The sequence below is a fragment of the Aeromonas sp. QDB63 genome (genome assembly GCF_027707425.1).
In the GTDB taxonomy this organism is placed as follows: Bacteria; Pseudomonadota; Gammaproteobacteria; order Enterobacterales; family Aeromonadaceae; genus Aeromonas; species Aeromonas caviae.
On the sequence record NZ_JAPCIS010000019.1, the window covers coordinates 1 to 56,643 of the forward strand.

A 56,643-nucleotide genomic window follows, 5' to 3' on the forward strand; every position below is an offset into this window, starting at 1 on the left:
CCAGGCACCCAATACAAGAAACCCCGCTCACTCGAGCGGGGTTTTTTATTGCCTGAAATTCAGCCCTCACTGGAGGGTAAGCGGGCACTATGGTGCGGTCTCCCGCCGTGTTTTCTGATACTCGCATTCATCATCCCAGCCAATATCGGGTTGTTTGTGGCCTGTCTCTGCTCTATATCTATTCGAATACCCGCATTCTGGATATAAAAAGCACAGAATGTGATGCTTCTACCTTTCTTGTCATGCCTGCTCTGGTTTAATTCCCGGGTCCACATCGATGGACCAAGGAATCACAATAATTTGAGGAATGGACACATGTTCAAAAGAACAGTAACGATGATGCTGGCGGCGGGAACCCTGGTATTAGGCGGTTGCGCATCCAATGGTGGTGCAGAGCAGGCGGCGGCGGACAACAGTGACTTCGGTGGCAAGTCCATCTACCTGCGTGGTGAGATGAACGACTGGATGGCCACCGACGAAAGCAAGGTCGTCAAGGTTGCCGACAAGCTCTACATGGCCAAGGGGACGCTCAAGAAAGAGTGGGCTCCTTACAAGTTCAAGTTTGCCGACTCCGGCTGGAGTTGTGGCACCAACTTCGGTTACAAGAGCCCGAGCGATGGCGTTGCCGTGCTCGGCGGGGAACCTGTACCGGTCAACCCGTGCTCCAAGTATGAGGACATGAAGTTCTCGCCCGAGGCGGATGGCGTCTATGAGTTCTATCTGAATATGGCGGGTGAGACTCCGAGCGTATACGTCAAGAAACCCTGAGATAGTCTCTCGCTTTAAATCTCTCGGAAATTGAACCGGTTAAATGCCCTGGCCCAGAAATCTGCTGGCCGGGGCATTTTTTTAGGATAGAATCGGCGCCCTTATGACGGATAAAGCACAATATATTGTGCTTTGAGTTCTTAAATTCACTACTGGTAGTATTTTTGTCACGATATTACCCCATTCACAGGAGGTTGATTGACCATGGCTAAATCCATTCCGGTACAGGAGGGCGTCACCGCCAGCCGCCAGATCCCTCTGCAGGAGACGTCTCTCGAGATCTGGGACAGCAAGTATCGTCTCAAGAGCAAGGATGGCGCACCCATCGACGGCTCCATCGACGAGACCTACCAGCGTGTCGCTCGCGCGCTGGCTGCGCAGGAGCGCGAACCCGACACCTGGTATGAACCCTTCCTGTGGGCCCTGCGCAATGGTGCCATTCCGGCGGGCCGTATCACCTCCAACGCCGGGGCGTTTGAGCACAAGCCGGCGACCTCCACCATCAACTGCACCGTCTCCGGCACCATCGAGGATTCGATGGACGATATCCTCGGCAAGGTGCACGAGGCGGGGCTGACCCTGAAGGCGGGTTGCGGCATCGGTTACGACTTCTCGACCCTGCGACCGCGCGGAGCCTTCGTTTCGGGAGCGGGGGCCTATACCTCCGGGCCGCTCTCCTTCATGGATATCTACGACAAGATGTGCTTTACCGTCTCCTCTGCCGGTGGCCGTCGTGGCGCCCAGATGGGCACCATGGATATCCGTCACCCCGATGTCATCGAGTTCATCCAGGCCAAGCGGGAGGATGGTCGCCTGCGTCAATTCAACCTCTCCCTGCTCATCACCGAAGAGTTCGTCAGTGCGGTGAAAGAGGATGCACCCTGGCAACTGATCTTCCCCTACACCGCCAAGGAGGTGGAGCAGGATGGCATCGCGCTGGATGACCCAGCGAGGGTGGTCTGGGCGGACTGGCCCAACAAGGAGGGTGTGGTGATCAACGAGCTGGGCCAGGTGGCCTGCAAGGTCTACAAGACCCTGCCCGCGCGCAAGCTGTGGAACGTCATCATGACCTCTACCTACGACTATGCGGAGCCCGGTTTCATCCTGATCGACAAGGTGAACCAGATGAACAACAACTGGTTCTGCGAAGAGATCCGTGCCACCAACCCCTGCGGTGAACAGCCTCTGCCGCCCTATGGGGCCTGTCTGCTGGGCTCGGTCAACCTGACCACCTTCGTGCGCGATCCTTTCACCGAGCAGGCCGCCTTCGACTGGCCAGCGTTTCGCAAGGTGGTGGCCATCTTCACCCGCATGCTCGACAACGTGGTGGAGATAAACCAGCTGCCGCTGGCCAAGCAGCGCGAGGAGATCACCGCCAAGCGTCGCCACGGTATGGGCTTCCTGGGGCTGGGCTCGACCCTCACCATGCTGCGCATCAAGTACGGCTCTGCGGCCTCCGTCGCCTTCACCGAACAGGTCTCCCAGGAGCTGGCGATGACCGGCTGGCAGGAGTCTCTGCGTCTGGCGAAGGAGAAGGGGCCCGCCCCCATCATGGAGCAGGAGTTCGAAGTCACCGGCAAGATGCTGCGTCTGCGTCCCGAAATGGCGGCAGATGGCATCAAGCTCGGCGACAAGGTGAAGGGCAAGGTGTTGCATGCCCGCTACAGCCGCTATATGCAGCAGGTGGCCGAAGTGGATCCCGCTCTGGTGGCCGAGCTGGCCGAGGTGGGCGGACGCTTCACCCACCACAGCAGCATAGCGCCGACCGGTACCATCTCTCTGTCGCTCGCCAACAACGCCAGCAACGGCATCGAGCCGAGCTTTGCCCACCACTACAGCCGCAATGTCATCAAACCGGGCAAGAAGAGCAAGGAGAGCGTGGATGTCTACTCCTTCGAGCTGCTGGCCTATCGCGAGCTGGTGAACCCGGCCGCCATGCCCTATGCCGAGGAGGAGGGTAGCCGCCTGCCGGATTACTTCATCACCGCGGACGACATCACGCCGACCGGGCACGTGGATATCCAGGCGGCGGCCCAGCGCTGGATTGACTCCTCCATCTCCAAGACCGCCAACGTGCCGACCGATTTTCCGTTCGAGCAGTTCAAGGATATCTACCTCTATGCCTCGGACTCCGGCCTCAAGGGCTGTACCACCTTCCGCTTCAACCCGGCCGCCTTCCAGGGCGTGCTGGTGAAGGAGAAGGATCTGGAGAACACCAGTTACGAGTTTACCCTGGAAGATGGCACCGTCATCACGGCGAAGGGGAACGAGGAGATCGAATACGATGGCGAGCTGCACACCGCCGCCAACCTCTATGACGCCTTGAAAGAAGGCTATTACGGCAAGTTCTGAGGACGAGACATGGTCAAGAAGATCGACAGAAAAATCGTCGCCTACAAGGTAAAAACCCGGGATGAGCCGCAAGATGCGCCGGCGCCCCAGGATGACGTGGTGCACATGCATGAAACCGTGCTGCGCCCGGAACGGTTGATGGGTACCACCTACAAGTTGAAGACGCCGGAGCATGTCTCCGAGCACTCGCTGTTCATCACCATCAACGACATCATTCTCAACGAGGGCACGGTGCACGAGACCCGGCGCCCGTTCGAGATCTTCATCAACTCCAAGAGTCTGGAGCACTATCAGTGGATAGTGGCGCTGACCCGCATCATCTCGGCGGTGTTTCGCAAGGGAGGGGACGTCACCTTTCTGGTGGAGGAGTTGCGCTCCGTGTTCGATCCCAAGGGGGGGTACTGGAACAAGGGCAAGTACGTGCCTTCGCTCATCGCCGAAATTGGCAACGTGATCGAAACCCATCTCACCGAGATCGGCATGCTCAAGGTACCCGGGCTGGACGAGCACCAGCAGGCGTTCCTGGCCGAGAAGCAGGCGCAATTGCAGGCAGAAGAGCAGCCGGCGGGCAGCGGTTTCCCACCCAGTGCCGCGCTCTGCTACAAGTGCCACACCAAGGCGCTGGTGCAAAAGGATGGCTGCATGACCTGTCTCAACTGCGGGGATTCCAAGTGCGGTTGAGGGGCTGATTGCCACCAAAGGCCGGCGACATGCCGGCCTTTTCGTTGCTGATTTTATGTTCGAACGACGCCCATGATGGCAGCGATTTGTTGCGCACCGGTAAATTCGGGCGTAGCGTTGGGGGTAATAAAACTGTCACGGCCGTGTGGTTTCAATGACATCTGAGATTCACACACGTGGCACCTTCAGTGCCAAGGAGGATGCTTATGGACAACACGGACCGAAAGCTGTTTATCCTGGATACCAACGTTCTGCTTCACGAACCCCTCGCCATCTACTCCTTCAAAGAGCACGACGTGCTCATCCCCATGACGGTGCTCGAAGAGCTCGACAACATCAAGGATCGCCAGAAAGACGTCAGCCGTGATGCCCGCATCGCCATCCGTGCCCTGGAAGATGTGTTCCGCGATGCGACTCCGGAGCAGATAGTGCAAGGGGTGGCGCTGGCCGGCGAGGCGAGCGGCCGTATCTCCATCTTCAGCGACCACCATCTGCCCCAGGATGCCGAGGTGTTCACCGACAAGGAGGCGGACAACCGCATCATCAACGCCGCCCTCTACCTGCAAAAGCACGAGATGAAGCGTCAGGTGGTGCTGGTCACCAAAGACATCAACATGCGCCTCAAGGCCAAGGGAGCAGGTCTTGCCCATGTGGAGGATTACCGCAGCGACCAGCTCATCGACGACATCCGCCTGCTCGCCAAGGGCTTCCAGGTGGTGCCCGGCAGCTTCTGGGAGCGGGTCGGTGAGTGCGACAGCGAAACCCATGGCCGCGATACGGTCCACGTCATCGATGCCAACCTGCTGGAGGGAGTCCACGTCAACCAGTACCTGCTGGACGAGGAGAACTTCTTTGCCGCGCGGGTGCTGAGCCACGACGGCAACAAGATCCGCCTGAAAGATCTCGGCCGCGAGCGGCTGATGTCCCGCAAGGCCTGGGGGGTGCATCCCAAGAACGTGTATCAGGGCATGGCGCTGGATGCCCTGCTGGATCCGCACATCGACCTGGTGATCCTGACCGGCCCGGCGGGCTGCGGCAAGACCCTGCTCGCCATGGCGGCGGCGCTGGAGCTGGTGATCGAGAAGGGGATCTACGAGAAGGTGATCGTCACCCGCAATACCCCGGAAATTGCCGAGAGCATCGGCTTCCTGCCCGGCACCGAAGAAGAGAAGATGATGCCCTGGCTGGCGGCGGTCACCGACACTCTGGAGGTGCTGCACAAGCAGGACGAGAACATGAGCGGGTCCCTCAGCTACATCATGGAGAAGGCCAACATCCAGTTCAAATCGGTCAACTTCATGCGCGGGCGCAGCATCCAGAACACCTTCGTGCTGCTGGACGAGTGCCAGAACCTGACCGCGTCCCAGATCAAGACCATCATCACCCGCTGCGGGGAGGGGACCAAGATCGTCTGCTCCGGCAACCTGGCTCAAATAGACTCCAACTACCTGAGCCCGGTGACCTCGGGTCTGACTTACATCGTCGAGCGGTTCAAGGACTTCGACGGCAGTGCCAACATCTTCCTGAACGGGGTGGTGCGCAGCCGGCTGGCTTCGTTCGCCGAGGAAAATCTCTGATTTGACGGGATCTCTGCATGAGAAAGGGGAAGCCGGACGGCTTCCCCTTTTTTGATCCCGCCTATCTCATGCCTCTCTCGGTCGGCCCAGGTAGCGCAGCAGCCCCGGGTGATCGCTGCTGTGCAGGATATCCGGCTTGCCCTGCAAGGCGATGGGTCCTGCGTCGATGAAGAGCACCTGATCGGCGATGAGCTGGGCATCGTCCTGGGAACGACAGGGAGAGACCATCAGCTTGTCAGCCCTTCACTGTGGCGACAGAGCGCGGCCCAGGTAGCGCAGCAGCCCCGGGTGATCGCTGCTGTGCAGGATATCCGGCTTGCCCTGCAAGGCGATGCGCCCCGCGTCGATGAAGAGCACCTGATCGGCGATGAGCTGGGCATCCTCCGGGTTGTGAGAGACCATCAGCACGGTGATGCCCTGCTCGCAGGCGAGGCGGGCGACCTCCGCCAACATCTCCCGCCGCAGGGCCGGATCGAGGGCCGAGAAGGGCTCGTCCAGCAGCAGCAGCGGCCTGCCCCGCACCAGGGCGCGGGCCAGCCCCACCCGCTGCTGCTGGCCGCCGGAGAGCTGCTCCGGCAGGCGCGTCAGCATCTCCCCCAGGCCCACCTTGTCAGCGGCCTCCTGCACCTGCCTTTTCTGGGCCGGATTCAAGCGCAGGCCGGGATGCAGGCCGATGGCGATGTTGTCGAACACCGACAGGTGCAGGAAGAGGTTGTGATCCTGGAACAGGGTGGTGACCGGGCGCTCGGCGGGGCCCAGTGACAGCAGATCCTGGCCGTCGAAGGTGAGGGTGCCCGACTCCACCGGCACGAAGCCCGCGATCATGCCGAGCAGGGTGGACTTGCCGGCGCCGCTCGGACCGATGAGGGCGGTGATCTCCCCCTTGGGCAAGGTCGCACTGAAGGTCACCTGCCAGTCGGGATAACTGGTGACCAGTTCCTCAATTACCAGCATGTTTGGCTCCTGAATGTCGTTTTATAGAACAACAAGTAAGAAAAATTGATGAAAGGCAGCGTGAGTGACTGCCACAAGGGGCGCTCCAGGGACGTGCCCGGCCGGATCCTGGGGGCGGGGAGGCGGCAATGCCGCCGGGGATCAGTGATCCACATGCCTGCCTCCCAGTCCCCGCTCCACCAGCCAGAACAGGGAGAAGCAGAGGGTGAGCAGCAGCAGGGCGGTGGCGGCCGCCTCGGTCAGCCGGTAGCTGCCGAGCTGCTGATAGAGCAGCCAGGGCAGGGTAGTGAGGGTCTGGCTGCCGAACATGGCGATGGCCCCGAGATCCCCGAGGGACAATATCATCGAGAGCGCCATGGCCAGGGCCAGCGGACGGCGCAGCAGGGGCCACTCCACCAGGCGCAGGCGATGCAGGCCGCGCACCCCCAGGCTGTCCGCCAGCCTATCGTACTGGCGCACCACCAGTTGCATGGGGGCCGAGAGGGTGCGCAGCACATAGGGCAGCGCCATCAGCGCGTTGACTAGCACCACCAGCCAGGGGCCCAGGGCAAAGACGTCGGTGAAGGGCATGAACAGGATGAAGAGGCCGGTGGAGAGCACCACCGCCGGGATCATCAGGATCATGGAGCCGCTGGCCTCCCACAGGGCGGCGGCCCGCCGTTTGCGATCCCGCACCCTCAGATGCCGGCTGGTGAGCAGCAGCCCGGCGCCGAGCAAAGTGGCCAGGGAGCCCGCCGCCAGGGCTATGCCCAGGGACTGCCCCCCTGCCTGCCACAGCCGGGGTGAGCCGAGCGCCGCCAGCAGACCGGGGTTGAACCCGGCGACCACGATGGCCAGCAGGGGCGGCAGGAAGATGGCGAGCCCCATGGTCAGGGCCAGGCCATCCACCAGAGCGCTGCCCTTCTGGTGTCTGTCGGGACGCAGGCAGGGGCGACGGCTGGTGAGGCGACTGGCCGGGGTGGTCTGCAGCTTGTGTTGCAGCAGGAGCAGGGCCAGGGTCAGCAGCAGTTGCACCAGGGCGAGCCCGCCAGCGGTGGCGAGATCGAAGTCAAAGCGCAGCGCCTGGTAGACAGCCACCTCCAGTGTGGTGGACTTGGGGCCGCCCCCGAGCGCCAGCACTGTGGTGAAGCTGGTGAAGCAGAGCATGAAGATGAGGCTGGCGAGCCCCGGCAAGATGCCGCGGATGAGCGGCCACTCCAGCAGCCGGAAGATGTGGGAGGAGCGCATGCCGAGCTGGCTGGCGAGGCGCCAGGAGGACTCGGGGATGCTCTCTATGCTCTGCAGGATGAGGCGGGCGGCCAGCGGCATGTTGAAGAAGACATGGGCCAGCAGGATGCCGAACAGGCCGTAGAGATAGTTGCCGGGATCCAGGCCCAGGCCGTGCAGCAGTTGCGGCAGCCAGCCCTGACGACCGTGCACCGCCACCATGCCGAAGATGGCGATGATGACCGGCAACACCAGGGAGAGGCCGAATAGCTTGAGCAGCAGGCGGCGTCCGGTGAAACGGCGTCGCGCCAGGGCTCTGGCCACCGGGATGGCAAGCCCCAGGCTCAGCAGGGTGGAGAGCAGTGCCTGCCAGAGGCTGAAACCCAGCACGTGGCGCAGGTAGGGATCGCCTAGCAGGGCGCGGGGGGAGAGGGCCCCCGCCTGCCACAACAGGGCGACCAGCGGCCCAATGGAGAGCAGCAGGATGACCAGGGTGGCTGCACTGCCGGGCAGCCACCAGAGGGAACGACGACCTGAACTCACTGGGTGACGGCTTGCAGCCATTCGCGGATCCACCCCTTGCGGTTGGCGGCCACCTCGTCAGAGCTGAAGGTGAGGGGCTTAGCTACGCTGATCATCTGTTCGAACCCCTTGGGCAGCGCCACGTCTGTCACCGGATACATCCAGTTGCCGCCGGGGATCTCGTTCTGGAAGGCGGGGCTCACCATGAATTGCAGGAACTGGTCAGCCAGTTTGCCCTGTGTGGCGCCCTTGAGCTTGGCCGCCACTTCCACCTGGCGGTAGTGACCCTCCTCGAACGCGGCCGCCCGGTACTGGGGCTTGTTTTCGGCGATCAGGTGATAGGCGGGGGAGGTGGTGTAGGAGAGCACCATGTCCGCCTCGCCGTCGAGGAACATGCCGTAGGCCTCTGACCACCCCTTGGTGACGGTGACCGTCTTTTTGGCAAGCGTGGCCCAGGCGGCAGGGGCCTCATCACCGTAGACCGACTTCATCCAGAGCATCAGCCCCTGACCCGGGGTGGAGGTGCGGGGATCCTGATAGATCACCTTGATATCGGGGCGCGCCACCAGCTCCTTCAGGCTCTTGGGGGGCTGCTTGAGCTTGTTGCTGTCATAGACGAAGGCGAAGTAGCCGTAGTCATAGGGGACAAAGGTGTCATCCTGCCAGCCACCCGGCACCTTGAGGTCATCGAGCCTGGTGGAATGGGGGGCGAACAGGCCGCTCTGTTTGGCCTCGCTGATGAGGGCATCGTCCAGCCCCAGCACCATGTCGGCCTTGCTGTGCTGGCCTTCCAGCCGCAGCCGGTTGAGGATGGCGACGCCATCCTCGAGGGGTACCAGATTGAGGGTGCAGCCGCACTCCTTCTCGAAGGCCTGCTTGATCTTGGGGCCCGGCCCCCATTCGGCGGCGAAGGAGCCGTAGGTGTAGACGGTGAGGGTGTCGGCGGCAAACGCCTGGGCAGAGAGCAGGCTGGTGGCGATCAGCAGCAGGGTCTTCATCAATGGCACTCCTGTGGGTATCGGGGTGCTCATCAATGGCACCTCGCGTGTGGTGAGCGCCGGCGGATGAGGGCACAAAAAACGCGCGCCATGCCTCAAATTCCTCCGCCAGCATTATCTGGATCAGGTTCACGGGTATAATCTCAGCGGTAAACCGCACCCCGTTTGAGCAACGCATCGCATTGTATTGGCGTTCCTGGGGGGAGGCCAGCACTATGTTTCACGGGCCGCATCGTGCGAGCCACCACCAAGGAGGAAGTCCCCAGTGATCACCAGCACCAAGGAAAGACGTGCCTTCCAGCGCATGGTCATCAATGCCCCCGTCACCCTGTTCCAGCATCAGCAGGTGCTGGAGGGGGTCTGCCGGGATCTCAGCGCCAACGGCATGGGCGTCGAGGTGAACAAGCACGCGTTCGATCTGGCCCAGCCCATCCGGGTGAGCCTGGCGACCAGCAGCAATCTTCTGCCTCCCTTCGAGGCCCAGGCTCGCATCGTGCGGGTGCTGGAGGAAGAAGACGGTCTCCTGCTGGCGCTGGAGTTTCTCTCCCTCACCTGAGACCCGGGCGCCCGTCCTCCTCGAGACAGGCCAGCCATGGGCTGGCCTGTCTCATTTCCCCTCATCCTGCACCGGTTGTACGCTCAACTGGCCGCTGTCGACCAGCGTCTTGCTGGTGGGCGCGAGCTGGCCCATGGGCAGCTGGGCCGGGCCGGTCGGCTCCATCAGGAGGTAGGTCTCCCCCGCCCGGCTCAAGGTGGCTTCCCCCGGTTTGGCTGGCAAGGCCACCCCCAGCAGGGCGTGTCCCGGCACGAACACCATGGCCTGCTTGAGATCGGGATACCCCTGGGCCAGCAGGGCGGCCATCAGGGTCACCTTGCTGTCGCAATCCCCCCGGTTCTGCTCCAGCACCTGGCGCGGGCTCAGAAACCCCTTGCCAGAGCGGCCCGACTGGCTGTCGAGCAGTTGATAGGGGATGGCCTGGATGAAGTCGAGCATGTGGGCCACCGTCTTCTGGCGCGCCTCGGTCTCGGTGGCCCCTTCCTGCTTGAGCTGCTCCATCAACGGGGCCAGTTCGTCCCGGCTCTCCAGGGCGATGCGCACATGATCCTGCTTGATGGCGGGAGCGCCGTCGGGGGTAGTGAAGGGCTGGAAGTAGTGCTGCGTGAGCCAGGCAGCCTCCAGTTTGGCCTGCTCGGGCTTGACCCATTGGGAGGCTTCCCGCGCCTTGTCGGCGTTGCGGCTCTTGATGCTGAGGCTCATGGCGGGGCGAACGAGGGAGAACTGCACCTCGGGGAACGCCAGGGGGGCCTGTTGCAGCAGGCTTTGCAGTACGTCTTCCTGCATCCTGGCCGGACGGTAAGCGATGAGAGGGGGCAGCTTGCCCGCCTCCAGCCGGTAGCTGAGCTGCTGCGCCTTGCCCTCCCTGTCCTGCCAGCCGACGTTGAGCTGACCGCCACTGTTGGTGAAAGAGGTCTGCCCGCCCAGGGCCGGGAGGCTGAGCAGCAGGCAGAGCAATGAAAGGGCGCCCCTTGCGGACATGGGTGTCTCCTGTCGGACATGCAGAGGTGGCGGGCTTTGTACAGCGACCCGACAATAAAACAGGGAGCCTTGGCTCCCTGTTGATTCTACTCGCGTTCTTGTCACAGGCTCGTCAAATCCAGCTTGGCTGCTTCGCCTCGAAGGCGCTGATGGCGGCCTCGTGCTGCAGGGTCAGACCGATGGCATCCAGCCCGTTGAGCAGACAGTAGCGACGGAACTCGTCGATTTCGAAGCCGAACGTGAGGCTGCCTGCACGCACCTGGTTGGCCTCCAGATCCACTTCGATCTCGATACCCGGCTGGGCGGCGACCAGCTGGAACAGGGCGTCGACCTCCTCCTCTTTCAGACGAACCGGCACCATGCCGTTGTTGATGGCGTTGCCGTAGAAGATGTCGGCAAAGCTCGGAGCGATCAGGGTCTTGAAGCCGTAGTCCGCCAGCGCCCAGGGGGCGTGCTCGCGACTCGAGCCGCAGCCGAAGTTCTCCCGCGCCAACAGGATGCTGGCCCCCGCGTAGCGGGGCTGGTTCAGTACGAACGCCGGGTTCGGCTGCTGGCCTGCATCGTCCAGGAAGCGCCAGTCGTGGAACAGGTGCTTGCCAAAGCCGATGCGGTTCACCTTCTGCAGGAACTGCTTGGGAATGATGGCGTCGGTGTCGACGTTGGCGCTGTCGAGGGGAACGACGATCCCTTTATGCTGTTTGAAACCTGTCATGTACGTTCCCTCTTACAGTGCACGAATGTCGGCGAAGCGGCCGGTGACGGCGGCGGCGGCGGCCATGGCCGGGCTCACCAGGTGGGTGCGACCGGCACGACCCTGACGCCCCTCGAAGTTGCGGTTGCTGGTGGAGGCGCAGCGCTCCCCCGGTTGCAGCCGGTCGTTGTTCATGGCCAGACACATGGAGCAGCCGGGCAAACGCCACTCAAAGCCTGCCTCGATGAAGATCTTGTCCAGCCCCTCGGCCTCGGCCTGGGCCTTCACCTGCTCGGAGCCCGGCACCACCAGGGCCTGTACCCCTGCGGCGACCTTGCGGCCGCGGGCGATGGCGGCGGCAGCGCGCAGATCCTCGATGCGGCTGTTGGTGCACGAACCGATGAACACCTTGTCGATGGCCACGTCGGAGAGCTTCTGGCCCGGTTGCAGGTCCATGTAGGCGAGGGCCTTGCGGGCGGACTGCTGCTCCACCGGATCGGCGAAGGATTCCGGTGCAGGGATGGGCTCATTGACGGCAATCACCTGGCCCGGGTTGGTGCCCCAGGTCACTTGCGGGGCGATGTCGGCGGCGTCGAGCACCACTTCGGCGTCGAAGTGGGCACCTTCGTCGCTCTTGAGGGTCAGCCAGTAGGCGATGGCCTGTTCCAGCGCCTCCCCCTTGGGAGCGAACTCCTTGCCACGGATGTAGTCGATGGTGGTCTGGTCGGGGGCAATCATGCCCGCTTTGGCGCCGAGCTCGATGGCCATGTTGCACACCGTCATGCGCCCTTCCATGGTGAGCCCCTCGATGGCTTCACCGGCGAACTCCACCACGTAGCCGGTCCCGCCTGCATGACCCACCTTGCCGATGATGGCGAGCACCACGTCTTTGGCGCTGATGCCTGCGGCCAGCTTGCCGTTGACAGAGATACGCATGGTCCTGGCACGGCCCTGTTTCAGGGTCTGGGTGGCCATCACGTGTTCCACTTCGGAGGTGCCGATACCGAATGCGAGCGAGCCGAAGGCGCCGTGGGTGGCGGTGTGGGAGTCACCGCAGACGATGGTGGTGCCGGGCAATGTGATGCCGAGCTCGGGGCCCATCACGTGGACGATACCCTGGTACTTGTGGTTCAAGTCATAGAGACGAACCCCGAACGCCTTGCAGTTGGCGGCGAGCGTCTCCATCTGGATGCGGGCCATCTCGCCGGAGGCGGCGATGTCCTTGGTGGTGGTGGAGACGTTGTGATCCATGGTGGCCCAGGTCAGATCCGGGCGACGCAGCTGGCGGTTCATGGCGCGCAGGCCGTCGAATGCCTGGGGGCTGGTCACTTCATGCACCAGGTGACGGTCGATGTAGATGAGAGGGGTTTCCCCTTCCACTTCCCGGACCACGTGGGCGTCGAACACTTTCTGATAGAGGGTCTTGGACATTGCTCGGTTTCCTTGTTATCGATGCCGTGGGATCAGATGCGCGCGGCGATCTGGCTGCCCATGTCGGCCGTGCTCTGCACCGGGTGCGTGGCACTGGCCTGATGCAGGTCGGCGGTGAAATAGCCTTCTGCCAGGGTCTGGGCCACGGCCTGCTCTATGGCCTGGGCGGCGGCTTCCTGGCCGAGACTGTAACGCAGCATCAGGGCGGCGGAGAGGATCTGGGCGATGGGATTCGCAATCCCCTTGCCGGCGATATCCGGGGCCGAGCCACCGGCCGGCTCGAACAGACCGAAGCCGGATTCGTTGAGGCTGGCGGAGGGGAGCAGGCCCATGGAGCCGGTGATCATGGCGCACTCGTCGGAGAGGATGTCACCGAACAGGTTGGAGCAGAGCAGCACGTCGAACTGGGACGGATCCTTGATGAGCTGCATGGTGGCGTTGTCGATGTACATGTGGTTCAGGGCCACGTCCGGGTAGGACTTGGCGACCTCGGTCACCACCTCGCGCCACAGGATGGAGGAGGCGAGCACGTTGGCCTTGTCGATGGAGGTGACCCTGGACTTGCGCACCCGGGCCGATTCAAACGCTATCTTGGCGATGCGCTCGATCTCGAAGCGGTGGTACACCTCGGTGTCGAAGGCCTTCTCGGTAGCGCCTTCCCCTTCACGCCCCTTGGGCTGGCCGAAATAGATGCCGCCGGTCAGCTCGCGCACGCAGGCGATGTCGAAGCCGCGATCGGAGATGTCGGCACGCAGCGGGGAGAACTGCTCCAGACCGGTGTAGATGCGGGCCGGGCGCAGGTTGCAGAACAGTTTGAAGTGGGCACGCAGGGGCAGCAGGGCACCGCGCTCCGGCTGATCGTTGGGCGGCAGGTGCTCCCACTTGGGGCCACCCACCGACCCGAACAGCACCGCATCGGCCGCTTCGCAGCCTTTGATCGTGCTCTGGGGCAGCGGTGTGCCGTGGTTATCGATGGCGATGCCGCCGACGTCGTGACGGTCATAGTCGAGGGAGAAGCCGAATTTGGTCTGCACCTTTTCCAGTACCTTGATGGCCTCTGCCATCACTTCCGGGCCAATGCCGTCACCCGGCAATACTGCGATCCGATAACTGCTCATACTCTCTCCGTCTTGATAGTGTGATTCCGTTTCATCCGGGAGGCCGGTCCGGACCACTGCCCAGGCCCCGGTCCTCCCCATGTCATGCTGTCATCTTGTCCGGCGGCGGGCTCAGACGGTTTCCGATTTGATGGTGTGGTTGCGCTCCATCTGCTCGGCCACCTGGTCCGCGCGCCAGATGCTGTTGATCACGTGGACCAGGGCCTGGGCCGAGGATTCGATGATGTCGGTGGCCAGCCCCATGCCGTGGAACTTGCGCCCCTTGTATTCGGCGACGATGTCCACCTGGCCGAGGGCGTTCTTGCCCTCGCCCTTGCCCTTGAGTTCGTATTTGTCGATGCGGATCTCGTAGCCGGTGATGCGGTTGATGCACTGGTAGACCGCATCCACCGGGCCGTTGCCGGTGGCGGCCTCGCACACCAGATCCTGGCCTACCTTGAGTTTGACCGAGGCGGTGGCGAGCACCGAGCTGCCGCTCTGCACGCCAAGGTACTCCAGCTTGAAGTGCTCGGGCTCCTCGTGGATCTGGCTGAAGAAGGCGAGGGCCTCCAGGTCGTAGTCGAACACCTGGCCCTTCTTGTCGGCCAGGGTGAGGAACTTGGCGTAGAGATCGTCGAGGTCGTAGCTGCTCTCGGCGTAGCCCATGCTCTCCATCCGGTGCTTGATGACGTGGCGGCCGGAGCGGGAGGTCATGTTGAGGTTGTTCTGGGTGAGACCGATGCTCTCGGGGGTGATGATTTCATAGGTGTTCTTCGCCTTGAGCACGCCATCCTGATGGATGCCTGAGCTGTGGGAGAAGGCGTTGGCGCCGACGATGGCCTTGTTGGGCTGCACCGGCATGTTGCAGATTTGACTGACGAGGGTGCTGGTGCGGTGGATCTCGCTGTGGCGGATGTTGGTGTGTACCCCGAGCAGGTCGGCGCGGGTTTTCAGGATCATCGCCACCTCTTCCAGAGAGCAGTTGCCAGCACGCTCGCCGATGCCGTTGATGGTGCACTCGATCTGGCGGGCCCCCATCTGCACGGCACTGATGGAGTTGGCCACCGAGAGGCCCAGATCGTCGTGGCAGTGCACCGAGATGATGGCCTTGTCGATGTTGGGTACCCGGTTGAACAGGGTGTGGATGATGCCGGAGAATTCGGTCGGCACCGTGTAGCCCACGGTGTCAGGAATGTTGATGGTGCGGGCGCCGGCCTTGATGGCGGCTTCCACCATGCGGCACAGGTTGTCTATCGGGGTGCGGCCCGCATCCTCGCAGGAGAACTCCACGTCATCGGTGTAGCGCAAGGCGTGCTTGATGGCGCCGACCCCCATCTCCAGCACGTCTTCGAAGCTCTTTTTCAGCTTGCTCTCCACGTGGATGGAGGAGGTGGAGATGAAGGTATGGATGCGAAATGCCTCTGCCACTTTCAAGGCTTCGCCGGCGGCATCGATGTCTTTTTGCAGGGCGCGAGCCAGGGCGCAGACCCGGCTGTTCTTGATGTGACGGGCGATGGTCTGAACCGATTGAAAATCGCCGGGGGAGGAGACGGGGAAACCCACTTCCATGATATCGACACCGAGCCGCTCCAGCGCCTGGGCGATCTGCAGCTTCTCCTTGACCGTCAAGCTGGCCGACAGCGCCTGCTCACCATCACGCAAGGTGGTGTCGAATATGATGACCCGATCTGACATGTGACTTCCCTCTTCCTAAGTTCGCTGCGTGCATCCTGCATGGCATAAAAAAACCCGTGCGGGGTGCACGGGTTTCTGTAAATTCCGGCTATGCCTTAGCCCGGCTACAAGGATCCCGCGCGAGGAGTCGCGATTAGGGAGAGCAGTAGTAGCGGAGCGGCAATACGCATGATGTCTCAATCCTTCCAGTCGATAACGCTACTACCAATAACGAGATTTTTATGCTGTGTCAACCGGAATGGACAGGTTCAATCCACTGGTTTATTTAATCGGATTGTAAAGGAGTGCAAATTCTCTTGTCCCATATTCGGTTCATGCCTGATTATCTGGTCATTCCTGCTGTACTCGATCACCCGCACAATCAGATCGACTTATCAGCCCTTGCTGAATTATCTGAGGTATTCCATGGAAAAACGCAGACCTGGCCGTCCAGTCGGACGTTCCGACATTCGTGACAAGCTGCTTGCCGCCGCACGCGAACGTTTTCTCAACACCCCCTACAGCAAGGTGACGACCCGCGAGATTGCCGAGCTGGCAGGCTCCAATCTGGCGATGATCCACTACTACTTCGGCAGCAAGGAAGGCCTCTACAAGGCGGTGCTGGGGGATGTGGCCGAGCCCCTCGAGCAAGCCTGGCACGACGAGAGCAGCAACCGCAGCCTGACCGATCTGCTCAATACCTACTATCAGGTGATGGCGCCCAACAGCGAGCTGACCTCCGCCATCTCCAGCGCATTGTCCACTGAAAAGAGCCCGGGGCGTGATTTTGTGCTGAGCCGCCTGCTGGATCGCCAACTTCCCCAGTTCGATGCCCTGCTCGAATCCATGCGCTCCAACGGCCAGCTGGCGGACAACCTGGACCCCGAGATGCTGAAGATCTCCTTCCTCAGCATGATGTGGCAGCCTTTCGTGATGAAGGATCTCTACGAGCAGGTGTTTGGCCTGACGGTGGATGAGCACTTCATGAGCCGCCTCGCCGCCCACAACTGCCGCCTGATGGAAAACGGCCTGCGCGGTGCCCTGAACTGACTTTTTCGGGATGACGGATGAAAAAGGGCCCCTGGGCCCTTTTTTTCATCAATCTGTTATCTGGGCGTCAACGAAGTGTCATGCCGCCCTCCTAGTCTGCACTCAGGATGCAAAGGAGGGCCGTGATGAACAAGATCCAGCAATGGGACCTGCGGGTGTGCCGTGTCTGCCTGCTCCACCCCTACAATCAGCCGCAGGCCAGGATAAGCCGGCTTGTCTCCCGTACCGGTGACGGCCCCCTCTATGCCGTGGCGGCCTGCCTGCTCTGGTGGCAGGGGAGCGCCGGGCAGGAGGCGGTCAGGGTGGCGCTCTGGGCGTTTGCCCTCGAGTTGCCGCTCTACCTGCTGCTCAAGAATGCCCTCAAACGCCAGCGCCCGGCAGGGCTGCCTGTCTTCATCACCCCGTCGGATCGTTACAGCCTGCCCTCGGGCCATACCGCGGCCGCCTTTCTGATGGCGACCGTACTGGCCGCCAGTTTCTCGCTCTGGGCACCGCTGCTGTTTGTCTGGGCCGCGCTGGTGGGGGCGTCCCGCCTGCTGCTCGGGGTGCATTATCTGAGCGATCTGGTGGCCGGGGCGCTGCTTGGTGGTGGTTGCGCCCTCTGGGCGCTGGGTTGGAGCCAGGGATGAGGATACTGTTCGGCGTTCAGGGGACCGGCAACGGCCATATCAGTCGCAGCCGGACCCTGGCGCGCGCATTGAAGAGCAGGGGCGTGGCGGTGGATTATCTGTTCAGTGGGCGCGCCGCCGACGGCTACTTCGAAATGGGGGAGTTCGGGGATTATCGCACCTTCCCCGGTATCACTTTCGCCAGCCATCAGGGGCGCATCTCGGGCTGGCGTACCCTCAAGGGACTCTCTCCCCTGCGTTTCTGGCAAGATCTGCGTACCCTCGATTGTCGCGAGTACGATCTGGTCATCAGCGACTTCGAGCCGCTCAGTGCCCATGCTGCTCGCCGCTGGGGCAAACCCAGCCTCACCATCAGCCATCAGGCGAGCTTCGACTGGCCCATTCCGCGCTGGGGAGAGAGCGGCTTCAACCGCCAGCTGATGCGCCATTTTGCGCCGGTACGCCAGTCCCTGGGACTGCACTGGTTCCATTTCGGCCAGCCCCTGCTGCCTCCCATCGTCGATCCCCTCGAGCCGGTGCCGGACAACCAGCAGGTCCTGGTCTATCTGCCATTCGAGCAGACAGAGACGATCGCGGCCCTGTTGTCGCGTTTCAGCCCGCAGTCGTTCATCTGCTTCCATCCCGAGGTGCGCAAGCGCAGCGAGTGGCGCAACATCCGCTTTGAACCTCAGGCAAGAGAGGGGTTCAAGCTGGCGCTGGCCGGTTGTCGCGGGGTCATCAGCAATGCGGGATTCGAGCTTGCCTCCGAGGCGCTCTCCCTCGGCAAGAAGCTGCTGGTCAAACCCCTGGGTGGCCAGTTCGAGCAGTTGACCAACGGCAGGACCCTGGAACTGATGGGGCTGGCCCAGTTGATGGACAGCCTGGATGCCAATGCGGTGCGAAGCTGGCTGGAGGCCCCTTCTCCTGGCAGAGTACGCTATCCCGATGTGGCAGGAGAGCTGGCCGACTGGTTGCTGGCCGGTGCCGGGGAGGAGGTGGGGGCGCTCTCCCGCCGCCTCTGGGGCAGGACTCTCTTTCCGGAGGAGGTGTGTGACAGCCTGGGGGAGCTTGCCAGCCGTACCGGCCAGGAGCGTCCCTGGTTATCCCAACTCAGCGCCTTTGACTAAACTGAGTCGATCCCACCACGGAGAGGACGGACACCATGCGCTTTACCAATGAAAACGGCGACACCATGACCCTGGCAGACAATCTCACCCTGCATGAGCTGCTCGACATGGGTGTCAGCATCTCGGTCTGCGAAGAGACGGATCCGGATCAGCAGATCTGGCTGGCAGAACCCGAAGACGAGCAGTGAAACCAGCCAGTTTTTGACGGCCCACCCCCTCGGGGTGGGCCGTTTATTTTGTTCCTGACCGACGCGGGCAGCATGATCCGCTGGTTGTTCCCCCCAGGGCCCCTCTTTGTTGCCCGTCTGGTGGCCAAGTCACTGAATGTTAATAGCTGTTTGAAATTTATGACTGTTATGGCCAGACAAAGCCGTGGACAAGCGTTCACGGGCGGGTTAAGTTGGTTTTTCACCCGCTTTTCGGGTGAATGATGGAAAACCCCTATTTTTCTACTATCGACGGCTCCGAACTCGCCTGATCTGCCTGCAGACAACAACAAGACTCGGATCGGCGCTGCCGGGAAGCAGCGGACTGTCGATAGCTTTCGCTTAACGGAGCAAAGCCTGGAGGGCTTTATCATGGAGATGTTATCAGGCGCCCAGATGGTGGTTAGAGCGCTGGAAGATCAGGGAGTGGAACACGTTTTCGGCTACCCTGGTGGCTCAGTGCTCGACATCTATGACGCTCTCTTCGAAAACGGCAAGATGGAGCATGTCCTGGTGCGGCACGAGCAGGCCGCAGTGCACATGGCGGACGGTTACGCCCGCTCCACCGGCAAGGTGGGCACTGTGCTGGTGACCTCGGGTCCCGGCGCCACCAACTGCATCACGGGGATCGCAACCGCCTACATGGATTCCATTCCCCTGGTGATCCTGTCCGGCCAGGTGCCGACCAGCATGATCGGGGAGGATGCGTTCCAGGAGACCGACATGATCGGCATCTCCCGCCCGGTGGTGAAGCACAGCTTCCTGTGCAAGAAAGCCAGCGACATTCCCGAGGCCATCAAGAAGGCCTATTACATTGCCGCCAGTGGCCGCCCGGGGCCCGTGGTGGTGGATCTGCCTAAAGACGTGCAGAATCCGAAAGAGAAGTTCCCCTATCAGTATCCCGAGTCCGTTTCCCTGCGCTCCTACAATCCGACCAAGGCGGGACACAAGGGCCAGATCAAGCGGGCTGCCAAGCTGCTGACCGAGGCGAGCCGCCCGGTCATGTACGTGGGTGGCGGCGCCATCAACGCCAATGCGGATCACCTGGTGACCAAGCTGGCGGAGCTGCTGAACCTGCCGGTGACCACCACGCTCATGGGACTGGGCGCCTTCTCCGGCACCCATCCGCAGTTCATCGGCATGCTCGGCATGCACGGCACCTTCGAAGCGAACAAGAGCATGCACAACGCGGATCTCATCTTCGCCGTGGGTGCCCGCTTCGATGACCGCGTGACCAACAACGTGGCCAAGTTCTGCCCGAATGCCACCATAGTCCACATCGACATCGATCCCACCTCCATCTCCAAGACGGTGCAGGCTCATGTGCCCATCGTCGGCTCGGTGGAAACCGTGCTGGAGCAGATGCTGGAAGTGATTCGCGAGTGTGGTTTCGACAACGACAAGCAGGTATTGGCGGACTGGTGGAGCCAGATCGGCCAGTGGCGCTCCCGCAACTGCCTGGCCTACGAAACCCATCCCACCCTGATCAAGCCGCAGCAGGTCATCGAGACTCTCTACAAGGTGACCAAGGGGGAGGCGTTCGTCGCCTCCGACGTGGGCCAGCATCAGATGTTTGCCGCCCTCTACTACCCGTTTGCCAAACCACGTCAGTGGATCAACTCAGGTGGTCTCGGCACCATGGGCTTTGGCATTCCCGCCGCCATGGGCGCCCAGTTTGCCAACCCGGATGCGGTGGTCTGCTGCGTCACCGGCGACGGCTCGGTGCAGATGAACATCCAGGAGCTCTCCACCTGCATGCAGTACGGGGTGCCCATCAAGATCATCTCCATCAACAACCGTGCGCTGGGCATGGTCAAGCAGTGGCAGAAGATGTTCTACGGTGGCCGTCACAGCCACTCCTACATGGAATCCCTGCCTGACTTCGTCAAGCTGGCGGAAGCCTATGGCCACGTCGGCATTGCGGTGAGCGATCCGGCGGAGCTGGAGAGCGCCATGGAGAAGGCCTTTGCCATGAAGGACAGACTGGTGTTCATGGACATCTCGGTCGATCCGGACGAGCACGTCTATCCGATGCAGATCAAATTTGGTGCCATGGACGAGATGTGGCTGAGCAAGACGGAGAGAACCTGATGAGACATATAATTTCCGTTCTGCTGGAGAACGAATCCGGCGCCCTGAGCCGTGTGGTAGGCCTCTTCTCCCAGCGCGGCTACAACATCGAGACCCTGACGGTGGCCCCCACCGAGGATCCCACTCTGTCCCGCATGACCATCGTCACCATGGGGGATGAGCGGGTGCTGGAGCAGATCCAGAAGCAGCTGCACAAGCTGGTGGACGTGCTCAAGGTGTGTGACCTGAGCGAGGGTGAGCACATCGAGCGGGAGATCGCGCTGGTCAAGGCGCGCGCCGCCGGTGGTGCACGTGACGAACTGAAGCGGCTGGCGGACATCTTCCGTGGCCAGATCGTCGACGTCACCCCCGAGCTCTACACGGTGCAGCTCGTCGGGACCAGCGAAAAGCTGGACGCCTTCATCAAGACGGCTGCCCAGACCAACGAGATCATCGAAGTGGTGCGCTCCGGTGTCTGTGGCATCTCCCGGGCGGACAAATCCCTGCGTCCCTGATGTGGCCGGATGTGAAAATAGCTGTTCAAGGGCTCTTCGGAGCCCTTTTTCGTGTCTGGCAGCGTTGCGGGCAAGTGGGGGGGCCGGTAGGGATGCTGGCCACAGCATCAGGAGGTTATCGAGGGGGTGAAAGAGAAGGGGGAAGGGAGGGTCTTCACCTGTCATTTTCTTTCAAATGATCGGTAAACTATCCACAAAAGCTGTGGAAAACTCTGTAGATTAGCGGTGTGTCTGGCGTTAGTCGCATGATCTTAAAGGGATATTTCAATTTGATCCTGGCTGGATCGCATTTGTGCAATCCCCTGGCGAGGGTGTGAGCGTTTGCTTATCCCTCGTGCCTTGCCAAGGGCGGAACGCGGATCTGTCCGTGGATCCGGACGGGATCCCGACCTGATCTTGCGGATCAACATTTCTGGGCGCGAACCATAAAAAAACCCGCCTCTCGGCGGGTTTTTCATTGCATCGGACTGCGGGTCGATTACTCAGCCTGGGCTGCCTGGATGCCGGTCAGGGCGATGGTGTAGACGATGTCGTCCACCAGGGCGCCACGGGAGAGGTCGTTGACCGGCTTGCGCATGCCTTGCAGCATGGGGCCGATAGAGACCAGCTCGGCGGAGCGCTGTACCGCCTTGTAGGTGGTGTTGCCGGTATTGAGATCCGGGAAGACGAACACGGTGGCCTTGCCGGCAACCGGGGAGTTCGGTGCCTTGGACTTGGCGACGTTCTCCATGATGGCCGCATCGTACTGCAGCGGGCCGTCGATGATGAGGTCGGGACGCTTGGCCTTGGCCAGCTCGGTGGCTTCACGCACTTTCTCTACATCGGCGCCGGCGCCGGAGGTGCCGGTGGAGTAGGAGATCATGGCCACGCGCGGCTCGATGCCGAAGGCGGCAGCGGAGTCGGCGGACTGGATGGCGATCTCGGCCAGTTGCTCGGCGGTGGGATCCGGGTTGATGGCGCAGTCACCGTAGACCAGCACCTGATCCGGCAGCAGCATGAAGAAGATGGAGGAGATCAGGGAAGAGCCCGGGGCGGTCTTGATGATCTGCATCGGCGGACGGATGGTGTTGGCCGTGGTGTGCACGGCGCCGGATACCAGACCGTCGACCTCGTTGCGCTCCAGCATCATGGTACCCAGTACCACGTTGTCTTCCAGCTGCTCGCGGGCAACCACTTCGGTCATGCCCTTGTTCTTGCGCAGCTCGACCAGACGAGCCACATAGCGCTCGCGTACGGCAACCGGATCGATGATCTCGACGCGGTCGGTCAGTACCACGCCCTGCTGTTCGGCAACACGACGGATCTCTTCCGGGTTGCCCAGCAGGACCGGACGGGCTATGCCACGCTCGGCACAGATAGCGGCAGCCTTGATGGTCCGCGGCTCTTCCCCTTCCGGCAGCACGACGCGCTTGTTGGCCTGACGGGCCAGTTCGGTCAGCTGGTAGCGGAAAGCCGGCGGGCTCAGGCGACGGGAACGGGTGGACTTGGCGGAGAGAGACTCGATCCAGTGCTTGTCGATGTGACCAGCAACGTAGTCCTGCACCAGCTCGATACGCTCGCGGTCATCTTCCGGGATGTCGACGTTGAAGTTCTGCAGGCTGACGGCGGTCTGCCAGGTGTTGGTGCCGGTGATCATGATCGGCAGACCGGTGGCCATGGCCTGTTGGCACAGGGCCATCACCTGCGGTTCCGGGTGGTAGTTGCCGGTCAGCAGCAGGGCACCCAGCTTGACGCCGTTCATGGCGGAGAGGCAGGCGGAGACGATGACGTCGGAGCGGTCGCCGGAAGTCACCAGCAGGCTGCCCGGACGGAAGTGCTCGATCATGTTGTGGATGGAGCGGGCGCAGAAGGTCACGGTCTGCAGGCGGCGGCTTTCCAGCTCACCCTTGTTGATGATCTTGGCGGCCAGGTGCTTGGCGAGATCCTTGGCGCGCGGTGCGATCAGCTGGGTGTTCCAGGGAATGCAGCCGAGGATGCGCAGCGGACTCTTGCCGAAGACCTGCAGCACTTCCAGGTTGTGGCCGGTATCGGCGCCGTGGTGGTGCGCTTCGAACATCTCGGTCAGGTCGGGACGGGTCACGCCGTGCTCGTCAACCGGGGCACCCACCTTGTTGATGACGCAGCCCACGATGCGCGGGTTGTTGACGCCACCGAAGTTGGAGCAGGCCAGCTCGATGCGCTCTTTGAGCTTCTGGCTGGAGTCGTTGCCCGGATGGGTCACGAACACCATGTCGGCGTCCAGCGCCTTGGCGACGTCGTAGTTCAGCTTGTTGGCAAAGGGTTGCTTGTCGGTCGGAACCAGGCCCTCGATCACCACCACTTCGGCGCCGCTGCTCTTCACGTGCTCTTCGAAGCGGGCCACGATCTCTTCCAGCAGGATGTCGGTGTTGCTGGAGGTGATCATGTTCTCGGCGTAGGAGAGGGCAAACGGCTCGGGCGGATTGATGTTGGCAGCGGCGCGGATCACGGCGGTGGAGCGCTCGGTACCGGTTTCACCCGGACGCGGCTGGGCGACCGGTTTGAAGAAGCTGACATTGACACCGTGACGTTCCATGGCGCGAACGACGCCAAGACTCACGGAGGTTACGCCGACACCAGTGCCGACCGGGATGAGCATAATAGTGCGTGCCACTTATTACCCCTTGTTCATTTTTTGGGATCAGGAAAAGGCCGCCCTGGGGCGGCCTTGCTCTACAGCTAATTTATGCGCCGACCAGTTCCAGCGCGTCGTGGGCGATGACCCACTCTTCGTTGGTCGGGATAACCAGGGCCTTGGTGGAACCAGCCTTGGTGATCTCGCCGCCCTTGCCGAAGCGAGCCTTCAGGTTGGCGTCGTGGTCGACGTCAAAGCCCAGCAGGCCCAGCTTGTTCAGGGTGATCTCACGGATCGGGGCGGAGTTCTCGCCGATGCCGCCGGTGAAGACCACGGCATCCAGACGACCGTCCATGGCGGCGGCGTAGGCACCGATGTACTTGGCCAGACGGTAGCAGTACACGTCCATGGCGCGCTTGGCTTCTTCCTTGCTGTCGTAGTTGTCTTCAACGAAACGGCAGTCGGAGGTGACTTCGGTCAGACCCTGCAGGCCGGATTCCTTGGTCAGCATGGTGTTGATCTCGGCAACGCTCATGCCCAGCTTGTCGTGCAGGAAGAAGATGATGGCCGGATCGATGTCACCGGAACGGGTACCCATCACCAGGCCTTCCAGAGGGGTCAGGCCCATGGAGGTGTCGACGGACTGGCCGTTCTTGATGGCGCAGACGGAGCCGCCGTTGCCCAGGTGGCAGTTGATGATGTTCAGCTCTTCCACCGGCTTGTTCAGCTGCTTGGCGGCCTCCAGGCTGATGTAGTAGTGGCTGGTGCCGTGGGCGCCGTAGCGACGGATGCCGTTCTCCTTGTAGAGCTTGTACGGCAGGGCGTACAGGAAGGCTTCTTCCGGCATGGTCTGGTGGAAGGCGGTGTCGAACACGGCCACGTTCTTCTCGGCCAGCTCCGGGAAGACCTTCAGGGCGGCACGGATACCGATCAGGTGAGCCGGGTTGTGCAGCGGTGCGTAAGGAATGGCGGCTTCGATGCCGGCAATGACGTCATCACAGATGCGAACGGAGGAGGTGAAACGCTCGCCGCCGTGTACCACGCGGTGGCCGATGGCGATCAGGTTCTTGGACAGTTCCGGGTTGAGCGGCAGGATCTTGTGAACGATGAAGTCCAGCGCTTCCTGGTGAGCGGCACCGGCACCCAGATCAGCGTTGCCTTTCTCGCCGTTCAGCTTCCACTTGATGCGGGCGTCGTCGAGGTTGAAGCATTCGGCCAGGCCGGACAGCAGGTCATCACCGGTGATTGCGTCAATGACAGCAAACTTCAGGGACGAGCTGCCACAGTTAAGAACAAGAACCAGCTTACTCATGAATAAATCCTATCGCAGATTGGGTTGGGTTGGAGGATGCGCCGGACGCGGTGCGTCCAAAAACTATCAACTTATCCTTATGAGGGTTGGCAATCTGTTGCTTGCCCCTTGTATAGTGATACAAGACCCGATATTCAGACGTCCCTGACTGGTCAGTGGCCGTGCCCCAGCGTAAAAATGGGCGTACAAAGGATAACCTGATTGTTGAAAAATAACAAAGTCATCCTCAACCTTTGTTATTGCCTCTCAAATATTGTCGAGGTTTTGCCGTTAATGCGTTCGAAAAGAGCTCGGAGGTAGCATGAGCATGAACATTTTTGGAACTAAATTACAGCAAGGCCGTCATTATATGACTCTTTGGCCGCGCCGTCCCGAGCTTAATTCCATGTTCCCGGAGAATCGGGTGATCAAGGCCACCGAATTCGCCCTCAAGGTGATCCCGGCACTGGCGGTGCTCAGCGTCATGGTGCAGTTCCAGTTTGGCGAGCTTCATTACTGGCCCTCCGTGATGGCGTCCGTGCTCTTCCTGCTCAGCCTGCCGCTACAAGGGTACTACTGGCTCGGCCAGCGCGCCGATACCCGGCTACCCCCCTCCCTCGCCACCTGGTATCGGGAGATAAACGGCAAGATGAACGAGCAAGGCGGTCAACGTCAGCTGGTGGCGCGTCCCCGCTACGAAGAGCTGGCCGATACCCTCAACGCCGCCTTCAAGCAGCTAGACAAATCCTTCCTCTACGAATGACTTTCCGAAGTCAGACTGACGACAAAGGCGCCCTCAGGCGCCTTTTTCACATTCAGGCGGCCAGCACTTTGCTGATCTCCTGGATGGATAGCTTGTACTGACGGGGGCACTGACGCCAGACCGCCAGCATGCGCTGGTACTTGTCCCGCATGGCGATGTCGCTGGAGAGCTCATCGCAGGGGCAGGGCAGTTCGGGGAAGCGCTTGTCCACTTCCAGCAGGAAGCAGACGTAATCCGCCAGTTCCCGCTCCTGGCTGCGGCTGTAGCCGTTGAAGGCAAGGCGGCTCTCGTTGACATCGGCCCGGGCGCTGGCATCCAGGTTGCCCCAGGAGATGGCCAGTGCATGGTGCAGTTCCAGAGTGTCCAGCACCTCCTGGCAGGTGGCGAGATCCAGGTGGCCGAAGCTCTTCTCCAGCTCGAGGATCTGCAGGCAGTAGCCGCGCTCGACGATGGTGCTGGCACGCTGGTAAAACGCCGCCTTTTCCGGATTGAGTTTGGCCAGGATCTCGTACTGGTTGCTCAGGATCAGGCGTTCGGTGTGGCTCATGTTCATGGGCTGTCTCGCTGGAAAATGAATCTGGGGTCACGTTAACCCATATCCAGGATGAATTTTTTGATCTGAGAGGGGAGGTTGGCGAGAAAAAGGGGTAAGAGGCGCCCTGGTGAGCCGCCAGAGAGTGGGGGCTGATGCCGTGGTGAAACGAGGAGGGCCCGCCATGGCGAGCCCTGCAACAATGCCGCTGGTGGCTTAGCCCTTGACGAGGTCGAGCACCACCTGATGGTGATCGCTGGTCTTGAACTTGTCGAAGCGATGGGCAACCTTGCCCTCTTCATCGATGAGGAAGCTCAGGCGATGAATGCCGTCATACTCCTTGCCCATGAACTTCTTCGGACCCCAGACGCCAAAGGCATCGGCCACCGCGTGATCCTCATCGGCCAGCAGGCGGAAGTTGAGGTTGTCGCGCTCCTCGAACTTTTTCAGGCGCTTGGCGCTGTCCGGGCTGATGCCGAGCACCACCACATTGAGGGCAGCCAGCTCGCTATTGACGTCGCGCAGACCGCAGGCCTGGGTGGTGCAACCCGGGGTCATCGCCTTGGGGTAGAAATAGATCAGCACCTTCTTGCCGCGCAGATCGGCGAGGCGAACCTGATTGCCGTCCTGATCGGAGAGGGAGAAATCGGGGGCCTGGGTACCAGCTTCTAGTGGTGACATGGGGTCTCCTCGGATAAACGCCGTCAGGCGTACTTGTGATTGACGATGAATTCGAACGACTCGGCGCCCAGTCCACGACAGAAATCGGCGAAGGCCGTCTTCGAACCGGGCTCTTCTCCCTGCTTGGAGAGATTCAACTGAAAGTTCGCCTTGAGCAGGTTGAAGGGCTGCTGTTCCAGGGTGATGGTCTGCATGGCCTGGATGTCCCAGCCGTGATCGCTGAAGAACTGGGTGCACTGACTTACGATGCCCGGCTGATCCCGGATCAGCACCTCTGCGCTGGCGCTGATGTCATATTGCAGGGAGTGGTGGCGCTCGGTGCGTTTCATCATGGTGATGAGATCCCACTCCTGGCTGCGCAGTGGGAGGCTGATTTCCAGTTGCATCAGGCTGTTCCAGTCACCGGACAGCAGCATGATGAAGGTGAATTCGTTGCCGAAGATGCCAAGACGGCTGTCGACAATGTTGCAACCGCAGCCACTGACGTGACGGGTCACCTCATTGACGATGCCAGGCCTGTCCGTGCCGATGGCCGTTACGACCAGGTAGTGAGTCATAAATCGTCTCTCGTCCATTATTGAGAATGCGTTGACCGCGGGTGCCGGTACCCTGCTGGGAGGCCTCTTGCGCGCGCGTGCATTCATACGTTTTGTGCCGGATGGTAACACGGCTTGTCCCGTGCCTCCCTTGTTTTTCAAAAGGGGCAGCTTTACCATTACGCCCCTGAAAATCGGGAGAATTATCCATGTTACGCGGTAGTATTGTTGCGCTCGTTACCCCCATGCTGCCCTCGGGCGACATCGATTGGGTCAGTCTGGCAGCGCTGGTGGAATATCATGTGGATGCCGGGACCAGCGCCATCGTCGCCGTGGGAACCACGGGAGAGTCGGTCACCCTGAGCGAGCAGGAACATATCGCCGTGGTTGAGAAGACGGTGGAGTACGCCGCCGGACGCATTCCCGTCATCGCGGGCTGCGGCTCCAACAATACTGCTCACGCCATCGCCCTTTCCCGGCGTTTCGCCACCATGGGCGTGGTGGCGGGTCTCTCGGTTACCCCCTATTACAACAAACCCACCCAGGAAGGCCTCTATCGTCACTATTGTGCGATCGCCGAGGCTAGTGGTCTGCCTCAAATTCTCTATAATGTGCCCGGTCGCACCTGCTGTGACCTCAAACCCGAGACGGTGGCCCGTCTGGCCAAGGTGCCCGGCATCATAGGTTTGAAAGAAGCGACTGGCGATCTTGGCCGTACCCCGCTGCTGCGCGAACTGTGCGGGCCGGATTTCGCGCTTTATAGTGGCGATGACGCCAGCGGATGTGATTTTATGCTGCAAGGGGGCGATGGTGTCATTTCGGTCACCACCAATATTGCGGCGCCCCAGATGGCCGACATGTGTCGTGCTGCCCTGGCCGGTGATGCCGGGCAGGCTCATGACATCAACAATCGATTGATGCCGTTGCATCAGACTCTGTTCTGTGAACCGAGTCCCATCCCGGTGAAATGGGCCTGTGCCCGGCTGGGATTGATGGCGACGGCGACCTTGCGTCTGCCCCTGACCGATCTCACCCCCGAGGGGGAAGCGGCGATGGCGCGAGCACTGACGACTGCGGAGTTGATGGCGAGTGTTTAAAGCAAATGGAAAGGGAAATGCAGTGCGCCTGGTACTGAGTGTCGCGACGGTGGCCGTGCTGGCTGCCTGCAGCTCACCCCAGGAACGCAAAATGGCCAACCGTGGCTTCGAGTATGAAGAGAGCCGCCTCGAAGGCCGCGCCTTCCTTGTGCCCGCCGGGTTGAGTACCCCCGCCTTTAACAGCAATTTCGACATTCCGGCCCTGCCCGAGAGCAGCCGTGAGGGCGCCCTCGGGGCCAAGGTGGACGTGCGTCCGCCCGCCCAGTTGCTCACCGTGGTGCCCGGCAGCCAGGTGGTGGCCAATGCCAGCGAGCCGACCGTCGCCTTCTATGCCCTCAGCACTTCCCAGAGCGTGGAGCGCGATACCTGGGCCTTCCTGATGAACTTCCTGGCCGAACACAAGGTCACCACCGAGAAGCTGGACCAGCAGGACGGCGTCTTGCAGACCGGCTGGTTTGACAACTCCGCGGTGCTCGATGGCTGGGCGGAAGATGACGATGACTTCAAGATCCGTCAGCGTTACCAGTTCACCCTGCGCAACGATGTGCAGCGCCACGCCATCAAGATGTCGGTACGGGTGCTGGATCACGAAGAGACCATCGACGGCGAGACCAGCACTGTGCTGACGCCGGCGGACGCTCAGCGTTATGCTACCCGCGCCCTGAACCAGTTCTCCCTCTATTACGACAAGCAGCTCAAGGCCCGTGAACAGCACAAGTCCAGCGATGGCATGGGGCTGGAGCTGGGTCTGGACAACAACGAGCTGAGCGCCTGGATTGCCGAAGGGTCGTTTGACCAGGTGTGGCGCCGCCTCAATCAGGTGCTGCCTGCCTATGGTTTCACCATCAAGGATACCCAGCAGTCCCTGGGCTGGATCGACGTGGAGTACGACGAGCCGGACAGCGAGTTCTGGAAGGCCAAGGGAGCGGAACCGTTCAAGCTCGAGGAAGACAAGTATCGCTTCCAGCTCGGCGAGATGACGGGCGGCAAGACCTCCATCACCCTGTTCGACAAGGACAAGAAGCCTGTCGCATCCGGTGTCATCTCCCAGATGTACATCAGCCTGTCCGAGGCCTTTGCCAAGGGCTTGGCCGATCAGGGGGCGAAGTAAGCATGGAAACAGGGGCCTCGCGCCCCTGTTTTGTTATGTCCGGGTTGCCGCAGGGCCAGCGTGCCGAGCCGGTTGCCCCGGGCCTGAGTACCTGATGATGTGAATCCCCCACAGACAGGGGTCTGGTGCCCCTGCCTAACTAGTCCCACAACAGGAAGTGTTATTAGCCATGAGTCTTGCAGATCAAGTATTGGCGGTGAACGACGATTTGCCGATCCGTACCGATAAACCTGTCCATTCCGGCAAAGTGCGCAGCGTCTACTGGTTGACCCCGGCAGACAGTGCCCGGCTCATTCGGGAGAAAGGCTATGATGTGCCGGCCGATACGCCCCTGGCCCTCATGGTGATCAGTGATCGCATCTCGGCTTTCGACTGCATCTGGCAAGGGGTGGACGGTCTGAACGGCGTGCCGGGCAAGGGCGCGGCGCTCAATGCCATCTCCAGCCACTGGTTCAAGCTGTTCAAGGAGCAGGGGCTGGCGGACAGCCACATCCTGGACATCCCGCACCCCTTCGTCTGGATCGTGCAAAAAGCCCGTCCCGTGATGATCGAGGCCATTGCCCGCCAGTACATCACCGGCTCCATGTGGCGTGCCTACAAGGATGGTGAGCGGGAATTCTGCGGCATCACCCTGCCGGAAGGGCTCAAGAAGGATCAGAAGCTGCCCGAGATCCTCATCACCCCGTCCACCAAGGGGATCCTCAAGGGGCTGGATGGCGTGCCGGAAGCGGACGACGTCAACGTCTCCCGCGGCGACATCGAGCGCCACCATCAGGCCTTCGGCTTCCGCTCCCCGGCGGACATCGACCACTACGAGGCGCTGCTCAAAGAGGGCTTCAACGTCATCAGCGAGGCGCTGGCTGCCCTGGATCAGGTCTTCGTCGACACCAAGTTCGAGTTCGGTTACGTGACCGATGCCGCCGGTCGCGAGAAGCTCATCTACATGGATGAAGTGGGCACCCCCGACAGCTCCCGCATCTGGGACGGCGCAGCCCTTCGCGGCGGCGAGATCATCGAGAAGTCCAAAGAGGGCTTCCGCCAGTGGCTGCTGAACCACTTCCCGGATCCGGACATCCTGCTCAACAAGAACCGCATGCCCGAGCGCTTCGCCCTGGCCCGGGACAACAAGCTGCCCACCGAGGTGATGATGGATATCTCCCGCACCTATGTGGGGATCGCCGAGATGATCATCGGTCAGCCGCTGGTACGCAGTGCCAATCCGAAGCAGGAGATCATCGAGGTACTGCGGGAGCAGTACGGCCTGATCGACTGAGGCCGACCGCTTTTTTTGCCGCAGGCGCACAAACGTTTGCCGGTGGCAGGGGAGGCGTTTGCAACGCAGATGACAAAACGGGCCCCATGACGGGGCCCGTTTTCATTGGGTTGTCCGGAGCGCTCAGCCATTGACCCGGAAGATCTGACCGGTCTGTACCCCCAGTACCGATTTCTTGTAGGCCTGGGCCACCCGGGCGGCGGGTACCGGCACGAAGCCCGGGAAGAAGTCGGCATACTTGCCCATGGACTCTTCCAGCACGGTGGGGCTCACCACGTTGATGCGAATGCCCCTTGGCAGCTCGCAGGCGGCCCCTTTCACGAAGTGCTCGATGGCACCGTTGATGGTGGTGGCGCTCACCCCCCAGTGGATGGGCTCCTCGCTCAGAATGCCGCTGATGAGGGTGATGGAGCCACGGTCGCTCAGGTGGGCAATGGCGGCCCGGGTCAGGTTGATCTGGCCCATCAGCTTGCTCTGAAGCCCCACCTGCCATTGCTCGTCCGTCATCTCGGTCAGGGCATTGAAGGCGACGCTGCCGCTGGCGACCACCAGGGCATCGAAGGACCCGACCTGCTCGAAGAGCGCTCTGATGGAGGCGGGGTCGCGCATGTCCACTCTGGCATCCCCCTGGCTGTGACCGACCCGGATCACCTGGTGATCCTGGGCAAGCAGTTCGCTGACGGCGGCGCCAATGGTGCCGGAGGCACCCACAATCACAATCTTCATATCTATCGCTCCTGGTTGAGATGAGTTGATGATAGCGGGATAAAAAGGGAGAAAAAGCGCTTATGATGAACCCATTGTTTCCATATTGGTGCTAATGATGGATATCACCCACCTGGCCAGTTTCTATGAAGTGGTGCAACGGGGCAGTTTCTCCGCCGCTGCCGATACCCTGGGGGTGAGCAAGGGGATGCTGAGCCGCCATGTGAGCGCCCTGGAGTCCGCCCTCAATGCCCAGCTGCTCCAGCGCACGACCCGCAGACTCAGCCTGACCGAGGCGGGGCGGGTGCTTCACCAGCAGGCCGGCGAGATCTTCGCCCTGGCCCGGGAGGCGGAGGAGGGGATCCGCGCCCTGACCGAGGAGGACAGCGGCCGCCTGCGCTTCACCTGCCCGGTCAGCACGGGGGACCGCATGGTGAGCGAACTGCTCGCCCGTTTTGCCGAGCTCTGCCCCGGCGTCCAGGTCGAGCTCAACTTCACCAATGCCATGATCGACATGAGCCAGGGGGAGAATGACATTGCCCTGCGGGCCATGGAGCTGATCCCCGACAACCTGGTGGCCCTGCCGCTCGGCAGGCTCAAGGATGTGGTGGTGGCAAGCCCCGCCCTGCTGGCGCGGGAGGGGATCCCCGCCACTCCCTATGAGCTGGGGGGGCGCTCCTGCCTGCTGCAGGGCCACAACCCGGACTGGGAGCAGTGGCACTTTCGCCAGGGGGAGGAGGAGGCGCACATCCTGGTGCAGGGGCGAGTGCGGGCCAACCACTACAGCACCCTGCTGCAACTGGCCCGGGCGGGCATGGGGTTTGCCAAGTGTCCACTGATGCTGGTGGAGGCCAGCCTGGCCCGAGGGGAGCTGGTGGCCGTGCTGACGGAGTGGCAGACCGGCCTGCACCCGATCCATGTGCTGCACGCCCAGCAGCGCCGGGTGCCGCGCAAGATCCGGCTGTTCAAGCAGGTGCTGGCCCAGTGGTTTGCCGAGCGGCCCCATTATCTGCTGGGGTGAGCCTGCATCCCGTTATTTTTCTGTCATCTGGGGCTGCTACCCTGCGCCCTTCATCGCGAAAGGAGAGTCAGGGAATGAAGCGTCATCAGGGTTGGGCAGGGGTTGCGCTGCTGTGCTGCGGCGGTGTGCAGGCCGAGGTCAGGGTCGAGGTGCCCCGGGATTTCCAGATCCTGGCGGTGAGCGCCGGCAAGGTGCAGGACGAGCAGCATGCCGTGCTGGCCGACGGGGAGCAGCAACTGCTGGTGCGCTACGAGGGGGTGATCCCGAGTCGCAACAGCAGCGACAACGATCGCCAGGTTCGCTCCGAGCCTCAGGTGCTTCGCTATGAGGCACGCCGGCAGTCGGTGCGCCTGCAGGCTCCCGTGCCTGCGGACGAGGCCGGGATGGAACGCTACGCCAGGGCCCCTGTCCTGGGCCTGGTGGCGGGGGGGCAGCCCCTCGAGGTGCGCCAGGATACGCTGATGGTGCAGGGGATGCAGATCGGCATGGACTGGCATGCCAGGCTGATGGAGTACAACCGCAGCGAGGGGCCTGCCGTGCTCGCCGGTGCGGCGGATGTGACTGCGGCCGCCGTGGCGACGCCCCGGGCCTCCTCCGTGCCGGCCAGCGCCCTGGAAGGGCAGTTGCAACAGCTTTTCCTGCAGGCGGACCCCGCGCTTCGCAAGCGCTTCATCGGTTGGGCCGTGCCGCGCCTTTAAGTTTGCTCCCCGTTGCAGTAACGTGGGCACATCTTTGATTCCCGATGTGCCCATGTTGATCAGCGAGGCCCCCATGTTTGAATTGCACCCCCGCCTTCAGGCGGATACCCGGATACTGGGGGATCTGCCCCTGTGCCGCGTCCTGCTGGCCAAAGACAGCCAGTATCCCTGGCTGATTCTGGTGCCACGGGTCGCCAACCTGCGGGAGATCCATCATCTGGCCCCCGAGCAGCAACAGCAGTTGATGCAGGAGTCCTGCGCCGTCGCCACCCTGATGGAGCGGGCACTCGGCCCGGACAAGATCAACGTGGCGGCCCTCGGCAATCTGGTGCCTCAGCTGCACCTGCACCACGTGGCCCGCTTCAGCTCGGATGCGGCCTGGCCCGGCCCCATCTGGGGTGCCTGTCCCGCCATTCCCTATGAGGAGCAGGCCTTGCAAGGGGCGGCTGCCAGTTGGCAAACCCGTCTGGCTACCCTGGATGGATTTCAGCCATTTCTGACTGATAATCCAGTCAAGTGAGAGGTGGCTCGCGCTTTGGGCACCGGGATCACGCAATCTGTTAGCGTATCGCGTCGGTGCATGGTGACATGGGCGACACGAGTGACAGCCCCATTATTTCGATCAGCAGGAAGGTTCCATGATAGTGACAAGATCCGAGGATGATGCCGTATTGACCACAGAGGACGTACTGCTGAGCCTGTGCAATTCGGTGACGAGCGTATTGAGTGCGGCGACCCAGACCCAGGTGCGCTTCTCCGGCATGGTGCAGCGGATCAGCAAGACCTGCCTCAAGCCTGACATCGGCTGTTTCGTGCTGTTTGACGGCGGCTTCTCCGGGCTGGTGGTGATCAACTTCTCCGCCGCCGCGGCCATGGAGCTCTACCAGAGCTACATGCTGAGCATGGGGCTCTCCAAGGAGGATCTCGCCATCTCCCACACCTCGGACGAGGTGAGCAACGTCATGGGCGAGCTGATGAACCAGATCGTCGGCAGCTTCACCACCAAGGTGGGGCGCGAGCTGCAGACCCACATCACCCAGAACCAGCCCAAGATGCTGGCGCTCAACAAGCAGGTGATGCTGAGCGTCGACACCAACCTCGACAATCCCGAGACCCGCCGGGTGACCTTCTTCACCGCCAGCAACAACATCTTCTATCTGGAGCTGGCCATGGACAAGACGGAGTTTATCCGGATCCATGATGGCGGCGTGCAGGAGGAGGTGGATCCCGACGAGCTGATCGCCCAGGCCAAGCAGTCAGCCAAACCGGCACCGGCGGCCGCGCCGGCGAGCAACGAGCACGACGATCTGCTGGATTCCCTCGGCATCTGATGGTCGAGGGTTGTGCAAATGAAGAGGCCACCCCGGGGGTGGCCTTCTTGCTTGGGGCGGGTCAGAAGTTGTAAAGCAGCCCGGTACTGAAGCGAAGCGCCTCGGCATCGTAGAAGTCGATGTCGGAGTCGGCGCTGGAGTAGGCTGCGGTGAAGGTGGCGGCAAGGGGTTTGATGCCGAACAGGTTGTGCCAGAAGAAGGTGCCATTGAGGGCGAACTCGCTGGCATCGGCGCGCTGGCCGAACAGGGGATTCGCCTCGTCATACTTGCGCTTGCCGGCGTAGAGGTTGCTCACGATGGACCACTGGGAGGCGCGCTTGGCATAGGTCAGCTGCAGACCGGTGTTCTTGAAGCTCTCCGCACTCCCGTCCAGGCGGGCCTCCTTGTAGAGGAAGGCGGGCTCCAGCAACTGGTCGCCGCCGAAGTGGTACTGGTAGGAGAGTGCCAGGTCGTGGACCTTGCCATTGCGGCTCAGCATGGAGGCGTAGTGGGTGCCGTGGGTCAGGTCATATTGCTGGCCACTGCGCTCCTCGTCGAGCTCCACTTCCCGGCTGGTCAGGGTGGCGTAGACGTTGCTGCCCCAGATCCTGTCCCAGGCAAAGCGCACCCCTTTCGAGGTGAGATCGGTGGCGCTGCGATCCACGCCGGTGGCGAAGGGATCGCTCCACACTTCCACCGGCATGAGGTTGAACACCAGGGAGGTGGCGACGATACCCTTGTCACCCATCTCCTGGCGCAGACCGAGTTGCTGGGTAAAGTCGAAGCGCACCGCGTCCTGGATGAGGTTGCCGAGGAAGACCTGGGTGCGGGTATCGGCGAAGGTGTAGCGGATATCGGCATTGAGCAGCGGGCTCAGACCGCTTTCGCGGCCGGGGGAGCCCAGATCATCGATACGGCTGTTGCTGTCGTCACCGGCATAGAAGTTGGACTTGTGGCTGCCGGCATTGACCCCGCCCAGCAGAAAACCGGACCAGCCGGTCTGGCGGGGGATCTCCCCCAGATCGGCGTGGGCGGTGGTGGCGACCAGCAGGCCAAGGCTCAACAGAACATGATTTCGCATCGGGTATGCTCCTGACATAACGAATGAGAAGGGTGACAGTGCGCCCCGGTATTCCGGTGGAACCGGTGCTGACTGAGGCATGGCAGGCATGCTACCCCAGCCGGAGTGTGACGTTAATCAATAATTGAATACGCGACGGACAAGAGTTCATGGCGCCGTACTGGTATCCTGTTTGCGCAAGAAAAGGGGAGAAAACAACGAGATGAAGCAGATCAAATCCTGGGCGCAATATTACGTCGACCTGATGACCAAGCTGGGACTGGTGCGCTTCAGCATGTTCCTGGCCACCGCCATCATAGTGCTGGCCGTTTCGATCCAGATGGGGGTGACCCTGTTTTTGCGCGGCACCGTGGACATCGTCGACCTGGTGCGCTCTGTCTTCTTCGGCCTGCTGGTGACCCCCTGGGCCGTCTATTTTCTCTCCATCGTGGTGGATCAGCTGGAGGACTCCCGCCAACGGCTGACCCGGATGGTGCGCAAGTTGCAAGACATGCGCGAGCGGGATCTCGAGCTCAACAGCCAGTTGCAGGAGAACATCAGCCGGCTCAACGCCCAGATCGCCGAGACCAACCGGGCCGAGGCCCTGCGCCAGCAAGCCATCGAGGATCTCGAAAACGAAGTGTTCCAGCGGGAGAAGGCCCAGTTGCATCTGGGGGAGCGTACCGCCCTCTTGCGCTCCTTCATCGACTGCTCCCCCGATCTGGTCTATTACCGCAACGAGGACGAGCAGTTCTCCGGTTGCAACCGCGCCATGGAGGAGCTCACCGGCAAGGTGGAGGCGGAACTCATCGGCCTGACCCCGTTCGATGTCTACAAGCACGACATCGCCAGCAAGGTGGTGGAGACCGACAAGCAGGTCTTCGCCCAGAACGAGCCGCTCACCTATGAGCAGTGGCTGGAGTATCCCGATGGCCGCAAGGCCTACTTCGAGCTGCGCAAGGTGCCCTTCTTCGACCGCTTCGGCAAGCGGCTCGGCCTGCTCGGCTTTGGTCGCGACATCACCGAGCGCAAGCAGTACCAGGACAAGCTGGAGAAGGCGAGTCGGGACAAGACCACCTTCATCTCCACCATCAGCCACGAGCTGCGCACCCCGCTCAATGGCATCGTCGGACTGAGCCGGATGCTGATGGATACGCCCCTCGATGCCAGACAGCAGCAGCAGCTCAAGACCATCCACCTGAGCGCGGTGACGCTCGGCAACATCTTCAACGACATCATCGATCTGGACAAGCTCGACCGTCGTCGGCTGGAGATTGCGCCGGCTCCGCTGGATTTGCCCGCCTTCCTCGACGAGCTGGAGACGCTGTCGCGCATCCAGGCGGAGCAGAAGGGGCTCTACCTGCACTTCGACCGGGACGGCGACATGCCCCAGTTCGTGATGGCGGACGGCACCCGGCTGCGCCAGGTGCTGTGGAACCTGGTGGGCAATGCGGTCAAGTTCACCGATGAAGGGGGCGTCACCATACGCTGTCTCGCCCACGCCGCTGATGAACCGGGCAAGCTGGCGCTGCACTTCGAGGTGGAAGACACCGGGGTGGGCATTCCCCGCGCCCAGCAGGAGAAGATCTTCGCCATGTACTATCAGGTGCAGGGCAAGAAGCACGCCACCGGCACCGGCATCGGGCTGGCGGTCTCCCGTCAGCTGGTGCAGGCGATGGGCGGCCAGCTCTACGTGGACAGCGACCCGGGCGAAGGCGCCTGCTTCACCGCCGAGCTGGAGGTGGACTGCGTCGAGCCCAAGGCCGCGGCCCCGGAGCCCGAGATGCCCTGCCTCGATATCCTGCTGGTGGAGGACGTCGAGCTCAACGTGACAGTGGCCTGCGCTCTGCTGAACAAGCTCGGCCATCAGGTCAAGGTGGCGCGGGATGGTGCAGAGGCGCTGGCCATGGCCAACCCGGATGATTTCGACTTGATCCTGCTCGACATCCAGTTGCCGGATATGACGGGGTTCGATGTGGCGGAGCAACTGCTCGCGCGCTACGGCGACAGCCTGCCCCCCATGGTGGCGCTCACCGCCAATGCCACCGGCGATCGCCAGTACTACCGGGATCACGGCATGCAGGATGTGATCAACAAGCCGCTGGGCTCCAAGGCGGTGCGGGAGGTGATAGGCCACCTGTTTGCGGATCTCGCCGGGGACGAGGCGGACGAGCAGGACGATGTCCACCATCAGGATGCCCTGCTGGATCTGCCCTTCCTCACCGATTACGCCAGCACGGTCGGCAAGCCGGTGCTGCTCTCCAGCGTCGAGCTGTTCGAGAAGATGATGCCGGACTACATGGCAGTACTCGACTCCAACATGATTGCCAGGGATCAGGCCGGTGTGGTGGAGGAGGCCCACAAGATCAAGGGGGCGGCGGGCTCCATCGGCCTGCGCCGGTTGCAGCAGACGGCCCAGCTTATCCAGAGCCCGGATCACCCCGCCTGGTGGGAGAACGTGGAAGACTGGATTGAAACCCTGCGCCGGGAATACCCGGGTGACATCGCCCGCCTGCGGCGCTGGCTGCTCTCGTAGACACGACGCCTCAGGCAAGGAGCCACGACATGTATGACCGTTTGATCCCCCCCGAGCGCATTCACCCCTGGGGAGACGAAGACCTGCTGGAGGCGACGGAGCAGGACCGCACCCGCATCGTGCAGGCGGCGCCGGTGCGTCGGTTGCAGCAGAAGACCCAGGTCTTCCCGCTCGATGTGAAAGCCTCGGTGCGCAGCCGCCTCACCCATTCGCTGGAGGTGCAGGAGACCGGTCGCCAGATCAGTCGCCGCATCCTGGCGGCGCTGCCGGCCGGAGTGGTGTGCGAGGGGGCCTTCATCAATCTGGTGGAGATGTCCTGCCTGTTGCACGATGTCGGCAACCCGCCGTTTGGCCATTTCGGCGAGCAGGTGATGAGTCAGTGGCTTGCCCAGGAGCTGGACGGCCTCTTCGCCCGTGCCCACGACCAGTTGCCGAGCGCCCAGTGGGCAACCCTTCGCCAGGATCTGCTGGTGTTTGACGGCAATGCCCAGAGCCTGCGACTGGTGCACAGCCTGCACGAGCTGAACCTCACCCTGGGGCAACTGGCGGCGCTGTGCAAATACCCGCAGCAGCCCCTGCCGGGATTGCACCATCCCCAGGGCTATGGTCAGCACCACGGCTGGACCAGCAAGCGCGGCATCTTCTTCAGCGAACAACCCCTCTATCGTGCCCTCGGCCAGAGCCTGGGGCTGGCCGAGGGGTGCCGTCATCCGCTGGTCTACATCATGGAGGCGGCGGACGACATCTCTTACTGCATCGCCGATCTCGAGGATGCGGTGGACAGGCACATCCTCACCCAGAACGAACTGCTGGCAGCCCTGCGCGAGGCGGACGAGGGCGGTTACATGGCCGACCTGCTCGATGAGGCGCTTGCCTCCGGTCGGGGGTTCTTCCCCCATTTTCGCCAGCATCTGACCCGGGATCTGGTGGCGCTGGCCGCCCATACCTATGTGGCCGAGCACGATCAGATCCTGAGCGGGGCCTATCCCCAGGCGCTGCTGCACGGTCAGGCTCCGGCAGCCCGGGTACTCGATACCCTCAAGCGGGTGGCTCGCGAGCTGGTGTTCATGCGCCCGGAGGTGGAGGCGCTGGAGCTGGAAGGCTATGCCGCCCTGCGCGGGGTGCTCTCCACCTACGCCTGCCTGCTGGCCCTGCCCGTCAGCCAGTTCGAGCGGCTGCTCGCAGGCAACGGCGGGAGCGAGCTCTTCTTTGCCCGGCGGCTGTTCCACCGCCTCTCTGCCCGCCACCTCAAGGCGTACCGGCTGGCGGTGGCGAGCCGGGATCCCCGTTTCGAAAAGGAGAGCGAGCAGGAGTGGTACTACCGGGTGCGGCTGCTGCTCGATTATGTGAGCGGCATGACGGATACCTATGCACTGGAGGAGTTCCGGCTGTTGTCAGGGATTTGACTGAACCTCTTTTTGGCCGCATTCCACCCATATGGGTGGGAGAGATATTGCGTAAAATTCGGTGTTTTTTTACACTGCGGCAACTTGTTCAACTTTCACACGGTAAGGAGACGACCATGCAACATTCCATGTTCAACGTTGCGTTCGTTCGCTGCTCTGGCAGCGCGAAGACTCGTGCTCTTTATTTGCCGCGTGGAGGGGACAGGTAACACCTGCTTTTTTCATCACCCGCGGTTGTCCCGCAGGGTGATCACCTCTCTCCGGGGGAACCGCACGTTCAACTGGAGAATATTATGTCTATCGAACTCGCCCTGCTGCGCCACGTAGAGACCCTGGTTCAAAAAAGGATCACCCGGCTGGAGCGTCGCGTCAGCTACCTGCATCTTTCACCTGCCCTGCTCAAAGACATCGGGCTGGAAGGCAAGGAAGTGCAGATCGCCCACATCCGTGAGCGGGAGTTTCAAACCGGTTTCCGGCTCGGGAACCGAATAACCTGATGGGAGGGGGCATGGCCCCCGACCTGGTGGATGGCAGGCCTGGGCCTGCCATTTTTCTTTCCTGATGAGCATTGTCTCAATTTAGTTGTCGCACATTGCGCCAAACACTCTATGATCCCCCTCCGTTTCGTATGGGAGTTGATAATGTTCCGCCGCTGCTGTCGTCTCATCCTGCTATGTGGTCTGGCTTTCTGGAGCCTGATGGTTGCGGCTGCGCCGGCGCAACTGGACCAGAGCAACTTCACCCTGGACGAACTGCACTGGCTTGCCACCCATGATGAACTGGTCGTCGGCATGCCTTCGGCGGCCTGGCCACCCTATGTCTATACCGATGGGCACGGCAACTTCACCGGCCCCCCGGATGAGTTCGCCTCCCAGATTGCAGCCAGGCTGGGGGTGAGCCTTCGCTACCGTGCCTACGTCAACAATGCGGCGGTCCAGCAGGCCTTGCTGGATGGCAAGGTCGACATGTTGATCGGGGTGGCACCGAGCCCGACCCGCACCCTGCAGATGCAATTTACCTCCGAGCTGATGGCACTGCCCCGCGCCGTGCTGCTGACGGGGGGGCGGGAGAGCCTCTCCCTGGAGGAGGCCTATGGGGTGCGCTGGGTCTGCGTCTTCGGTGTCAGCGCCTGCGATGAGCTGCTGCGCCTGGGGATATCGAACCTGATCACGGCCGACAGCCGGGACGAGGCGATCTTCATGCTCAAGGAGGGCAAGGCTGATGCCTACCTGGCCGAGCTGCCCATGCTGAACAGGCTGCAAGCCATGGCGGGCATGGCGCTGGCCAGGATCGACTGGATGAGGGATACCTCCCTCGCCATGGCCGTGGCGCCCAGGAATGATGTCTTGCAGGGATTGCTGGAGCGGGCCCTCGAGGATATCTCTCCCCTCGAGCGTCGCGCCATTCTGGAGGCGGGGGATATCCTCGACTATGCCCTGGTGAAAAGGAGCAGGGAGATCGTCTTCAATCCGCAGGAGCAGGCGTGGTTGCAAGCACATCCGGTCATCCGCTACGGGGTTGCCCCGGATTGGCCCGGGATGAGCGAGGTGGACGACAGGGGGCGGCTCAAGGGGCTTATTGCCGATATGCTGACACTGATGAGCCAGCGTGCCGGGCTCCAGTTCACCCTGGTGCCGACCCGGAGCTGGGCCCAGAGCATGGCGCTCTTCCAGGATCGCAAGCTGGATCTCATCCCGGCCATGACTCCTACCGCGGAGCGTCAGCAGTTTGCCCGCTTTACCCCCAACTACGCGTCGATCAACCGGGTGGTCGTGGCGAGGCAGGGGATGGCCGAGCTCACCGCCGCCAGGGCACTGAAAGGGCACAGGGTGGGCATGGTGGGGGGCTCGGTGGAGCAGGTCTTGCTGAACGAGGTGGGGGCCATCGCCGTGCCGGTGGCCAGCGATGCCGAATTGCTGCCCCTGCTGGACCAGCAGAAGGTCGACTATGTGCTGATGAGCACCACCACCCTGGAGCAGTCGCTGCAAAAGGGATTCAGCGACCGCTATCAGGTGGTCTTCTCCGGCAGCGACCTGCGGGTACCCATCGCCATGGCGACCCAGTTGCAGGACCCCATGCTGCAGCAGATCCTCACCAAGGTGCTGATCGCCATTCCCCCCGACGAGCTCTCCGCCCTGGAGAAAAAGTGGCTCTCCCTGACCATACAGACGGGACTGGATCCGAAGACGGTGCTGCTCTGGTCCTCCCTCGGCGGCGGCATTTTCCTGCTCTGCCTCTTGCTGTTCATGGGCTGGAACCGGACGTTGCGCCGCCAGATCAGCCAGCGGCGGGAGGCCGAGCGGCGGCTCGAGGAGCAGCTGGTGTTTGTCCAGATGATGCTGGATGCCCTGCCCAACCAGGTGGTGCTGACCAACGAGCGCTATGAAGTGGCAATGACGAACCGGGCGTATCGGCAGATGTTCCTCGGCGGGGAGAACCTGACGGGCTCCTATGAGCGGTTGCTCCAGGATCGATTGCCCGAGTCGATCCGTGCCAGGGTGATGGAGGAGGATGCCAGCGTCTGGGAGAGCGGAGAGGAGCTTCATGGACGGGGCGAGATCCGGTTTGATGACGATCGCCTGCACCAGATGATCTACACCAAGCGGCTCTTTGCGGGGCCCGATGACAAGCGGCTCGGGATCCTGACCGTGCTGACCGACGTGACCGAGCTGGAGCAGGCGCGGTTTGCGGCCCAGGAGGCGCAGACCCGGCTGACCCAGATCACTGACAGCATGCCGGGTCTGGTCTATCAGTATCACTGGCTTGGGCCGGGCAAGGGGCACTTCCTCTACACCTCGCAAGGGGTCAGGGAGATGGTGGGGGTCGAAGAGGACCTGGTCGGCATGGCGGTCACCGGTGCCTCCATCCTGGGGCTGACAGGCAAGGCGCACCAGGACTTCGTGGCCACGGTGGATCGTCATGCCCTGAGCATGCAGCCGCTGGATCTCGAGGTGGAGATCCGGCGCCAGGGGGAGGCGGGCTATTTGCAGATCCGTGGTCATTTCGTTCACCAGGAGGGGCTTGAAGGGGTCATATTGAACGGCGTGGTGCAGGACATCACCAAGCTCAAGCGCCAGGAGCTGGAGCTGCGCCAGGCCAGGCGGGTGGCGGAGGAGGCGACCCAGGCGCGCAGCCGCTTCCTCGCCACCATGAGTCATGAGCTTCGCACTCCCATCTCCGGCATGCACGGTATGCTGGAGCTGCTGCAAATGAGCCCGCTGGATGACGATCAGCGCTACATGTTGCGCAATATCTCGACCTCCACCAACCACCTGCTCTATCTGGTGAACGACATCCTGGACTTCTCCAAGATGGAAGCCGGGCAGTTGCAACTGCACCCCCATCACTGCCGCCTGACCTCGGTGATTTGCGATGTCATCCGGGGACATGCGGCCCTGGCCTATGGCAAGGGGCTCAACGTGACGCTGCGGTGGGGGAAGACGGTGCCGGAACTGGCCTGCATCGACGGGATAAGGGTGGGGCAGGTGATCTCCAATCTGTTGAACAACGCGGTGAAGTTCACCGAGGCGGGGGCGATCGCCATCCAGGTGGATTATGAAGACGACCGGCTGGCCTTCCGGGTCCGGGATACCGGGATAGGCATCGCCCTGGAGCAGCAGCGCACTCTCTTCATCCCGTTCAAGCAGGTGGAGTCCGACACCAATCGCCGGTTTGGCGGCACCGGGCTTGGGCTTGCCATCTGTCATCAACTCACCCAGAAAATGGGGGGGAGCCTGACCCTGGAAAGTACCCCCGGAATGGGCACCTGCGTGACCTTCACGCTGCCCCTGGCCGAGTGCCAGTGGGAAGCGCCGCCCCTGACCGGTCAGGTATGGTGGTGGTTTGGGGAGGATGAGGGGCTGGAATCGGTGATGGCCAGGCTGGGCGCCAGACTGGTTCGCATGGAGGCACACCATTGGCAGCAGCCCCTCGAGGGGCATCTGCTGGCGCAGGAGAATCACCTGGAGCAGGCCCTTGGCAGTGACTGGCTGGCCTGTTTGCAGCGTTCGAACCTCAAGGGCATAGTACTCTCTCCCCATGAGGCCCTGCGGGGACGCATGGGGGGCGACGCCTGGTGGCGACTGGGACAATCGCCTCTCTACCCCGATCTGTTGCTGGAAACCTGCCAGTCACTGTTCAACCAGCAGGCGAGCCAGTCGATGGGGATGGAGGGGGAGAAGCTCAGGGGGCGGGTGCTGGTGGCGGATGATCACCCCGTCAACCGGGCATTGCTGACGAGGCAGCTCGCGATCCTGGGGCTCGAATCCGAGGTGGTGGAAGATGGCGAGGAGGCGCTGCGCGCCTGGCAGGGGCAGGACTTCGCCCTGCTGCTGACCGACTGCCACATGCCGGTGATGGATGGCTATGCCCTCACGCGAGCCTTGCGGGATGCCGGGGACAGTGCTCCCATTATCGGGGTGACGGCCGATACCTCTGAGGAGGCGAGCCAGCAGATGCGTGATGCCGGCATGAACGACATGCTGTTCAAGCCCTACAGCCTGGATGCCCTGAGCCAGACCCTGGGACGCTGGTTGCCGACTCAGGAAGAACAGCTCGCCTCGGAGGCGCCCCGGCAAGCCAGGGTTCAGCTGCCAGGCATAAGCTGGTTGACCCTGTTCGGGGATGAGGCGGTGGCTCGCAGCATGGCCAGCGAATACCTGGAAGCCAACGAGCAGGATGGCGAGGACATGAGGCTGGCGCTGGCCAGCCAGGATACCCAGGCGCTGGTGGAGACGGCACATCGCATCAAGGGGGCCGCGCGCATGGTAGGACAGCAGGCATTGGCAGAGGAGGCGGCCCGGCTGGAGGCGGCGGCCAGATTGAAACAACTGGACAAGCTCGATGACCTGGCCAGGGCGGTACAGGCATTGATGGACTCTATCAGAGGTGAAACGGGGTTATGGCTCGATGAATAGCGCACGGCATGAGTTGGCGATCATGGTGGTGGAGGATCACAACTTCCAGCGCAAGGCCCTGATGCACCAGATCCGCGGACTGGGCTACGGCAACCTGCTGGAGGCGCAGGACGGGGAGGAGGCGCTGGCACAGTGCCAGCACCACAGGGTCGACATCCTGTTCTGCGATCTGCGCATGCCGGGCATGGATGGCATGGCGCTGCTGCGCCGCCTCTCCCTTGGCGGGTTTCGCGGCGGCATCGTGCTGTGCAGCGCCCTGGAGGATGACGTGGTCGATGCCGTGCTGCGCATGAGCCGGGCCTATGGCCTGCAGGTGCTGGGGCGCATCGAGAAACCCGCGTCTCCCCAGCAGATCGCGCAGCTCATCGGTGCCTGGCGGCCCCAGCAGGTACGCAGCCAGGAAGAGGATGGTTATCACCTGACCCTGGATGAGCTGCGCCGGGCGCTGGATCAGGACCAGTTGCTGCCCTGGTATCAACCCAAGGTGGGTTTTCACAACGGGGAGTGGCTCGGCATGGAGGCGCTTGCCCGCTGGCAGCACCCCGAATATGGCCTCATCTCGCCAGCCCGTTTCATCCCGCTGGCGGAGCACAACGGGCTCATCGACCCGCTCACCGAGGTGATCATCGGCAAGGCGCTGCGGGACGGCCACCTGTGGGAGAAGACCGGGCTCTCCCTGAACCTGTCGATGAACCTCTCCACCACCTCCCTCATCGAGGGGGATCTGTGCAACACCCTGCTCAGCCACTGCCAGCGCTGGAGCATCAACCCCGAGCTCATCACCCTCGAAGTGACCGAGAGCGCCTTCGTCAAGGATCTTGGCAAGTCGCTGGAGGTGCTGACCCGCTTGCGGATGCACGGTTTTGGTCTCTCCATCGATGATTTCGGGACCGGCTACTCCTCCATGCAGCAGCTCGCCCTGCTCCCCTTTACCGAGTTGAAACTGGACAGATCCTTCGTGGATCGCTGCTATGAAGATCCCTCTCGCCTAGCCATCATCGAGTCCAGCATCGAGCTGGCTCGCAAGTTGGGCTTGAAATCGGTGGCCGAGGGGGTCGAAGATGAGGCGACCTGGCAATTGCTGGCGAAGCTGGGGTGCGATCAATGCCAGGGCTTCTTCTCCGCCCGCCCCATGCCCCGCGAGGAGCTGATGGGGTGGCATCAGGGTTGGCAGGCTCGTTTGCCCGCGCTCATCAGACGCTAATCCCGGGCAGGATGCCCGACGAATTCCAAGGATGGCCATGAAAATATCAAGCAAGTTGTTGTTGAGCTTCTGTTTTATCAACCTGCTCATCATTCTCTCCTCCGCCCTTGTCTATCATCAGCTCGGCCGGATCGAAGGCTCGCAAGATGCCTTGCTGGCCCAGGCCCTGCCCGCCCTGCAGCGGGACGAGGCGAGCCAGAAAGCCCTGATTGCCACCGTTTCATCCCTGCGGGCCTATCTCATCCTCGGCAAGGATCCGGCACAGGGTGATCGCATCAAACAGGAGTGGGAAGAAGCCTGGCACGCCATCGAGCGCCAGCGTTTCACCCCCGACCTGACCCGGGCACTCAAGGGTTTCAAGGGGGCACAGTCACAGGTGTGGGCCCTGGCTCACACCGAAGAGAACCTGCCCGCCCACACCCTGATGCTGCTCGAGGCCGGCCCCCTGGCGGAATCGGCCCTCGATCAGTTGCAGTCTTTTGCCAATGAAGAGGTGGCGACGCCCCAGGCGACGTTGCCCGGTGACAGGCGCCTGCTGCTCAAGCAGGTGGGGGATGCCTACAACAGCCTGGGCAATGCGCTCTCCGCCCTGCGGGATTTCCTCATCTCGGGGGAGAAGGAGTACCTGGACAAGTACCGGGACTACTACCAGTTTCACCAGCAGCGGGTGGCCGAGCTGAAACAGCAAGAGGCCAACTTCACCGAGGCACAAAAGGGGCTCTGGACGCTCTTTGAAGAGATGTCAGCCCCCTTTGCAGAGCTGGTCGGTCAGGTGATCGAGAAGCGCCAGGCCCCGGACTGGGACAGGGCCAACCACCTGATGGCCACCGAGATAGAGCCCGCCCTGACCCGGCTGGCGGATCAGCTGGCGACCCAGGTGACCCATACCCGTGCCGAGGTGGACAAGATGGCGGGGGAGATGGCGGCCGCCAGTCAGACCATTCATCGCACCCTGCTGCTGGCCACCACCAGCGTCATCCTGCTGGGTACCCTGGTGGCCCTGCTGTTCAGCCGGCGCCTGACCCGGGACATCGCCAGCCTGGTGAAACGGGCGGGCCTGGTGGCCGATGGCCGCCTCCCCGTCACCCCCTTGCCCGTGCTTCGTCAGGATGAGCTGGGAGGGCTCACGGGCTCCATCAACCGAATGTCGGCACAGCTGCGCGAGCTGGTGGGGGAGATCCAGGGGGCGGTCGGTCAGGTGGAAGGGGCTGGCCGCGAAGTGGGCCAGACCACCAATGCCATCGTGGATGATCTGGCGAGCCAGAATCAGCGGCTCGATGCGGTGGCAGCCGCCATCGAGCAGATGTCGGTCAGTACCCGGGATGTGGCGGGCAACATTGCGGACGCGGCGGGAGCGGCTCGCCAGACCGAGCAACAGGCAAGGGAGGGAGAGCAAGCCCTCGCCCGCATGGGGACCACCATGGCGCAGATTGGTGCCATGATTGCCCAGGCAAACCAGGCGATGACGCAGCTCAGCAGCCAGAGCGAGCAGGTGGGGAGGGTCACCGAAGTGATCGCCACTATCGCCGAGCAGACCAATCTGCTGGCACTCAATGCGGCCATCGAGGCGGCGCGGGCCGGTGAGCAGGGACGGGGATTTGCCGTGGTGGCCGATGAAGTGAGGCAGTTGGCCAGCCGCACCAGCGCATCGACCATGGAGATCAACCAGACCATTGCCAGCATCCAGCAGCAGACCCGGGAGACCGCGGATACCGTGGGCAGCGGCACCCTGCTGGTGGAGCAGGGGCGCGGCGCCGTGGCCTCGGTGACCGAGACCCTGGAGTCGATGGCGACGCTGGTGCAGGATCTCAGCGGCCAGCTTGCCGCCATCGCCACCGCCACCGAGCAGCAGTCAAGGGCGGCGCAGGAGGTGGCGGGCACGGTGGAGGAGATTGCCGGGCTCAGCCATCAGTCCAGCGAGCATGGCCAGCAGGGGGAGCAGATCGCCGCCCGCCTGACCCGGGAGACCGGGAGACTGACATCGGCCATCAGCCGCTTCGAACTGGATGCCTGACGCAAGGGAGAGAAAAATGGGGCAGACCTCTGGGTCTGCCCCGTTTTTTTCGGCCCGATAACCTGGTGGTGGAAGGATGCACGTCGCAGGTGCGGTCCTGACCGTTCGGAATCAGGGGGATGGTGTCTTGTGTACTGCCCTGTGGCTCTTTCTGCCGACAGGACGGGTCACTCCAGGCGGCGGAAGGCCTGGTTTTCGAAGCTGCTGCAGGTCTCCTGGTTGAGCAGGTTGACCAGCAGGATGGCCCGCTTTTCGCCATCCGGCTCCAGATAGATGGCTTCAAACCCGGCGAGGGGGCCGGATTCGATAAGTACCTTGTCTCCCTGGGTCGGCAGACGGGCATAGCTGGCGCGCGCCTCGTCGCTGTCGTCCCGGCTCATGAGCCGGTAGATCAGCTGGCTGCTGACGGGGGTCCACTCCTTGCCGAAGTGGATGATGCGACTGATGCCCCGGGTCGATTTCAGGGTGACCGGGGTGACCTCTTCCAGATCCACGTAGATGAAGAGATAGTTGGGGAACATGGGCTCGCGCTGGGGCACGCGCTTGCCTCGCCGCAGTTTTTCAATCTCGACCATGGGGTAATAGGATTCAACGCCCTGGGCTGCCAGATGGGCGCGGGCGCGGGCCTCTTCCTTGGGTTTGCAGTAGGCCAGATACCATTTCTTCATTGTTGTTCTGTTTTTCGTGTTGCCGTGCTTGCGGCTATCATAACGGGGGTAAAAAAAAAGGCCACGCTTGACGTGGCCTTTTTTCCAGAGTGAGTGATTACCAACCTTTCACCAGACCGCCCTTGAACAGTTCGGTTCCCTTCTTGAAGACCTCGTCGGTCTGGAAGGACTGGACGAACTCCTTGACCTTCTCGTCGTCCTTGTTGTTCTCGCGAGCAACGATCAGGTTGACGTAGGGGGACTCCTTGTCTTCGACAAACAGGCCGTTCTCGGTCGGGGTCAGACCAATCTGACCGGCGAAGGTGTTGTTGATGATGGCCAGATCCACGTCTTCCAGGGAGCGCGGCAGTTGTGCGGCTTCCAGCTCGACGATCTTGAAGTTGCGCGGGTTGCTGGCGATGTCCAGTACGGTTGCTTCCAGACCGGCACCCTCTTTCAGCTTCAGCAGGCCCTGCTTCTCCAGCAGGATCAGGGAACGACCCAGGTTGGTCGGATCGTTCGGCACCGCGATCTGGGCACCGTCTTTCAGCTCGGACAGGGCCTTGACCTTCTTGGAGTAACCGGCGATCGGGTAGACGAAGGTGTTGCCGACCGGCACCAGCTTGAAGCCGCGATCACGGATCTGGGCATCCAGGTAGGGCTTGTGCTGGAAGGCGTTGACGTCGACGCTGCCGTCGTTCAGGGCCACGTTCGGGGTGACGTAGTCGGAGAAGGTGACCACTTCGACGGTCAGGCCGTATTTTTCCTTGGCCACCTTGGCCGCGGTCTCAACCAGCTCGGTCTCGGGACCGGCGATGGCGCCCACCTTCAGGGTCTTGTTCTCTTCCTTCTGGCCGCAACCGACCAGTACCAGGGTTGCCAGCAGCGCAGCCGCAACGGATTTGATGCCCAATTTCATAAAAACCTCCTGTCAGAAATCGACGATTAACGATGATCACATTGTTTGACCAGGCGCTCACCCGCGCTCTGGATGAGTTGAACCAGCACCACCAGAATGACCACGGTGACCAGCATGACGGTGGGATCGAAACGCTGGTAGCCGTAGCGAATACCCACATCACCGAGACCACCGCCTCCGATGGCACCAGCCATGGCGGAGTAGTTCACCAGGGTGACGAGGGTGATGATGACGCTGTTGAGGATCCCCGGCAGGGCCTCGGGCAGCAGCACCTTGGCGATGATTTGCAGGGGCTTGGCCCCCATGGCCTTGGCCGCTTCCAGCAGGCCGTCAGGCACCTCCATCAGGGCCCCTTCCACCAGGCGGGCGATGAAGGGAATGCAGCCCACGGTCAGCGGCACGATGGCGGCGATGGTGCCGATGCTGGTGCCGACGATGAAGCGGGTCAACGGAATGATGGCGACCAGCAGAATGATGAAGGGCACCGATCGACCGACGTTGACGATGACGCCCAGGACCTTGTTGAGCAGCGGATTGGCCAGGATCTGGCCCGCCTTGGTCACGTGCAGCGCCACGCCGAGCGGCAGGCCGAGCAGGCAGCCGAACAGGGCGGAGGCAAACACCATGATGAGGGTGTCGCCCAGAGCCGAAATCAGCAGATTAATCATTGCTTCGGACATAACCCATTACCTCCAGCTGAATGTGGTTGTCGATGAGGAACTGTTGGGTGGCCTCGCACTGGGCCTCGTCCCCGAACAGTTCCGCCAGCAGGAAGCCGAACTTGACGCCACCGGCGTATTCGATGTCTGCGCTCAGGATGCTGATGTCGATGTTGAAACGGCGGCTCGCCTCGGAAATCAGCGGCGAATCCACCGTGGTCCCGGTAAAGCCGAGCTTCACCAGGGGATAGCTGCCGGGCACCCGGTCGCTACTCATCCGATCCTGATACTCCTGGGGCACTTCCAGGTGGATGGTGGAGTGGATGAAATCCCGGGCCAGCTGGGTCTTGGCATTGCTGAAGAACCAGGCCACTTCCCCCTGCTCGATGAGACGGCCGTCGCTGATGATGGCCACTTCGTCGCAGATCCCCTTCACCACGTCCATTTCGTGGGTGATGAGCAGGATGGTGAGCCCCAGCTTGACGTTGATCTCCTTGAGCAGGGTCAGGATCGAGCGGGTGGTCTGGGGGTCGAGGGCCGAGGTTGCCTCGTCACACAGCAGGACCTTGGGAGCCGGTGCCAGGGCACGGGCGATGGCGACGCGCTGCTTCTGCCCGCCGGAGAGCTCGGACGGATAGGCGTGGGCACGGGCTTCCAGCCCGACCAGGGCCAGCAGTTCGCTGACCCGGCTCTGGATCTTGTCCTTGCTCCAGCCCGCCAGCTCCAGCGGGAAGGCGATGTTGGCGGAGACGGTGCGAGAGGCCAGCAGGTTGAAGTGCTGGAAGATCATGCCGATCTGGCGGCGAGCCTGAGTCAGATCCCGCTCGCTGAGGGCGACCAGGTCCTGGCCATCGACGATGACCTGCCCCTCGGTGGGGCGCTCCAGCAGGTTGACGCAGCGGATGAGGGTACTCTTGCCGGCACCGGAGGCACCGATCACCCCGAAGATCTTGCCTTGGGGCACATGCAGGCTCACGTCACGCAGGGCGTGCACGGCATCACTGCCTTTACCGTAGACTTTGTTGAGACCGATCAACTTAATCATGGATTCTTCCGTGCTAACAGCCTTAAAGCACAGGGCGCTACAGGCGGGTAAATTGGGCAGAGGTTTCACTGGGTAGCTCTGTCATCATGGAGGATGATGCTAAGATGTCCGGATGGCTGTGTCAACGCATGTTTTTACGTCTAGACGTCTAAAAAATGGATAAGGATTCCCGCCATTTGACTATGGTGTGGAGGTATAACCACCAGCATCAATATTAGATTCCGATTTGATGACTCTAGTCCGAATATATGCTGGTAAATACCTTTTATGTCGTCGATTTGATGCCTCCCCTTCGGACAAGGTGCCCGGTCGTCCGGGCAGCATCGCTGCCGGTTTCCCCTTCCTCCTGCCGTCTCTTTTTCTGCTTTCTTTTCCATCTCCTTGATGCAGAACAATAAATGACCAGTTCGTGGCCGTGTCGACATGCCAGCTCCCTATACTGGCTGCAGGTGGATGCCAGGAGGGAGGCGAGATGCGATTCCAACAGATCAAGGACCTGATGCTCTATCTCGAGGAGCTTCATCATCGGCAAGGGCGCATTTACGGGCGCCAGATCCCCCGGGTGGATGCTGAGCGCAGCAGGATGTTGCTGGCCTATCTGCAAGGGCGGGAGGATGCCGCGGCGGCTCATCTGCACGATTATCGCGAGCAGATGGGAAGCGCGGTGAAGGAGACCTGGCTGGATCAGGGGTTTGGCGAGGATCTGCTGGCCGAGGGGGATCGTCTGGCGCTGCCCGCCACAACCCAGCCCGCGGAGATAGTGGCCCTGGTGTCACGCCAGGAGGAGAGGCTCATCGGCGAGCTGGAACGTCTGGCCCGGGAGTGCCCCACGCCCGACACGGCGGCGCTGCTGAAAGCCCTGGCCTCCATGGCCCAATCCCGCCTGACCCGTCTGGTACACGGTGCTCATCGCCTCGACGATCTCTGAGCCCGAATGAGAGAGACCCGGCACGGGCCGGGTCTTCTGATGTTGCTGGCGGTCAGCTCCCTTGCCGGGCCGCGCCATAGAGGGCGGCGCCTATGATGCCGGCCTGGTTGAGGTTCGCGGCCGCCACCAGGGGAGCCCGGGTCTCAATCTTGTCGATGAACTTGTCGAGCTTGGCGGCGCTGCCGCCCCCCAGGATGAAGAGGTCGGGGGAGAACAGAAACTCCAGGCGAGCCAGGTATTTGTTGAAACGTTTGCCCCAGCGGCCCCAGGAAAGATCCTCGCGCTTGCGCACCGCATCGGAGCAATAGTGTTCGGCCACCATGCCTTCCAGCATCAGGTGACCCAGTTCGGTATTGGGCAGCAACTGGCCATTGACGAAGACGGCGGTACCGATGCCGGTGCCGACGGTGATGAGAATGATGACCCCCTGGCGATCCTGCCCGGTGCCAAAGCGCATCTCCGCCAGACCGGCCGCATCGGCGTCGTTCAGGACATGGCAGGGCAGGCCGGTCACATCGGCAAACAGGTGGGCGGCATCGGTCTCAATCCAGCTCTTGTCGATGTTGGAGGCATTCTTGGCGATGCCGTTGTGGATGGTGGCGGGAAAACCGCACCCCACGGGACCCTTCCATTGGAAGTGCTCGACCAGCGCCTTGAGGGTGTGTGCCACGGCGGCCGGGGTTGCCGGTTGCGGTGTGGCGATGCGGTGGCGTTCGCCAATCAGCTCCCCGGTTTCGGTGTCGACCAGGCAGCCCTTGATCCCGGACCCCCCAATATCTACTCCCAGCATCTGCATCAGAATCTTCCTTTTATTGTGCCGATGTTCAATGGTCGGCAGAGCATGAAAAAATGGCTGCGATCCGGCAAGTGCCAGATCACTTATGCGTGATCCGGCAGACCTTTTTCGATGCAGCGGATCAGCAATCGCGTCTTTTTATTCTCTTCCTGCTGACGCTTGGCCAGGGTCGCCAGCGCCCACTCGATATGCTCGGCCACCATGGGCGCCGCCTCAGGCAGCGCCTGTTGCAGGGCGGCCAGGACCTCGCTGCTGGCCGGTCCGTTGCCAAGGGCTACCGCCAGGTTGCGGCGCCAGCGCTGATAGCCGATGCGGCGGATGGGGCTGCCTTCAGTGTGCTTGAGAAATTCGGCCTCGCTCCAGCCCCACAAGGTCAAGAGGGGCGGGCGGTGCAGATTGGGGCGCGGAGTGAAATCGGGCTCCGGGCTCGCATCCGCATAGCGGTTCCAGGGGCAGATGAGCTGGCAGTCGTCACAGCCATAGATGCGATTGCCCATGAGCGGCCTGAACTCCTCGGGAATGGGGCCGTCATTCTCGATGGTGAGATAGGAGATGCAGCGCCGTCCGTCTACCACATAGGGGGTGATGATGGCACCGGTGGGGCAGATATTGATGCAGGCCACGCACTTGCCACACAGCTCCTTCTCCACCGGGGTATCCACGGGCAGCGGCAGGGCGATGAGCAATTCTCCCAGAAAGAAGAAGGAGCCGGCGGACTCGTTGATCAGCAGCGAGTGCTTTCCCACCCAGCCAAGGCCGGCCTTGGCCGCCAGCGGCCTTTCCAGAATAGGGGCCGAGTCGACAAAGGGGCGCCACTCGCCCAGGGTTTGTCCCGCTGCCTGCAATAGGGTGTCGCACCGCAGCTCGATGCGCTCCCCCAACTGTTTGAGCCGGTTGCGCAGCACCTTGTGGTAGTCGCGGCCGAGGGCATAGCGGCTGATGTAGCCGAGGGTGGGATCGCGCAGGGTGGCGGCAAAGCCCGCCTCGAACGGGAGGTAGTTCATCCGCACCGAGATGACCCGCAAGGTGCCCGGCAACAGCTCGTGGGGGCGGGCCCTCATCATGCCGTGGCGCGCCATGTAGTCCATGGTCCCGTGATAACCGGCATCCAGCCAGGCCTGCAACCTTGGCTCTTCCAGGGTGAGGTCGGTGTCGGCGATGCCGACCTGGTCAAATCCTAGCTCCCTTGCCCAGAGCTTGATATCGTGGGCCAGTTGCGCAAGTTCGGCAGCCGTCATGCAGCATCCTCCCTCTGCCTGCAGGAGTGTGGCAGGCGCAGGGCGGCAATATGGCGTGCCAGTTGCCGGGTCATGGGATGATGAAACGTGGGGGCCGTCATGGTAGAGGTGTTCGGGGACGCTATCCGCAAAAATGAGTGGGAGAGTCTAGCACAACCCCTGTGGCGGGCCGAGCAGATCCGCAGCATGGAACGGCGCTGGGCCGAGCAGGAGGGGCTTCCCCTCTATGTGCTGATGGAGCGGGCCGGGACTGCGCTGTGCAACTATGCCTGTCACCACTGGCCCGACAGCCGTCAGTGGTGGATCTTCGTCGGCCCTGGCAACAACGGTGGGGATGGCTACGTGCTGGCCCGCCTTGCCCGGCGCATCGGCCTCGAGCCTCTGGTGATTGCCGCCCGGGCTCCCGGCCTGCTGAGGGGAGATGCCAGGCGGGCTGCCGAAGAGTGGCTCGCATCGGGGGGGGGCGTGACCATGGCCGAGGATCTGCTTCCCGCCACGCTGCCGCCGCCGGATCTGGTCATAGACGCACTGCTCGGTACCGGCGTCCAGCTTCCCCTCTCCTCGTCAATGACAAAGATCGTCGCAACAATCAATGGCTTGAACGCGCCCGTGCTGGCGGTGGATCTCCCCTCCGGTCTCAATGCCGACACCGGCCGCGCCATGGGCGCACTGGTGCGTGCCACCCGCACCCTCACTTTCATCGGCATCAAGCAGGGCATGCTCACCGCCGACGGGGTGGACGGAGTCGGCCACCTCGACCGGGATCCCCTGGGAGTGACGCCGGGGGAGGAACGGGTTCCCGCTGCCGAGCGGATCGATTATCCCAGCCTCAAGGGGTTGCTGACCCCGCGCAGGCGCTCGGCTCACAAGGGACACAGCGGCAAGGTACTGCTGACGGGGGGGAACCTCGGCATGCAGGGGGCCATTCTGCTGGCGGGTCAGGCCTGCCTGCGGGCGGGGGCGGGATTGGTACGCCTGCGCCAGCACCCGGATTGCCCGGCGGCCAGCCTGGTTCAACCCGAGCTGATGGGATGCCCAGCGGACATGGATGAAGGGTGGGCATCGGTGCAGGTACTGGGCCCCGGGCTCGGTCAGGATGGGTGGGGCCGGGCCCGGTTCGAACAGGGCATCGGAGCCGCCGTGCCACTGGTATTGGACGCCGATGGATTGAATTGGCTGGCGCAGGCCCCCCGTCATCAGGATAATTGGGTGCTCACGCCCCACCCCGGGGAGGCGGCTCGCCTGCTGGGTTGCTCCATCGCCGAGGTCGAGGGGGACAGGTTTGCGGCCGTCTCGCGACTGCAACAGCGCTACGGTGGTGTGGTGTTGCTCAAGGGGGCGGGGTCGCTCATCTGCGACGGCAGGCGCATTTCCCTGTGCGACGAGGGCAACCCCGGCATGGCCAGTGGCGGCATGGGTGACCTCTTGTCTGGTATAATCGCCGCCCTTCTGGCTCAGGGCTGGTCTGCGGGCATGGCCACCCGACTCGGGGCCGTGATCCACGCAGAGGCCGCCGATCTGGCCGCTGCCGAGGGTGAGAGGGGCATGCTGGCATCGGATCTGCTGCCCTGGATCCGTCGTCTGGTCAATCCGACACAGTAACAAGTAACAAGAAGAACATGGCAAAAACCTTGATGATGACACTGCCGGACGAGGCAGCAACAGTGGCGCTGGGTGGCCGTCTGGCAAAGGCGTGCCAACAGGCCACCACGGTATTTCTGCACGGTGCCCTCGGGGCCGGCAAAACCACCCTGACCCGAGGCTGGGTGCAGGGACTGGGTCATGAGGGCAAGGTCAAGAGTCCGACCTATACCCTGGTGGAGCCCTATGAGCTTGCCCAGTGGCAGGTCTATCACTTCGATCTCTATCGACTGGCCGACCCGGAAGAGCTGGAGTTCATGGGCATTCGCGACTATTTCGCCGCCGATACCCTCTGCCTGGTGGAGTGGCCAGAGAAGGGCGAGGGCTGGCTGCCAGCCCCGGATCTCGAGATCACCCTGAGTTATGCAAACGAGCAGCGCGCGGTGCAGATTGATGCCCGCACTGCTATCGGCGAAGCCATTCTGGAACGGTTGTCATCTCAGTGCGCGTGATCCTTGTTTTTGTTCTCTCCCTGATGGCATTGCCCACCTGGGCCAATCAGCTCAAGAGTGTGCGGGTGTGGCCATCACCGGACAACACCCGGGTGGTGCTCGACATGAGCAGCGCCCCCAATTTCAACTACTTCACCCTGACCGGTCCGAACCGTCTGGTCATCGACCTGAAAGGGGCGAGCAACGCCACCAACCTGGCCCGCATCGAGAACAAGAGCGAGCTGGTGCGCAAGATCCGCGAGAGCACGCCGCTGGAGAAGGGCGGCCTGCGACTGGTGCTGGATCTCGGCTCTGCCATCAAGCCGGTGGTCTTCCCGCTGGCGCCGGCAGGTCCCTATGGCCACCGTCTGGTGATCGATCTTCCCTATGAAGAGAAGGGGAGCGCTGCGGCGCAGCCCGCTCCCGTCGGGGGGCACGGCAAGGCCATCGTCATCGCCATCGATCCTGGTCACGGCGGGGAAGACCCGGGCTCCATCGGCCCGCGCCGCACCTACGAGAAACGGGTGA

50 protein-coding genes, 1 pseudogene and 1 riboswitch (1 of these 52 only partly in view) are annotated in these 56,643 nt (G+C 62.3%); of the genes and pseudogenes, 29 read left to right on the forward strand and 22 right to left on the reverse strand.

The window, feature by feature from the left end:
- Window positions 1-315 precede the first annotated feature (315 nt).
- The 4 genes from PG879_RS12845 to PG879_RS12860 all read left to right on the forward strand — a co-directional run bounded on the left by PG879_RS12845 (window position 316) and on the right by PG879_RS12860 (window position 5,378).
- Window positions 316-768 carry a pullulanase gene (locus tag PG879_RS12845; protein ID WP_029313820.1) on the forward strand — a complete coding sequence of 151 codons (453 nt, stop codon included), beginning with the start codon at window positions 316-318 and terminating at the stop codon, window positions 766-768.
- 204 nt (window positions 769-972) lie between these two features.
- On the forward strand, window positions 973-3,120 hold the full coding sequence (locus PG879_RS12850) for an adenosylcobalamin-dependent ribonucleoside-diphosphate reductase (RefSeq protein ID WP_210600699.1): 2,148 nt from the start codon (window positions 973-975) through the stop codon (window positions 3,118-3,120).
- 9 nt (window positions 3,121-3,129) lie between these two features.
- Entirely contained in the window at window positions 3,130-3,801 is a 672-nt protein-coding gene (locus PG879_RS12855) for a TSCPD domain-containing protein (protein ID WP_182935836.1), read from the forward strand.
- A 206-nt stretch (window positions 3,802-4,007) separates the two neighbouring features.
- Window positions 4,008-5,378: a PhoH family protein gene (locus PG879_RS12860; protein WP_010673145.1), complete on the forward strand. Its 1,371-nt coding sequence runs from the start codon at window positions 4,008-4,010 to the stop codon at window positions 5,376-5,378.
- Window positions 5,379-5,444: 66 nt separating this feature from the next.
- On the opposite strand, the pseudogene PG879_RS12865 reads toward PG879_RS12860, so the two are convergent.
- From PG879_RS12865 to thiB, 4 genes and pseudogenes are all read right to left on the reverse strand, one after another.
- Window positions 5,445-5,609 (reverse strand): annotated as a pseudogene (locus PG879_RS12865) (thiamine ABC transporter ATP-binding protein); the annotation flags it as partial.
- 12 nt (window positions 5,610-5,621) lie between these two features.
- Window positions 5,622-6,332: a thiamine ABC transporter ATP-binding protein gene (gene thiQ / locus PG879_RS12870; RefSeq protein WP_210600697.1), complete on the reverse strand. Its 711-nt coding sequence runs from the start codon at window positions 6,330-6,332 to the stop codon at window positions 5,622-5,624.
- A gap of 141 nt (window positions 6,333-6,473) precedes the next feature.
- Complete coding sequence (gene thiP / locus PG879_RS12875) at window positions 6,474-8,102, reverse strand: thiamine/thiamine pyrophosphate ABC transporter permease (RefSeq protein WP_050485252.1); 1,629 nt, start codon at window positions 8,100-8,102, stop codon at window positions 6,474-6,476.
- Window positions 8,078-9,058: a thiamine ABC transporter substrate binding subunit gene (gene thiB, locus PG879_RS12880; RefSeq protein WP_161470224.1), complete on the reverse strand. Its 981-nt coding sequence runs from the start codon at window positions 9,056-9,058 to the stop codon at window positions 8,078-8,080. The genes thiP and thiB overlap by 25 nt, the downstream gene beginning before the upstream one ends.
- A gap of 83 nt (window positions 9,059-9,141) precedes the next feature.
- Window positions 9,142-9,232, reverse strand: a riboswitch (TPP riboswitch).
- Window positions 9,233-9,323: 91 nt separating this feature from the next.
- Between thiB and PG879_RS12885 the strand changes: the two genes are divergently transcribed.
- Window positions 9,324-9,614, forward strand: coding sequence for a PilZ domain-containing protein (locus PG879_RS12885; RefSeq protein WP_039041182.1), 291 nt, complete (start codon window positions 9,324-9,326; stop codon window positions 9,612-9,614).
- Between the two features lie 51 nt (window positions 9,615-9,665).
- Here the strand turns inward: PG879_RS12885 and PG879_RS12890 are convergent, their stop codons facing one another.
- From PG879_RS12890 to leuA, 5 genes are all read right to left on the reverse strand, one after another.
- Window positions 9,666-10,595 carry a transglutaminase domain-containing protein gene (locus PG879_RS12890; protein WP_210600695.1) on the reverse strand — a complete coding sequence of 310 codons (930 nt, stop codon included), beginning with the start codon at window positions 10,593-10,595 and terminating at the stop codon, window positions 9,666-9,668.
- Window positions 10,596-10,707: 112 nt separating this feature from the next.
- Complete coding sequence (leuD, locus tag PG879_RS12895) at window positions 10,708-11,307, reverse strand: 3-isopropylmalate dehydratase small subunit (RefSeq protein WP_109111918.1); 600 nt, start codon at window positions 11,305-11,307, stop codon at window positions 10,708-10,710.
- A gap of 12 nt (window positions 11,308-11,319) precedes the next feature.
- Complete coding sequence (gene leuC, locus PG879_RS12900; RefSeq protein ID WP_041211113.1) at window positions 11,320-12,717, reverse strand: 3-isopropylmalate dehydratase large subunit; 1,398 nt, start codon at window positions 12,715-12,717, stop codon at window positions 11,320-11,322.
- A 32-nt stretch (window positions 12,718-12,749) separates the two neighbouring features.
- Entirely contained in the window at window positions 12,750-13,835 is a 1,086-nt protein-coding gene (leuB, locus tag PG879_RS12905) for a 3-isopropylmalate dehydrogenase (protein ID WP_039041178.1), read from the reverse strand.
- A 111-nt stretch (window positions 13,836-13,946) separates the two neighbouring features.
- Window positions 13,947-15,509 (reverse strand): 2-isopropylmalate synthase, encoded by a 1,563-nt coding sequence (gene leuA, locus PG879_RS12910; protein WP_010673154.1) that lies wholly within the window; start codon window positions 15,507-15,509, stop codon window positions 13,947-13,949.
- Between the two features lie 405 nt (window positions 15,510-15,914).
- Between leuA and PG879_RS12915 the strand changes: the two genes are divergently transcribed.
- From PG879_RS12915 to ilvN, 6 genes are all read left to right on the forward strand, one after another.
- Window positions 15,915-16,538 carry a TetR/AcrR family transcriptional regulator gene (locus PG879_RS12915; protein ID WP_010673155.1) on the forward strand — a complete coding sequence of 208 codons (624 nt, stop codon included), beginning with the start codon at window positions 15,915-15,917 and terminating at the stop codon, window positions 16,536-16,538.
- A 125-nt stretch (window positions 16,539-16,663) separates the two neighbouring features.
- Window positions 16,664-17,167, forward strand: coding sequence for a phosphatase PAP2 family protein (locus tag PG879_RS12920; protein WP_043156166.1), 504 nt, complete (start codon window positions 16,664-16,666; stop codon window positions 17,165-17,167).
- Window positions 17,164-18,273, forward strand: coding sequence for an MJ1255/VC2487 family glycosyltransferase (locus tag PG879_RS12925; RefSeq protein WP_210600693.1), 1,110 nt, complete (start codon window positions 17,164-17,166; stop codon window positions 18,271-18,273). The genes PG879_RS12920 and PG879_RS12925 overlap by 4 nt, the downstream gene beginning before the upstream one ends.
- 35 nt (window positions 18,274-18,308) lie before the next feature.
- Window positions 18,309-18,461 carry a hypothetical protein gene (locus PG879_RS12930; RefSeq protein ID WP_010673158.1) on the forward strand — a complete coding sequence of 51 codons (153 nt, stop codon included), beginning with the start codon at window positions 18,309-18,311 and terminating at the stop codon, window positions 18,459-18,461.
- Between the two features lie 390 nt (window positions 18,462-18,851).
- A complete protein-coding gene (locus tag PG879_RS12935; protein WP_171865080.1) occupies window positions 18,852-20,570 on the forward strand; it encodes an acetolactate synthase 3 large subunit in 1,719 nt (572 codons plus the stop codon).
- Window positions 20,570-21,064: an acetolactate synthase small subunit gene (ilvN, locus tag PG879_RS12940; protein WP_010673160.1), complete on the forward strand. Its 495-nt coding sequence runs from the start codon at window positions 20,570-20,572 to the stop codon at window positions 21,062-21,064. The genes PG879_RS12935 and ilvN overlap by 1 nt, the downstream gene beginning before the upstream one ends.
- Before the next feature lie 478 nt (window positions 21,065-21,542).
- On the opposite strand, the gene pta is transcribed toward ilvN, so the two are convergent.
- Both pta and PG879_RS12950 read right to left on the reverse strand, forming a co-directional pair.
- Window positions 21,543-23,696, reverse strand: coding sequence for a phosphate acetyltransferase (gene pta / locus PG879_RS12945; protein WP_119197348.1), 2,154 nt, complete (start codon window positions 23,694-23,696; stop codon window positions 21,543-21,545).
- A gap of 70 nt (window positions 23,697-23,766) precedes the next feature.
- On the reverse strand, window positions 23,767-24,969 hold the full coding sequence (locus tag PG879_RS12950; RefSeq protein WP_041211117.1) for an acetate kinase: 1,203 nt from the start codon (window positions 24,967-24,969) through the stop codon (window positions 23,767-23,769).
- A 301-nt stretch (window positions 24,970-25,270) separates the two neighbouring features.
- Between PG879_RS12950 and yfbV the strand changes: the two genes are divergently transcribed.
- Entirely contained in the window at window positions 25,271-25,711 is a 441-nt protein-coding gene (yfbV, locus tag PG879_RS12955) for a terminus macrodomain insulation protein YfbV (RefSeq protein ID WP_029313829.1), read from the forward strand.
- 52 nt (window positions 25,712-25,763) lie between these two features.
- On the opposite strand, the gene PG879_RS12960 is transcribed toward yfbV, so the two are convergent.
- The 3 genes from PG879_RS12960 to PG879_RS12970 all read right to left on the reverse strand — a co-directional run bounded on the left by PG879_RS12960 (window position 25,764) and on the right by PG879_RS12970 (window position 27,481).
- Window positions 25,764-26,264, reverse strand: a complete 501-nt coding sequence (locus tag PG879_RS12960) for a YfbU family protein (RefSeq protein WP_039040945.1) — start codon at window positions 26,262-26,264, stop codon at window positions 25,764-25,766.
- Between the two features lie 195 nt (window positions 26,265-26,459).
- Complete coding sequence (gene bcp, locus PG879_RS12965; protein ID WP_010673165.1) at window positions 26,460-26,924, reverse strand: thioredoxin-dependent thiol peroxidase; 465 nt, start codon at window positions 26,922-26,924, stop codon at window positions 26,460-26,462.
- Window positions 26,925-26,947: 23 nt separating this feature from the next.
- Window positions 26,948-27,481 carry a glycine cleavage system protein R gene (locus PG879_RS12970; RefSeq protein ID WP_010673166.1) on the reverse strand — a complete coding sequence of 178 codons (534 nt, stop codon included), beginning with the start codon at window positions 27,479-27,481 and terminating at the stop codon, window positions 26,948-26,950.
- Between the two features lie 188 nt (window positions 27,482-27,669).
- Here PG879_RS12970 and dapA point away from each other — a divergent pair, with 188 nt between their 5' ends.
- The 3 genes from dapA (at window position 27,670) to PG879_RS12985 (ending at window position 30,941) form a co-directional block, all read left to right on the forward strand.
- Complete coding sequence (gene dapA / locus PG879_RS12975) at window positions 27,670-28,557, forward strand: 4-hydroxy-tetrahydrodipicolinate synthase (RefSeq protein WP_029313831.1); 888 nt, start codon at window positions 27,670-27,672, stop codon at window positions 28,555-28,557.
- The gene (gene bamC, locus PG879_RS12980; protein ID WP_029313833.1) at window positions 28,550-29,668 is read left to right on the forward strand and encodes an outer membrane protein assembly factor BamC; all 1,119 of its coding nucleotides are present in this window, start codon (window positions 28,550-28,552) and stop codon (window positions 29,666-29,668) included. The genes dapA and bamC overlap by 8 nt, the downstream gene beginning before the upstream one ends.
- A 169-nt stretch (window positions 29,669-29,837) precedes the next feature.
- Window positions 29,838-30,941 carry a phosphoribosylaminoimidazolesuccinocarboxamide synthase gene (locus PG879_RS12985; RefSeq protein WP_210600689.1) on the forward strand — a complete coding sequence of 368 codons (1,104 nt, stop codon included), beginning with the start codon at window positions 29,838-29,840 and terminating at the stop codon, window positions 30,939-30,941.
- Between the two features lie 123 nt (window positions 30,942-31,064).
- On the opposite strand, the gene PG879_RS12990 is transcribed toward PG879_RS12985, so the two are convergent.
- Window positions 31,065-31,667, reverse strand: coding sequence for a short chain dehydrogenase (locus tag PG879_RS12990; RefSeq protein WP_041211120.1), 603 nt, complete (start codon window positions 31,665-31,667; stop codon window positions 31,065-31,067).
- A 97-nt stretch (window positions 31,668-31,764) separates the two neighbouring features.
- Between PG879_RS12990 and PG879_RS12995 the strand changes: the two genes are divergently transcribed.
- The 4 genes from PG879_RS12995 to PG879_RS13010 all read left to right on the forward strand — a co-directional run bounded on the left by PG879_RS12995 (window position 31,765) and on the right by PG879_RS13010 (window position 34,696).
- Complete coding sequence (locus PG879_RS12995) at window positions 31,765-32,667, forward strand: LysR family transcriptional regulator (protein WP_210600687.1); 903 nt, start codon at window positions 31,765-31,767, stop codon at window positions 32,665-32,667.
- Window positions 32,668-32,741: 74 nt separating this feature from the next.
- Entirely contained in the window at window positions 32,742-33,365 is a 624-nt protein-coding gene (locus PG879_RS13000) for a DUF2057 domain-containing protein (protein ID WP_270830284.1), read from the forward strand.
- Between the two features lie 73 nt (window positions 33,366-33,438).
- Window positions 33,439-33,885 carry an HIT domain-containing protein gene (locus PG879_RS13005; protein WP_039040966.1) on the forward strand — a complete coding sequence of 149 codons (447 nt, stop codon included), beginning with the start codon at window positions 33,439-33,441 and terminating at the stop codon, window positions 33,883-33,885.
- A 118-nt stretch (window positions 33,886-34,003) separates the two neighbouring features.
- Complete coding sequence (locus PG879_RS13010) at window positions 34,004-34,696, forward strand: DUF3334 family protein (RefSeq protein ID WP_029313837.1); 693 nt, start codon at window positions 34,004-34,006, stop codon at window positions 34,694-34,696.
- A gap of 61 nt (window positions 34,697-34,757) precedes the next feature.
- Here PG879_RS13010 and PG879_RS13015 read toward each other — a convergent pair whose 3' ends face one another.
- Window positions 34,758-35,756, reverse strand: coding sequence for a DUF2860 family protein (locus PG879_RS13015; protein WP_039040951.1), 999 nt, complete (start codon window positions 35,754-35,756; stop codon window positions 34,758-34,760).
- Window positions 35,757-35,958: 202 nt separating this feature from the next.
- Between PG879_RS13015 and arcB the strand changes: the two genes are divergently transcribed.
- The 6 genes from arcB to PG879_RS13045 all read left to right on the forward strand — a co-directional run bounded on the left by arcB (window position 35,959) and on the right by PG879_RS13045 (window position 47,811).
- Window positions 35,959-38,271, forward strand: coding sequence for an aerobic respiration two-component sensor histidine kinase ArcB (gene arcB, locus PG879_RS13020; RefSeq protein WP_210600685.1), 2,313 nt, complete (start codon window positions 35,959-35,961; stop codon window positions 38,269-38,271).
- Between the two features lie 29 nt (window positions 38,272-38,300).
- A complete protein-coding gene (dgt, locus tag PG879_RS13025) occupies window positions 38,301-39,677 on the forward strand; it encodes a dGTPase (protein WP_201996003.1) in 1,377 nt (458 codons plus the stop codon).
- Window positions 39,678-39,970: 293 nt separating this feature from the next.
- Complete coding sequence (locus PG879_RS13030; RefSeq protein ID WP_041211124.1) at window positions 39,971-40,174, forward strand: hypothetical protein; 204 nt, start codon at window positions 39,971-39,973, stop codon at window positions 40,172-40,174.
- A gap of 144 nt (window positions 40,175-40,318) precedes the next feature.
- A complete protein-coding gene (locus PG879_RS13035) occupies window positions 40,319-44,593 on the forward strand; it encodes a transporter substrate-binding domain-containing protein (RefSeq protein WP_270830286.1) in 4,275 nt (1,424 codons plus the stop codon).
- Window positions 44,586-45,797, forward strand: a complete 1,212-nt coding sequence (locus tag PG879_RS13040) for an EAL domain-containing response regulator (RefSeq protein WP_041214588.1) — start codon at window positions 44,586-44,588, stop codon at window positions 45,795-45,797. The genes PG879_RS13035 and PG879_RS13040 overlap by 8 nt, the downstream gene beginning before the upstream one ends.
- A gap of 37 nt (window positions 45,798-45,834) precedes the next feature.
- A complete protein-coding gene (locus PG879_RS13045; RefSeq protein WP_128342008.1) occupies window positions 45,835-47,811 on the forward strand; it encodes a methyl-accepting chemotaxis protein in 1,977 nt (658 codons plus the stop codon).
- A 167-nt stretch (window positions 47,812-47,978) separates the two neighbouring features.
- Here the strand turns inward: PG879_RS13045 and rfaH are convergent, their stop codons facing one another.
- The 4 genes from rfaH to metN form a co-directional block, all read right to left on the reverse strand.
- Window positions 47,979-48,479 (reverse strand): transcription/translation regulatory transformer protein RfaH, encoded by a 501-nt coding sequence (gene rfaH / locus PG879_RS13050; protein ID WP_010673182.1) that lies wholly within the window; start codon window positions 48,477-48,479, stop codon window positions 47,979-47,981.
- Window positions 48,480-48,576: 97 nt separating this feature from the next.
- Window positions 48,577-49,377, reverse strand: a complete 801-nt coding sequence (gene metQ, locus PG879_RS13055) for a methionine ABC transporter substrate-binding lipoprotein MetQ (protein ID WP_210600681.1) — start codon at window positions 49,375-49,377, stop codon at window positions 48,577-48,579.
- Between the two features lie 26 nt (window positions 49,378-49,403).
- Window positions 49,404-50,057: a methionine ABC transporter permease gene (locus PG879_RS13060; protein WP_029313844.1), complete on the reverse strand. Its 654-nt coding sequence runs from the start codon at window positions 50,055-50,057 to the stop codon at window positions 49,404-49,406.
- Window positions 50,038-51,081, reverse strand: a complete 1,044-nt coding sequence (metN, locus tag PG879_RS13065) for a methionine ABC transporter ATP-binding protein MetN (protein WP_039040957.1) — start codon at window positions 51,079-51,081, stop codon at window positions 50,038-50,040. The genes PG879_RS13060 and metN overlap by 20 nt, the downstream gene beginning before the upstream one ends.
- Before the next feature lie 472 nt (window positions 51,082-51,553).
- On the opposite strand from metN, the gene PG879_RS13070 reads away from it, so the two are divergent.
- Entirely contained in the window at window positions 51,554-52,009 is a 456-nt protein-coding gene (locus tag PG879_RS13070; RefSeq protein WP_039040959.1) for a hypothetical protein, read from the forward strand.
- Between the two features lie 52 nt (window positions 52,010-52,061).
- On the opposite strand, the gene ppgK is transcribed toward PG879_RS13070, so the two are convergent.
- Both ppgK and queG read right to left on the reverse strand, forming a co-directional pair.
- Window positions 52,062-52,805, reverse strand: coding sequence for a polyphosphate--glucose phosphotransferase (gene ppgK, locus PG879_RS13075; protein WP_042016688.1), 744 nt, complete (start codon window positions 52,803-52,805; stop codon window positions 52,062-52,064).
- An 83-nt stretch (window positions 52,806-52,888) separates the two neighbouring features.
- On the reverse strand, window positions 52,889-54,043 hold the full coding sequence (queG, locus tag PG879_RS13080) for a tRNA epoxyqueuosine(34) reductase QueG (RefSeq protein ID WP_210600679.1): 1,155 nt from the start codon (window positions 54,041-54,043) through the stop codon (window positions 52,889-52,891).
- A gap of 99 nt (window positions 54,044-54,142) precedes the next feature.
- On the opposite strand from queG, the gene PG879_RS13085 reads away from it, so the two are divergent.
- The 3 genes in view from PG879_RS13085 to PG879_RS13095 are tightly spaced (at most 17 nt apart) and all read left to right on the forward strand, a layout consistent with a single transcriptional unit that may run on beyond the window.
- Complete coding sequence (locus PG879_RS13085) at window positions 54,143-55,645, forward strand: NAD(P)H-hydrate dehydratase (protein WP_210600671.1); 1,503 nt, start codon at window positions 54,143-54,145, stop codon at window positions 55,643-55,645.
- A 17-nt stretch (window positions 55,646-55,662) separates the two neighbouring features.
- Window positions 55,663-56,136, forward strand: coding sequence for a tRNA (adenosine(37)-N6)-threonylcarbamoyltransferase complex ATPase subunit type 1 TsaE (gene tsaE, locus PG879_RS13090; RefSeq protein ID WP_109111729.1), 474 nt, complete (start codon window positions 55,663-55,665; stop codon window positions 56,134-56,136).
- Window positions 56,127-56,643: the start of an N-acetylmuramoyl-L-alanine amidase gene (locus PG879_RS13095; RefSeq protein ID WP_119197353.1), read on the forward strand. Its footprint extends 1,034 nt past the window's final position; 517 of the gene's 1,551 nt are visible here — the first part of the coding sequence; the start codon lies at window positions 56,127-56,129; its stop codon lies off the right edge, out of view. The genes tsaE and PG879_RS13095 overlap by 10 nt, the downstream gene beginning before the upstream one ends.

Excerpts from the sequence above, each read along its gene's own strand:
- queG (WP_210600679.1), bottom strand. The coding sequence starts at position 54,043 with ATGACGGCTGCCGAACTTGCGCAACTGGCCCACGATATCAAGCTCTGG.
- ilvN (WP_010673160.1), top strand. The coding sequence starts at position 20,570 with ATGAGACATATAATTTCCGTTCTGCTGGAGAACGAATCCGGCGCCCTG.
- PG879_RS12995 (WP_210600687.1), top strand. The coding sequence starts at position 31,765 with ATGGATATCACCCACCTGGCCAGTTTCTATGAAGTGGTGCAACGGGGC.
- PG879_RS12985 (WP_210600689.1), top strand. The coding sequence starts at position 29,838 with ATGAGTCTTGCAGATCAAGTATTGGCGGTGAACGACGATTTGCCGATC.
- PG879_RS12860 (WP_010673145.1), top strand. The coding sequence starts at position 4,008 with ATGGACAACACGGACCGAAAGCTGTTTATCCTGGATACCAACGTTCTG.
- PG879_RS12850 (WP_210600699.1), top strand. The coding sequence starts at position 973 with ATGGCTAAATCCATTCCGGTACAGGAGGGCGTCACCGCCAGCCGCCAG.
- PG879_RS13000 (WP_270830284.1), top strand. The coding sequence starts at position 32,742 with ATGAAGCGTCATCAGGGTTGGGCAGGGGTTGCGCTGCTGTGCTGCGGC.
- PG879_RS13085 (WP_210600671.1), top strand. The coding sequence starts at position 54,143 with ATGGTAGAGGTGTTCGGGGACGCTATCCGCAAAAATGAGTGGGAGAGT.
- PG879_RS12920 (WP_043156166.1), top strand. The coding sequence starts at position 16,664 with ATGAACAAGATCCAGCAATGGGACCTGCGGGTGTGCCGTGTCTGCCTG.
- tsaE (WP_109111729.1), top strand. The coding sequence starts at position 55,663 with ATGGCAAAAACCTTGATGATGACACTGCCGGACGAGGCAGCAACAGTG.
- PG879_RS12855 (WP_182935836.1), top strand. The coding sequence starts at position 3,130 with ATGGTCAAGAAGATCGACAGAAAAATCGTCGCCTACAAGGTAAAAACC.
- PG879_RS13070 (WP_039040959.1), top strand. The coding sequence starts at position 51,554 with ATGCGATTCCAACAGATCAAGGACCTGATGCTCTATCTCGAGGAGCTT.
- PG879_RS12970 (WP_010673166.1), bottom strand. The coding sequence starts at position 27,481 with ATGACTCACTACCTGGTCGTAACGGCCATCGGCACGGACAGGCCTGGC.
- PG879_RS13010 (WP_029313837.1), top strand. The coding sequence starts at position 34,004 with ATGATAGTGACAAGATCCGAGGATGATGCCGTATTGACCACAGAGGAC.
- PG879_RS13040 (WP_041214588.1), top strand. The coding sequence starts at position 44,586 with ATGAATAGCGCACGGCATGAGTTGGCGATCATGGTGGTGGAGGATCAC.
- leuC (WP_041211113.1), bottom strand. The coding sequence starts at position 12,717 with ATGTCCAAGACCCTCTATCAGAAAGTGTTCGACGCCCACGTGGTCCGG.
- leuB (WP_039041178.1), bottom strand. The coding sequence starts at position 13,835 with ATGAGCAGTTATCGGATCGCAGTATTGCCGGGTGACGGCATTGGCCCG.
- PG879_RS12990 (WP_041211120.1), bottom strand. The coding sequence starts at position 31,667 with ATGAAGATTGTGATTGTGGGTGCCTCCGGCACCATTGGCGCCGCCGTC.
- yfbV (WP_029313829.1), top strand. The coding sequence starts at position 25,271 with ATGAGCATGAACATTTTTGGAACTAAATTACAGCAAGGCCGTCATTAT.
- PG879_RS12915 (WP_010673155.1), top strand. The coding sequence starts at position 15,915 with ATGGAAAAACGCAGACCTGGCCGTCCAGTCGGACGTTCCGACATTCGT.
- PG879_RS12845 (WP_029313820.1), top strand. The coding sequence starts at position 316 with ATGTTCAAAAGAACAGTAACGATGATGCTGGCGGCGGGAACCCTGGTA.
- PG879_RS12930 (WP_010673158.1), top strand. The coding sequence starts at position 18,309 with ATGCGCTTTACCAATGAAAACGGCGACACCATGACCCTGGCAGACAAT.
- thiP (WP_050485252.1), bottom strand. The coding sequence starts at position 8,102 with ATGGCTGCAAGCCGTCACCCAGTGAGTTCAGGTCGTCGTTCCCTCTGG.
- PG879_RS12925 (WP_210600693.1), top strand. The coding sequence starts at position 17,164 with ATGAGGATACTGTTCGGCGTTCAGGGGACCGGCAACGGCCATATCAGT.
- PG879_RS12960 (WP_039040945.1), bottom strand. The coding sequence starts at position 26,264 with ATGAACATGAGCCACACCGAACGCCTGATCCTGAGCAACCAGTACGAG.
- PG879_RS12950 (WP_041211117.1), bottom strand. The coding sequence starts at position 24,969 with ATGAGTAAGCTGGTTCTTGTTCTTAACTGTGGCAGCTCGTCCCTGAAG.
- dgt (WP_201996003.1), top strand. The coding sequence starts at position 38,301 with ATGTATGACCGTTTGATCCCCCCCGAGCGCATTCACCCCTGGGGAGAC.
- dapA (WP_029313831.1), top strand. The coding sequence starts at position 27,670 with ATGTTACGCGGTAGTATTGTTGCGCTCGTTACCCCCATGCTGCCCTCG.
- PG879_RS13045 (WP_128342008.1), top strand. The coding sequence starts at position 45,835 with ATGAAAATATCAAGCAAGTTGTTGTTGAGCTTCTGTTTTATCAACCTG.
- PG879_RS12935 (WP_171865080.1), top strand. The coding sequence starts at position 18,852 with ATGGAGATGTTATCAGGCGCCCAGATGGTGGTTAGAGCGCTGGAAGAT.
- PG879_RS13030 (WP_041211124.1), top strand. The coding sequence starts at position 39,971 with ATGTCTATCGAACTCGCCCTGCTGCGCCACGTAGAGACCCTGGTTCAA.
- leuA (WP_010673154.1), bottom strand. The coding sequence starts at position 15,509 with ATGTCAGATCGGGTCATCATATTCGACACCACCTTGCGTGATGGTGAG.
- leuD (WP_109111918.1), bottom strand. The coding sequence starts at position 11,307 with ATGACAGGTTTCAAACAGCATAAAGGGATCGTCGTTCCCCTCGACAGC.
- PG879_RS13060 (WP_029313844.1), bottom strand. The coding sequence starts at position 50,057 with ATGTCCGAAGCAATGATTAATCTGCTGATTTCGGCTCTGGGCGACACC.
- ppgK (WP_042016688.1), bottom strand. The coding sequence starts at position 52,805 with ATGCAGATGCTGGGAGTAGATATTGGGGGGTCCGGGATCAAGGGCTGC.
- arcB (WP_210600685.1), top strand. The coding sequence starts at position 35,959 with ATGAAGCAGATCAAATCCTGGGCGCAATATTACGTCGACCTGATGACC.
- PG879_RS13005 (WP_039040966.1), top strand. The coding sequence starts at position 33,439 with ATGTTTGAATTGCACCCCCGCCTTCAGGCGGATACCCGGATACTGGGG.
- PG879_RS13035 (WP_270830286.1), top strand. The coding sequence starts at position 40,319 with ATGTTCCGCCGCTGCTGTCGTCTCATCCTGCTATGTGGTCTGGCTTTC.
- metN (WP_039040957.1), bottom strand. The coding sequence starts at position 51,081 with ATGATTAAGTTGATCGGTCTCAACAAAGTCTACGGTAAAGGCAGTGAT.
- rfaH (WP_010673182.1), bottom strand. The coding sequence starts at position 48,479 with ATGAAGAAATGGTATCTGGCCTACTGCAAACCCAAGGAAGAGGCCCGC.
- thiQ (WP_210600697.1), bottom strand. The coding sequence starts at position 6,332 with ATGCTGGTAATTGAGGAACTGGTCACCAGTTATCCCGACTGGCAGGTG.
- metQ (WP_210600681.1), bottom strand. The coding sequence starts at position 49,377 with ATGAAATTGGGCATCAAATCCGTTGCGGCTGCGCTGCTGGCAACCCTG.
- thiB (WP_161470224.1), bottom strand. The coding sequence starts at position 9,058 with ATGAAGACCCTGCTGCTGATCGCCACCAGCCTGCTCTCTGCCCAGGCG.
- bcp (WP_010673165.1), bottom strand. The coding sequence starts at position 26,924 with ATGTCACCACTAGAAGCTGGTACCCAGGCCCCCGATTTCTCCCTCTCC.
- PG879_RS12890 (WP_210600695.1), bottom strand. The coding sequence starts at position 10,595 with ATGTCCGCAAGGGGCGCCCTTTCATTGCTCTGCCTGCTGCTCAGCCTC.
- PG879_RS13015 (WP_039040951.1), bottom strand. The coding sequence starts at position 35,756 with ATGCGAAATCATGTTCTGTTGAGCCTTGGCCTGCTGGTCGCCACCACC.